41 protein-coding genes, 1 tRNA gene and 1 pseudogene (1 of these 43 running past the window's edge) are annotated in these 42242 nt (G+C 68.0%); 20 read left to right on the forward strand and 23 right to left on the reverse strand.

The genetic code is table 11. The features are described from left to right. The 7 genes in view from cysG to metZ are tightly spaced (at most 25 nt apart) and all read left to right on the forward strand, a layout consistent with a single transcriptional unit that may run on beyond the window. Nucleotides 1-140, forward strand: the final stretch of a protein-coding gene (gene cysG / locus CWC60_RS16330) for a siroheme synthase CysG (RefSeq protein WP_109794997.1). 1261 nt of this gene lie to the left of the window's left edge; only the last 140 of its 1401 coding nucleotides appear in the window; its start codon lies beyond the left edge, outside the window; it ends in the stop codon at nt 138-140. A 16-nt stretch (nt 141-156) separates the two neighbouring features. Beyond that, the gene (locus CWC60_RS16335; RefSeq protein WP_109794998.1) at nt 157-438 is read left to right on the forward strand and encodes a DUF2849 domain-containing protein; all 282 of its coding nucleotides are present in this window, start codon (nt 157-159) and stop codon (nt 436-438) included. Nucleotides 439-447: 9 nt separating this feature from the next. Next, nucleotides 448-2103 carry a nitrite/sulfite reductase gene (locus tag CWC60_RS16340; RefSeq protein ID WP_109794999.1) on the forward strand — a complete coding sequence of 552 codons (1656 nt, stop codon included), beginning with the start codon at nt 448-450 and terminating at the stop codon, nt 2101-2103. Next, the gene (locus CWC60_RS16345) at nt 2090-2596 is read left to right on the forward strand and encodes a DUF934 domain-containing protein (protein WP_164516596.1); all 507 of its coding nucleotides are present in this window, start codon (nt 2090-2092) and stop codon (nt 2594-2596) included. The genes CWC60_RS16340 and CWC60_RS16345 overlap by 14 nt, the downstream gene beginning before the upstream one ends. Nucleotides 2597-2621: 25 nt before the next feature. Continuing rightward, nucleotides 2622-3350 (forward strand): phosphoadenylyl-sulfate reductase, encoded by a 729-nt coding sequence (locus tag CWC60_RS16350; protein WP_109795001.1) that lies wholly within the window; start codon nt 2622-2624, stop codon nt 3348-3350. Then, nucleotides 3329-3790, forward strand: a complete 462-nt coding sequence (locus CWC60_RS16355; protein WP_206419974.1) for a rhodanese-like domain-containing protein — start codon at nt 3329-3331, stop codon at nt 3788-3790. Before CWC60_RS16350 ends, CWC60_RS16355 begins: the two co-directional genes overlap by 22 nt. Then, nucleotides 3787-4983, forward strand: a complete 1197-nt coding sequence (gene metZ, locus CWC60_RS16360; RefSeq protein ID WP_109795003.1) for an O-succinylhomoserine sulfhydrylase — start codon at nt 3787-3789, stop codon at nt 4981-4983. Before CWC60_RS16355 ends, metZ begins: the two co-directional genes overlap by 4 nt. 133 nt (nt 4984-5116) lie before the next feature. Here metZ and CWC60_RS16365 read toward each other — a convergent pair whose 3' ends face one another. From CWC60_RS16365 to CWC60_RS16385, 5 genes are all read right to left on the reverse strand, one after another. Further along, the gene (locus CWC60_RS16365) at nt 5117-6334 is read right to left on the reverse strand and encodes an aminotransferase-like domain-containing protein (RefSeq protein WP_109795004.1); all 1218 of its coding nucleotides are present in this window, start codon (nt 6332-6334) and stop codon (nt 5117-5119) included. A gap of 55 nt (nt 6335-6389) precedes the next feature. Further along, nucleotides 6390-6863, reverse strand: coding sequence for a GNAT family N-acetyltransferase (locus CWC60_RS16370; RefSeq protein WP_109795005.1), 474 nt, complete (start codon nt 6861-6863; stop codon nt 6390-6392). Further along, on the reverse strand, nt 6856-8058 hold the full coding sequence (locus tag CWC60_RS16375) for a nicotinate phosphoribosyltransferase (protein WP_206419975.1): 1203 nt from the start codon (nt 8056-8058) through the stop codon (nt 6856-6858). The genes CWC60_RS16370 and CWC60_RS16375 overlap by 8 nt, the downstream gene beginning before the upstream one ends. Continuing rightward, the gene (locus tag CWC60_RS16380; protein ID WP_109795038.1) at nt 8033-9418 is read right to left on the reverse strand and encodes a class II 3-deoxy-7-phosphoheptulonate synthase; all 1386 of its coding nucleotides are present in this window, start codon (nt 9416-9418) and stop codon (nt 8033-8035) included. Before CWC60_RS16380 ends, CWC60_RS16375 begins: the two co-directional genes overlap by 26 nt. A 112-nt stretch (nt 9419-9530) precedes the next feature. Beyond that, nucleotides 9531-12209 carry an MHYT domain-containing protein gene (locus tag CWC60_RS16385; protein ID WP_109795006.1) on the reverse strand — a complete coding sequence of 893 codons (2679 nt, stop codon included), beginning with the start codon at nt 12207-12209 and terminating at the stop codon, nt 9531-9533. Between the two features lie 172 nt (nt 12210-12381). Between CWC60_RS16385 and CWC60_RS16390 the strand changes: the two genes are divergently transcribed. Continuing rightward, a complete protein-coding gene (locus CWC60_RS16390; protein ID WP_109795007.1) occupies nt 12382-13665 on the forward strand; it encodes an ATP-binding response regulator in 1284 nt (427 codons plus the stop codon). Beyond that, nucleotides 13640-13798 (forward strand): hypothetical protein, encoded by a 159-nt coding sequence (locus CWC60_RS23695; protein ID WP_164516597.1) that lies wholly within the window; start codon nt 13640-13642, stop codon nt 13796-13798. Before CWC60_RS16390 ends, CWC60_RS23695 begins: the two co-directional genes overlap by 26 nt. Here the strand turns inward: CWC60_RS23695 and CWC60_RS16395 are convergent. The 3 genes from CWC60_RS16395 to CWC60_RS16405 form a co-directional block, all read right to left on the reverse strand. Beyond that, nucleotides 13774-14694, reverse strand: a complete 921-nt coding sequence (locus tag CWC60_RS16395) for a DMT family transporter (protein ID WP_125226070.1) — start codon at nt 14692-14694, stop codon at nt 13774-13776. The genes CWC60_RS23695 and CWC60_RS16395 overlap by 25 nt on opposite strands. A 115-nt stretch (nt 14695-14809) precedes the next feature. Beyond that, nucleotides 14810-15724, reverse strand: a complete 915-nt coding sequence (rpoH, locus tag CWC60_RS16400; RefSeq protein WP_109795009.1) for an RNA polymerase sigma factor RpoH — start codon at nt 15722-15724, stop codon at nt 14810-14812. Between the two features lie 151 nt (nt 15725-15875). Next, entirely contained in the window at nt 15876-16829 is a 954-nt protein-coding gene (locus CWC60_RS16405) for an RluA family pseudouridine synthase (protein ID WP_206419976.1), read from the reverse strand. A 91-nt stretch (nt 16830-16920) separates the two neighbouring features. On the opposite strand from CWC60_RS16405, the gene CWC60_RS23700 reads away from it, so the two are divergent. The 4 genes from CWC60_RS23700 to CWC60_RS16420 are packed head-to-tail and all read left to right on the forward strand — an operon-like array spanning nt 16921 to nt 19881. Continuing rightward, nucleotides 16921-17199 carry a hypothetical protein gene (locus CWC60_RS23700; protein WP_164516598.1) on the forward strand — a complete coding sequence of 93 codons (279 nt, stop codon included), beginning with the start codon at nt 16921-16923 and terminating at the stop codon, nt 17197-17199. Next, nucleotides 17196-17645, forward strand: coding sequence for a M67 family metallopeptidase (locus tag CWC60_RS23705; RefSeq protein WP_164516599.1), 450 nt, complete (start codon nt 17196-17198; stop codon nt 17643-17645). Before CWC60_RS23700 ends, CWC60_RS23705 begins: the two co-directional genes overlap by 4 nt. Continuing rightward, nucleotides 17642-18667: a threonine aldolase family protein gene (locus CWC60_RS16415; RefSeq protein WP_109795012.1), complete on the forward strand. Its 1026-nt coding sequence runs from the start codon at nt 17642-17644 to the stop codon at nt 18665-18667. Before CWC60_RS23705 ends, CWC60_RS16415 begins: the two co-directional genes overlap by 4 nt. Nucleotides 18668-18678: 11 nt before the next feature. Further along, nucleotides 18679-19881 carry a UbiH/UbiF/VisC/COQ6 family ubiquinone biosynthesis hydroxylase gene (locus CWC60_RS16420; RefSeq protein WP_109795013.1) on the forward strand — a complete coding sequence of 401 codons (1203 nt, stop codon included), beginning with the start codon at nt 18679-18681 and terminating at the stop codon, nt 19879-19881. Here CWC60_RS16420 and CWC60_RS16425 read toward each other — a convergent pair. The 3 genes from CWC60_RS16425 to CWC60_RS16435 all read right to left on the reverse strand — a co-directional run bounded on the left by CWC60_RS16425 (nt 19871) and on the right by CWC60_RS16435 (nt 24690). Then, nucleotides 19871-22348 carry a cation:proton antiporter gene (locus tag CWC60_RS16425; RefSeq protein ID WP_109795014.1) on the reverse strand — a complete coding sequence of 826 codons (2478 nt, stop codon included), beginning with the start codon at nt 22346-22348 and terminating at the stop codon, nt 19871-19873. The genes CWC60_RS16420 and CWC60_RS16425 overlap by 11 nt on opposite strands. A gap of 75 nt (nt 22349-22423) precedes the next feature. Then, on the reverse strand, nt 22424-23314 hold the full coding sequence (locus tag CWC60_RS16430) for an enoyl-CoA hydratase/isomerase family protein (RefSeq protein ID WP_164516600.1): 891 nt from the start codon (nt 23312-23314) through the stop codon (nt 22424-22426). 62 nt (nt 23315-23376) lie between these two features. Continuing rightward, nucleotides 23377-24690, reverse strand: coding sequence for an adenylate/guanylate cyclase domain-containing protein (locus CWC60_RS16435; RefSeq protein ID WP_109795016.1), 1314 nt, complete (start codon nt 24688-24690; stop codon nt 23377-23379). Nucleotides 24691-24931: 241 nt separating this feature from the next. Between CWC60_RS16435 and CWC60_RS16440 the strand changes: the two genes are divergently transcribed. Beyond that, complete coding sequence (locus CWC60_RS16440) at nt 24932-25144, forward strand: hypothetical protein (RefSeq protein ID WP_109795017.1); 213 nt, start codon at nt 24932-24934, stop codon at nt 25142-25144. Nucleotides 25145-25218: 74 nt separating this feature from the next. Here CWC60_RS16440 and CWC60_RS16445 read toward each other — a convergent pair whose 3' ends face one another. The 4 genes from CWC60_RS16445 to CWC60_RS16460 all read right to left on the reverse strand — a co-directional run bounded on the left by CWC60_RS16445 (nt 25219) and on the right by CWC60_RS16460 (nt 31066). Then, nucleotides 25219-28488: an error-prone DNA polymerase gene (locus tag CWC60_RS16445; RefSeq protein ID WP_109795039.1), complete on the reverse strand. Its 3270-nt coding sequence runs from the start codon at nt 28486-28488 to the stop codon at nt 25219-25221. Nucleotides 28489-28616: 128 nt separating this feature from the next. After that, a complete protein-coding gene (locus tag CWC60_RS16450; RefSeq protein WP_109795018.1) occupies nt 28617-28799 on the reverse strand; it encodes a FitA-like ribbon-helix-helix domain-containing protein in 183 nt (60 codons plus the stop codon). A 16-nt stretch (nt 28800-28815) separates the two neighbouring features. Next, nucleotides 28816-30354 carry a Y-family DNA polymerase gene (locus tag CWC60_RS16455; RefSeq protein ID WP_109795019.1) on the reverse strand — a complete coding sequence of 513 codons (1539 nt, stop codon included), beginning with the start codon at nt 30352-30354 and terminating at the stop codon, nt 28816-28818. Further along, nucleotides 30290-31066 (reverse strand): ImuA family protein, encoded by a 777-nt coding sequence (locus CWC60_RS16460; RefSeq protein ID WP_109795020.1) that lies wholly within the window; start codon nt 31064-31066, stop codon nt 30290-30292. The genes CWC60_RS16455 and CWC60_RS16460 overlap by 65 nt, the downstream gene beginning before the upstream one ends. A gap of 169 nt (nt 31067-31235) precedes the next feature. On the opposite strand from CWC60_RS16460, the gene CWC60_RS16465 reads away from it, so the two are divergent. Beyond that, on the forward strand, nt 31236-32093 hold the full coding sequence (locus tag CWC60_RS16465) for a crotonase/enoyl-CoA hydratase family protein (RefSeq protein WP_109795021.1): 858 nt from the start codon (nt 31236-31238) through the stop codon (nt 32091-32093). Between the two features lie 61 nt (nt 32094-32154). Next, nucleotides 32155-32781, forward strand: coding sequence for a glutathione S-transferase family protein (locus CWC60_RS16470; RefSeq protein WP_109795022.1), 627 nt, complete (start codon nt 32155-32157; stop codon nt 32779-32781). A 26-nt stretch (nt 32782-32807) separates the two neighbouring features. Here CWC60_RS16470 and glcF read toward each other — a convergent pair whose 3' ends face one another. The 5 genes from glcF to ykgO form a co-directional block, all read right to left on the reverse strand. After that, the gene (gene glcF / locus CWC60_RS16475; protein ID WP_109795023.1) at nt 32808-34097 is read right to left on the reverse strand and encodes a glycolate oxidase subunit GlcF; all 1290 of its coding nucleotides are present in this window, start codon (nt 34095-34097) and stop codon (nt 32808-32810) included. Then, nucleotides 34097-35311, reverse strand: coding sequence for a glycolate oxidase subunit GlcE (gene glcE, locus CWC60_RS16480; protein WP_109795040.1), 1215 nt, complete (start codon nt 35309-35311; stop codon nt 34097-34099). The genes glcF and glcE overlap by 1 nt, the downstream gene beginning before the upstream one ends. A 147-nt stretch (nt 35312-35458) precedes the next feature. Continuing rightward, nucleotides 35459-36946 (reverse strand): FAD-linked oxidase C-terminal domain-containing protein, encoded by a 1488-nt coding sequence (locus CWC60_RS16485; RefSeq protein WP_109795024.1) that lies wholly within the window; start codon nt 36944-36946, stop codon nt 35459-35461. A gap of 29 nt (nt 36947-36975) precedes the next feature. After that, the gene (locus CWC60_RS16490; protein WP_109795025.1) at nt 36976-37596 is read right to left on the reverse strand and encodes an HAD family hydrolase; all 621 of its coding nucleotides are present in this window, start codon (nt 37594-37596) and stop codon (nt 36976-36978) included. Between the two features lie 23 nt (nt 37597-37619). Then, nucleotides 37620-37745, reverse strand: coding sequence for a type B 50S ribosomal protein L36 (gene ykgO / locus CWC60_RS16495; RefSeq protein WP_109795026.1), 126 nt, complete (start codon nt 37743-37745; stop codon nt 37620-37622). Nucleotides 37746-37963: 218 nt separating this feature from the next. Between ykgO and CWC60_RS16500 the strand changes: the two genes are divergently transcribed. Continuing rightward, nucleotides 37964-38038, forward strand: a tRNA-Val gene (locus tag CWC60_RS16500). Between the two features lie 247 nt (nt 38039-38285). On the opposite strand, the gene CWC60_RS16505 is transcribed toward CWC60_RS16500, so the two are convergent. Beyond that, on the reverse strand, nt 38286-38594 hold the full coding sequence (locus CWC60_RS16505; RefSeq protein WP_109795027.1) for an HGGxSTG domain-containing protein: 309 nt from the start codon (nt 38592-38594) through the stop codon (nt 38286-38288). Between the two features lie 124 nt (nt 38595-38718). On the opposite strand from CWC60_RS16505, the gene CWC60_RS16510 reads away from it, so the two are divergent. Further along, nucleotides 38719-39360, forward strand: a complete 642-nt coding sequence (locus tag CWC60_RS16510) for a hypothetical protein (RefSeq protein ID WP_109795028.1) — start codon at nt 38719-38721, stop codon at nt 39358-39360. A 385-nt stretch (nt 39361-39745) separates the two neighbouring features. Further along, nucleotides 39746-39967: a hypothetical protein gene (locus CWC60_RS16515; protein WP_109796381.1), complete on the forward strand. Its 222-nt coding sequence runs from the start codon at nt 39746-39748 to the stop codon at nt 39965-39967. Nucleotides 39968-40418: 451 nt separating this feature from the next. Here CWC60_RS16515 and CWC60_RS16520 read toward each other — a convergent pair whose 3' ends face one another. Together CWC60_RS16520 and CWC60_RS16525 are read right to left on the reverse strand one after the other, a co-directional pair. Then, nucleotides 40419-40718, reverse strand: a complete 300-nt coding sequence (locus CWC60_RS16520) for a hypothetical protein (protein WP_109795030.1) — start codon at nt 40716-40718, stop codon at nt 40419-40421. Nucleotides 40719-41369: 651 nt separating this feature from the next. Next, nucleotides 41370-41984, reverse strand: coding sequence for a hypothetical protein (locus tag CWC60_RS16525; RefSeq protein ID WP_109795031.1), 615 nt, complete (start codon nt 41982-41984; stop codon nt 41370-41372). A gap of 144 nt (nt 41985-42128) precedes the next feature. Here CWC60_RS16525 and CWC60_RS16530 point away from each other — a divergent pair. After that, nucleotides 42129-42242 (forward strand): annotated as a pseudogene (locus tag CWC60_RS16530) (IS630 family transposase); the annotation flags it as partial.

Genomic DNA, 42242 nt, shown 5'->3' on the forward strand with positions numbered 1-42242 from the left:
TGGTCTATGGCCGCCTGGACGAGTTGCCCGACCTGCTGGTCCGGGAAGCGGTCGCCTCGCCCGCCCTGATCGTCATCGGCGAGGTCGTCGGCGACTCCCTTGCCGTCACCGCCAGCGAGCGGCTGGCGCTGGCCCTCTGAGACGCGGAGAGACACCATGAGCCTCAACGTCATCACCGCCAACCGCCTGAACGACGGCGTCGTCATCTTTCTGACGGGAAACGGCTGGTCCACGGATCTGCAACAGGCCGAGACAGCCGAAGGCAAGGAGGCCACGGCCGCCCTGCTGACCCGCGCCGAGGCCGAGCCGGGCGTCGCCGTCGGTCCCTACGAGATCGCCGTCGAACGGATCGGCGAAGAGCTGCGCCCGCTGCGCTACCGCGAGCGGCTGCGCGTGAGCGGTCCGTCCGTCGACTACCTGAAGCCCCAGGCCGCGTGAGGTAGAGCCATGTACGCCTATGACGCCATCGACCGCGAACTCGTCGAGACCCGCGTTGCCGAGTTCCGCGAGCAGGTCGCCCGCCGGGTTTCCGGCGAACTGACCGAAGAACAGTTCCGCCCGTTGAGGCTGATGAACGGCCTCTACCTGCAGCTTCACGCCTACATGCTGAGGGTCGCCGTGCCCTATGGCGTGCTGTCCTCGGCGCAGATGCGCAAGCTGGCGCATATCGCGCGCCGCTATGACCGCGGCTACGGCCATTTCACGACGCGCCAGAACATCCAGTACAACTGGCCGAAGCTGGAAGAGACGCCGGACATCCTGGCCGAGCTGGCCGAGGTGGAGATGCACGCCATCCAGACCTCCGGCAACTGCATCCGCAACACCACCGCCGACCAGTTCGCCGGGGCCGCCGCCGACGAGGTGGACGACCCCCGCATCTGGTCGGAGATCATCCGCCAGTGGTCGACATTCCATCCCGAGTTTTCGTTCCTGCCGCGCAAGTTCAAGATCGCGGTGACCGGCGCGCAGAAGGACCGCGCAGCGATCAAGGTGCACGACATCGGCATCGTCATCGTCCGCAACGACGCCGGCGAGCTGGGCTTCCAGATGTGGGCCGGCGGCGGCCAGGGCCGGACGCCGATGATCGCGAAACTGATCCGCGGCTTCGTCGCCGAGCGCGACCTGCTCAGCTATCTCGAGGCCATGCTGCGCGTCTACAACCGCCATGGCCGGCGCGACAACAAGTACAAGGCGCGCATCAAGATCCTGGTGCACGAACTGGGCGCCGACGAATACGCCCGCCAGGTCGAGGCCGAGTGGGCGCGGATCCGCGAGGGCGTGCTCTCCCTGCCCCAGGCCGAGATCGACCGCATCCGTGCCGCCTTCGACGAGCCGCCCTTCGAGCGTTTCGAGGGCGATTCCCGCGCCTTCCATGGGAAGCGGTTCGAAGACCGGGGCTTCCAGCGCTGGGTCCGCTCCAACGTCAAGCCACACAAGAAGCCGGGCTATGCCATCGCCAATATCTCGCTGAAACCTGTCGGCGGCATTCCCGGCGACGCCACCGCCGACCAGATGGATGCCGTGGCCGATTTCGCGGACCGCTGGTCCTTCGGCGAGGTGCGGGTCGCCCACGAGCAGAACCTGGTGCTGCCCCATGTCCGCCAGGACGACCTCTACGGGCTCTGGCTGGCGCTGGGCGCGGTGGACCTGGACACGCCGAACATCGGCCTGCTGGGCGACATCATCGCCTGCCCCGGCCTGGACTACTGCAGTCTCGCCAACGCCCGCTCGATCCCGCTCTCCCAGGCGCTGTCGGAGCGCTTCGGCGACCTGGACCGGCTGCACGACATCGGCGAGATCAGCCTGAACATATCCGGCTGCATCAATGCCTGCGGCCATCACCACGTCGGCAATATCGGCATTCTTGGCGTCGACAAGAAGGGCGAGGAATTCTACCAGATCACCCTCGGCGGCCGCGCCGATGAGGACGCCGCCGTGGGGCGGATCGTCGGCCGCGCCTTCGACGCCCACGAGACCGTCGACGCCGTCGAAACCATCGTCGAGACCTATGTCGCCCAACGCCGGGACGGCGAGCGTTTCATCGACACGCTCGAGCGTACCGGCCCCGCACCGTTCAAGGAGGCTCTCTATGGCGCTGATTAAGCAAGGCCGCGTCCTGCAGGACCGCTGGCAGACCGCCGAGACCGCGACCGAGGCCCTGAAACCCGGCGCGTATTTCGTCAGCCTGGAGCTGTGGCAGGCCGAACGGGAGCTGCTGCGCGGCAAGACCGCCATCGGCATCACCCTGCCCAACGACACCGATCCGGAGGTGCTGGCCCCCGACCTGGACCGCATCGCGGCGGTGGCGTTGCGTTTTCCCGCCTTCACCGACGGCCGCGGCTTCAGCCAGGCGCGGACGCTGCGGGAACATCTGGGCTTCAGGGGCGAGATCCGCGCCGAGGGTCCGCTGATCCCCGATCAGCACCAGTTCCTGCTGCGCTGCGGCGTCGACGCCGTCGTTGTCGATGATGCAGCGGACACCGGCCCGTGGCTGGCGGCGGCGCGTCGCTACCGCTCGGTCTACCAGCCGGCAGCTGACGACCGCATTCCCGCCTATCGCGGCCGTCATACGGCGCCGCAGGCGATCGCGTCCTGATCCCAGACGAACGGAATTCAGCGTCATGTCCTTCCAGTCACGATTTCCCTTCGCCGACACCGAACGGCTGATCCGGGCCTCCAACCAGGCCTGGGAACTCGACCGGGCGTTCGGACACCTGCAGGGCCGGGACCTGATCGAGGTCGCTTTCGACCGCTATGGCCCGAAGCTGACCCTGGTCTCCTCCTTCGGCGCCGAGGCCGCGGTATTGCTGCATCTGGCATCCGAGGTCAGCCGCCACATCGCCGTCACCTTCATCGACACCGGCCGGCTGTTCGGCGAGACGCTGCGCTACCGCGACGCCCTGGCCGACCGCCTCGGCCTGAGCGACGTCCGCACGATCAAGCCCGAGCCGCGGGCCGTGAAGTCGGCCGATCCCGACCTGCTGCTGTTCAGCCGGGACGCCAATCTGTGCTGCTATGTGCGCAAGGTGGAGCCGCTGAAGCGCGCGCTGCAGCCCTTCGACGCCTGGCTGTCGGGCCGCAAGCGCTTTCAGGGCGGCGAGCGCCATCATCTGCCCGCGATCGAGGCCGCCGACGGCCGCGTGAAGTTCAATCCTCTTGCGAAATGGACCCCGGACGACATAGAAGCCCATTTCGTGAAATACGGTCTGCCGCGGCATCCGCTGGTGGCCGACGGCTTCCTGTCCATCGGCTGCATGCCCTGCACCGATCGGGTGGCGCCGGGCGAGGACGCCCGGGCCGGCCGCTGGCGCGGGCAGGACAAGACCGAATGCGGCATACACACGCTCTGAAAGGCATCGAGGGGATGACCGAGACAGGATATGCGGGCGACCGGAGCCCGGCGGAGGTCTTCGAGGCGCTGAAGGCCGACCCGAACGCGGTGCTGGTCGACGTGCGGACCGTGCCCGAATGGCAGTTCGTCGGCGTGCCGGACCTGACCCGACTGGACCGCGCGGCGCTGTTCGTCGAATGGCAATCCTACCCCGAGATGAACGTCAACCTCGCCTTTGTCGACCAGGTCCGGGCCCAGGGGGTGACGCCGGAACAGCCGGTCTACCTGCTCTGCCGCTCGGGCGCGCGTTCGAAGGCCGCCGCGAAGGCGCTGACCGAGGCCGGTTTCGCCGAGTGCTACAACGTGGCCGAGGGCTTCGAGGGCGACAAGGACGACGCCGGACGGCGCGGCAATGTCGGCGGCTGGCGCCATCGCGGCCTGCCCTGGCGACAGCAATGAGCGGGCGGGACGACGAGGTCGACGGCTGGGCGCCCGAGACGCGGCTGGTCCGCGGCGGGCTGAACCGCTCCGGCGAGGGCGAGACGAGCGAGGCGCTGTTCCTGAACTCCGGCTTCGTCTACGAGACCGCCGCCGACGCCGAGGCGCGCTTCAAGGGCGAACAGGACGGCTTCATCTATTCCCGCTACGGCAACCCGACGGTCGCCATGTTCGAGGAGCGCCTCAGGCTGCTGGAAGGCGCCGAGGCCTGCTTCGCGACCGCGACCGGCATGGCCGCGGTCTTCGCCTCGTTGATGGCGCAGTTGAAGGCCGGCGACCGCGTCGTCGCCTCCCGCGCGCTGTTCGGAAGCTGCCATCACATCCTGACCCAGATCCTGCCGCGCTTCGGGATCGAAGCCGTGCTGGTCGACGGCGACGACCTGGAGCAGTGGGCGGACGCGCTGCGCCCCGGCGCGGCCTGCGTCTTCATGGAGACGCCGGCCAACCCGACGCTGGCGCTGATCGACATCGCCGCCGTCAGCGAGCTGGCCCACGCCGCCGGCGCGCAGGTGATCGTGGACAACGTCTTCGCCACGCCGCTGTTCCAGAAGCCGCTGGAGCTCGGCGCCGACATCGTCGTCTATTCCGCGACCAAGCACATCGACGGCCAGGGCCGCTGCCTGGGCGGCGCGATCCTCTCGACGCGGGCCTTCGTCGACGACCTGCTGATGCCCTTCATGCGCCATACCGGCCCCTCGCTCAGCCCGTTCAACGCCTGGGTGATGCTGAAGGGTCTGGAGACCCTGCCGCTGCGCGTGGAAAAGATGGCCGCCAATGCGCTGGCGCTGGCCGAGCACCTGCAGGCCATGCCGCGCGTCGCCGAGGTGCACTATCCGGGCCTTCCCTGCTTTGCGCAGGCGACCCTGGCGAAGCGTCAGATGAAGGCCGGCGGCACGCTGATTTCCTTCGAGGTCGACGGCGGCAAGGCCGCGGCGTTCCACTGTCTCGACCGGCTGAAGATCGTCGACATCTCCAACAATCTGGGCGATTCCAAGAGTCTGATCACCCATCCGGAGACGACAACGCACCGCGCCATTTCCGAGGCGGAGCGGCGGCGGATCGGCGTGACGCCCGGCCTGGTGCGCCTGTCGGTCGGCCTGGAGAACGTCGACGACCTGAAACGCGACTTCAGCCAGGCGCTCTCGAACTACTGACGGCCGGGACGTTTCCCGACGTGTCACCCCCGCCTTGTGCGGGGGTCCGGAACGGCTTCGCCGAGATTCGATAGTTCACCGGATGCCCGCACGCAGGCGGGCATGACACGGAATTCGTGGCGCTCTATTCGCCTCACAACCTCACATTGCCGCTGATTTCGGGCACGCCGAATTCCTCGTGACAGACCCTGGCCAGCGCCTCGATGCCGGCGCTGGTCGTGGCTTCGGGCGGGTTGGCGAAGCAGATGCGGATCCAGCGGCCGGCGTCCCCGGCCAGCGACCATTCCGCACCGGGATTGACGGCGATCCCGGCCTGGCCCGCGACCTCGGCAAGGCGGGTCGTGTCGACGCCGTCGGGCATGCGGACCCAGAGGAAGATGCCGCCCGGCGGACGCGTATAGCTGACGCTGGTCCCGAAGAAGGCGTCGAGCGCGCCCGTCAGGTTGTCCAGCTTCGCCTCCAGACGCTCGTTGAGCCGCTGCAGATGGCCGTCGAAGTGCTTCTGGCAGAACTCGGCCAGCACCATCTGTTCCAGCGCCCCCGAACCGGCGTCGGTCTTGACCGACAGGATGCGGGAGAGGATCGGCCAGCCGGCGACGATGTAGCCGACGCGGAGCGCCGGAGCGATGGTCTTGGAGAAGGAGCCGATGTGGATGACGCGGCCGTCGTCGTCCAGCGCCTTCAGCGCCGGCGGCCGCGCGCCCGACCAGACCAGGTCGGCATAGCATTCGTCCTCGAAGACGGGCACGTCATGAGCCTTCGCCAGCTCGAGCATGCGCCGGCGGCGCTCCAGCGGCAGGATGGTGCCCGTCGGGTTCTGCACCGTCGGAATGGTGTAGATGTATTTCGGCTTCACGCCCCGGGCGGCGAGATCGTCGAGGGTCGCCTCCAGCGCATCCATGCGCATGCCGTCCGCGTCCAGCGCCACGGGCGTGGGCTGCGCGCCGCAGCGGGCCAGCCGCGGGAACACGCCGCCATAGTTGTCGGCCTCGACCACCACCGTGTCGCCCGGTTCCAGCAGCACGTCGTTGATCAGGTCGATCGCCTGCAGCGAACCGGACGTCAGCAGGATGTCGTCGGCGCCGCAGTCGACCGCCGCGTAGCGTTTCAGCTTGTCGGCCAGCCATCGGCGGAGCGGGCCATAGCCCTGCGGCCCGCTGTGCAGCCCGTACATGCCCAGCGTCTCGCCCTCGCGCGCCAGCACGGCGTCGGCCGCCGCGCGGAAGGCCTCGACCGGCACCATCTCCTCGGCGTTGTGGCCGCCGACGAAGTTGAAGGCCGGAAACCCGGTGAAACGCTGCGCCGGCGGCGGCAGGTCGTCACGAAACACGGATGAGAAGTCATAGGTCATCGGCAGGCCCTCCCGCCGCCAGCCTAAGGGGCCGGCGCCGAGGAAACCAGACGCCTCAGAAACCCAGCCGGAAGTAGAGCAGGTCCGGGTGGCCGCCGTCGGCGGCGGGGAGATATTCGCGGAAGCCCATCTTGCGGTAGATGCCCTGCGCCGCGGTCATGGAGGTGAGCGTGTCCAGGACGACGCCCGGATAGCCGAGGTCGCGGGCGCGTTCGACGACCGCCGCGGCCAGACGTCGGCCGAGACCCGTCCCGCGCGCCGTGTCGGTCAGGTAGAGACGTTTCATCTCGGCGGCACCGGAGGCGTGCGGGCGCAGGCCGACGACGCCCACGGGCTCATCGCCCTTCCAGGCCAGCAGCAGCGCGCCCTTCGGGGGCCGATACTCGCCGGGAAAGCGCGCCATCTCCTGATCGAAACCCTGGTAGCAGAGATCGACGTCGAGGCTGGCGGCGTAGTCGAGGAAGAAGCGCTTCGCGACGGCAATCTCCGACGGCCCCTCGGCCACGCGGACGACAGCCGTCTCAGCCATGGCCCAGCAGGAACTCGCGGCCGACCTTCACCCTGGACTTGCCGCCATACTCGATGACGTCGGCGGTGGCATAGGTTTCCGACCACCGCTCCGGCAGGTAGGAACCGGTGCCGACGACGTCGATCGGCGCGCCGACGGAGCCCATGATGCGGCACTTCTCGGGTCCAAAGCCCGATGATGCGACGATCTTCACCTGCTGGAAGCCCTCCGCGTCGAGGCGCTCGCGCAGATGATAGATGGCCGCCGCCGAGACGCCGGTGCCGATCAGGTAACGGAGTTCCGCCTGGCTGCGATACTGCCGGGTGGCCTTGGGCACGTGGCGTTCCAGCACCGCGTAGGAGAGGCTCGGATCCAGCCCCTCGACATAGCGGCTGCCATGGGTGTCGAGGCGGATCGAGAGCTGACCGCGGCTCGCCAGGTCGGGAAAGCGGCGGCAGACGGTGAGCGCGTCAGTGATCTCCCGCCCGAAATAGTCGACCAGCACGGTCAGCGGGTCATCGGGGAAGACCTCCCGGAACATCTCCGCGGCGCGGAGCGTGGAGCCGGCATAGCCGATCAGCGCATGCGGCATGGTGCCAAGGCCGCTCTCCCGCCCGAAGAAATGGGCCGTCGCGTCGGTGGCGTTGCCGACGAAGCCGACCGCGCCCCTGTCGCGCTTCGCCGCCTCCGAGCCGACCGAGGCGGCATAGGCCATCAGTTCGGCCATGTCGGGGCCGGTGCAATGGCGCGCGTCCATGGCAAGGAAGCCAGCCTTCGGCATGTCGCAGCACATGGAATAGGCGTTGTGCGCGGCGACGCAGGCGGCGCCGAGCTTCTGCAGATAGAGCGTCTCGAGGTCGACCAGGTGAACCAGGCTGCCGGTCAGGTAAATCAGCGGGTCGCCAGCGCCCACCCATTCGCCCTCGCCGCAGCAGAGTTCGACGCCGAACTCCACGCTGCGTTCCCGCGCGACCTGCTCGATCCACTCCACCGCCAGGCGCGGCGCGAACATCACCGGCCGGCGCATGAAGATGGCGTAGCGGACCTGGATGTCGCCGAAGCGTTCGACGATCGCCTTGGTGCGGCGGAAATAATGATCCGTGCGGCTGGCGATGGCGGCTTCCAGCACGGGATCGGGATCCCGCGCCTCGCCCGCAGGTCCGTCCGCGCGCGCGCCGACGACCTTCAGTTCAGGACGCTTCTCTGAGGCTGTCATCCTCGCGCCCCTCCTTCAGCATCTCGGCGATCAGGAACGCCAGTTCCAGCGCCTGCGGACCGTTGAGACGCGGGTCGCAATGGGTGTGGTAGCGGTCGGAGAGATCCTTGTCGCCCAGATTGTAGGGGCCGCCGATGCATTCGGTGACGTCCTGGCCGGTCATCTCGAAATGGACGCCGCCCATGTGGCTGCCCTCGGCGCGATGGATGGCGAAGACCTCCTGCACCTCCTTGAGGATCGCGTGGACGGGCCGCGTCTTGTAGCCGCTTTCCGACTTGATGACGTTGCCGTGCATGGGATCGCAGGACCAGACCACCTTGCGGCCGGCCTTCTGCACCGCACGCACCAGTTGGGGCAGGTGATCGCCCGCCTTGCCGGCGCCGAAGCGCGAGATCAGCGTGATTCGCCCCGGCTCGTGATCGGGGTCCAGCCGGTCGAGCAGCTTCAGCAGGTTATCCGGCTCCAGCGACGGGCCGCACTTCACGCCGATCGGGTTGAGGATGCCACGCATGAACTCGACATGGGCCTCGTCCAGATCGCGGGTGCGGTCGCCGATCCACAGCATGTGCGCCGAGGTGTCGACCCAGGGCGCGTCCTTGCGCGTCGAGTCGCGCCGGGTCAGCGCTTCCTCGTACCACAGCAGCAGCGCCTCGTGGCTGGTGTAGAAATCCACTCTGGAAATCGACGGCGTGTTGGCGCCGTTGACGCCGCAGGCCTCCATGAAGGTCAGGGAGTCGGCGATCCGCTCCGCCATCTCCTGGTAGCGTTCGCCGGTCGGCGTGTCGGCGATGAAGCCCATGTTCCACTGATGCACCCGATGCAGGTCGGCGAAACCGCCCTGGGAGAAGGCGCGCAGCAGGTTGACCGTGCTCGCTGCCTGGCTGTAGGCGCGCAGCAGCCGCTCCGGATCCGGCCTGCGGGAGGCGGGATCGAAGTCGATGCCATTGATGATGTCGCCGCGGTAGCTGGGCAGTTCGACGCCGTCGACGGTCTCTGTCGCGGCCGAACGCGGCTTGGCGAACTGTCCGGCCATGCGGCCCACCTTCACCACCGGCAGCTTGGCGCCGAAGGTCAGGATGACGGCCATCTGCAACAGCACCTTGAAGGTGTCGCGGATGTTGTCGGGGTGGAACTCGGCGAAGCTCTCGGCGCAGTCGCCGCCCTGCAGCAGGAACGCGCGGCCTTCGGCCACTTCGGCCAGCCGCGCCTTCAGGCTGCGGGCCTCCTCGGCGAAGACCAGCGGCGGAAAGCGGCTGAGCTGTCCTTCCACCGCCTCGAGAGCGGCAGGGTCGTCATATTCGGGCACCTGCCGGATCGGCTTGTCGCGCCAGCTCTTCGGGCTCCAGTCCTTCGAAGCCATCATACTCTCCCGTACTCCGGTATTGGGCGGCTCCTTATAAGCCCTCGGCGGGGGAATGAAAACACCGCATGCCCGCGCCTCAGGCCGGCCCCCGGGGCAGGGCCGCCGAGCGTCAGGCCGCGCGCCGGGACCAGGCAGCGGCGGCCTCCCGCAGCAAGTCCGCGGGAAGTTCGGCGTCGTCGGTTTCGGGAAGGGTCAGGCTCGGCCCCTCGCCTGCCGGCGGTCCCTCCGCCGGATCGACCAGGCGGATGGCCGCGACACCGCTCCGCGCCAGCCTCGCAACCATCTCCGCGCCGCCGAAGCGGGCGGTATCGACAAAGGCGGCCCGTACGCCCTGCAACAGCGTCTCGGTCAGGTGCTCGGGATCCGAGACGGTCAGCGCCTGCCAGCCGCTCCGCTCCAGAACGGCTGTCATGCGCGACTGCACCTGTGGCCGGTCGCTGAGGATCAGCGCCCGGCCGGCGGCCGCGGCGCAGCCGAAGCGTCCCACAAGGGCAGCCAGCGCCTCGCCGCCCACCGGCTTGGTCAGCCATTCCACCGCGTCGAGAACAGCGTGGTGCTCTTCACGCTCGGAACCGGAGACGATGGCGACGGGAATGGCGACTGTCGCCGCATCGGCGCGCAGTTCCGCGAGCACCTCGGCGCCGCTGCGGTCGGGCAGGCTCATGTCCAGCAACACCAGGTCAGGCAGCACGCGCCGTACCAGCGCCACGCCCTCCTCCCCGGTGTCGGCGGTGTAGACCTCGTGGTTCTCGCGTTCGAGTTGCCGGCGGTAGAGCGCCAGGGTGGCGGCGTCGTCGTCGATCATCACCACGCGAGTCGCCGCGGCCGCCGCGGCATCGACGGGGGCCGCCGCTTCCGTGGCGGTTTCCTCGACCGGTTCCAGGGGCGCCCGGATGGTGAAGGTCGAACCCTCGCCGGGGGCGCTCTCGACAGCAATGTCGCCGCCCATGGCCTCGATCAGCCGGCGGGTGATGGTGAGGCCGAGGCCCGTGCCTTCGGCGCCGCGGGTCGCACGGTCATCGACCTGGGCGAAGGCCTCGAAAACCCGATCCAGCTGGTCGGCCGACATGCCGATGCCGGTATCGCGCACGGTCAGGGTCAGCATCCGCCGTGCGCCGCCGCCCTCGATCGCGACATCGAGCCAGATATCGCCGGCGCGGGTGAACTTTGCGGCGTTCGACAGCAGATTCAGCAGACACTGGAACAGGCGCTTGCGGTCGGTCTCGATGGTGTCGACCGCGGCGTCGACATGTACGTGCATCCGGCTTTCGTGCCGCTCGACCATGGGCTCGGCGGTCGCCACGGCCTCCCCCACCAGCGCGCGCACGTCGACGATGTCGTGGTCGAAGGTGTAGCGGCCGGCCTCGATCTTGGCGATGTCGAGAATCTCGTTGATCAGGTCCAGCAAATGGCGGCCCGCGCCCTCGATGCGCTTCAGATCCTCGGTGGTCTGCGTTTCGCCCTCGGCCTCGAAGTCTTCCAGCAGCATCTCGGTGTAGCCGATGATGGCGTTGAGCGGCGTGCGGAGTTCGTGGCTCATGTTGGCGATGAAGCGGCTCTTGGCGCTGTTGGCCGCTTCGGCGGCCTCCTTGGCGCGGGCCAGCGCCATGGTGCGGTCCTCGACCTTGCGTTCCAGTTCGGCATTGGCCGCCGCCAGCGCCTCGCGCGACCGTCTCTGCTCGCTGATGTCGCGCATCGTGGCGACGAAACCGGTCATCTCGCCTGTGTCCTCGCGGACCGGATAGATGATTGTGTTGGCCCAGAACTCGGAGCCATCGGCGCGGATGGCGCGCATGTCAAACTCGTTGCGGCCCTGTCGGCGGGCCTTCTTGAGCGCCCGGGCCAGGCTACGGGCGGCACGTTCGCCCCGCAGATTGAGCACCCAGGAGGGCAGACCGACAATGTCGGCCTCGGTCCAGCCGAACTGACGCGCCGCGCCATCATTCCAGCTTTCGATCCGTCCTTCCCGATCCAGCATGAAGACGGCGCAGTCCTTCAGGCCATTGACCATCAGGCTGAAGCGGCGCTCGCTCCGCCGGATGCGGTCGTAGGCCGCCTCGAGCGCGGTGGCGGAGCGCCGATCCAGCGAGACGAAGGCGAAGCCGCCGAAGCAGACAAGAGCGATGATGCCCGCGATGATCACCGCCAGCAGATTGGGATAGATGCTGGCGAAGTCCGAAGGCTGCATTCCGGAAACGGGCAGATAGTCGACCCCCATCATGCCCGTGTAGTGCATGGCGCCGATCGCCAGCCCCATAAGGGGCGCGGCGGCCAGGTTGCGCCGGGCCGAGTTGTCCCGATTGAACAGCCACAGCGCCAGCGTTGCCGCCGCGATGCCGATGACCACCGAAAGGGCGACCATGGGGCTGTCATAGACCGCGACGGCCGGCATGCGCATCGCCGACATGCCGGCATAGTGCATTGCCGCGATGCCGAGCCCCATGACCGCGCCGGCGAAGATCAGCCGAAGGCGCCCGCCTCCGCCGCCGGTCAGCAGGGCCTGACCGACAAGGGCCACGGCGATCGCGATGGCCAGGGAGACGCCGGTCATGACCGGATCGTAGCTGACCGGGATTCCCGGCAGCGTCATCGCCAGTATGGCGATGAAGTGCATGGACCAGACGCCGCTGCCGAAAGTGGTGGCGGCCAGGGCGGTCCAGAGCCAGACGCGGCCTCCCCTTGCGGCGCGGGCGCGGGCGCCGAGGTTCAGGGCGCCGAAGGCGGCCGATATGCCGACGGCGACCGCCAGGGCGACGAGTACCGGATCATGGTGACCGTGCAGGTCCATGGAAGCGCTCCATTGATGACCTTGAAACTGACGCGGGGAGTTTTAAGAAACGCTGAACGCGGCCCCGCCGGCGACCGGCGGCGCGTCGTCCGCGTGTTCCGGCCATTAACGCTTTGTTGAACGGACGCCGGTTAGCCTGACGGTCCTGATCCACGCCCAGAGCGGGGGAACCATGTCGGAATCGGACACCGTCAGCGTCCTCGTCGTCGACGACCTCGAAGCCAACCGCGCGATGCTGTCGCGGCGTCTGGAACGCCGCGGCTTCTCGACCGTCATGGCCGAGGACGGCCCGTCGGCGCTCAAGCTGCTGGACGAGCGCGAGTTCGACATCGTGCTGCTGGACATCATGATGCCGGGAATGAGCGGGATGGACACGCTCAGACTGATCCGGTCGGCGCGCAACGCGTCGGAACTGCCGGTCATCATGGTCACCGCGATCAACGAGCGCGACGGCATCGGCGAAGCCATCAAGTCCGGCGCCAACGACTACATCACCAAGCCCGTCGACATCGACATCACAGTGGCGCGCATCCATACCCAGGTCGAACGCCGCCGCGCCTCCGCGGCGCTGAGGGCGGCGAACGAGAACCTGAAACGCCGGGTCGCGGAGCGCACGCTCGACCTGGAGCACATCAACGACGAGCTCCGCGACGAGATCAAGCGCCGCCGCGACCTGGAGACCACGCTCCGCGAGGCCAAGCGCAAGGCCGAAGCCGCCAACAAGGCGAAGTCCGAATTCCTGGCCACCATGAGCCACGAACTGCGCACGCCGCTGAACTCCATCATCGGCTTCTCCGACCTGATCCGCCAGCAGCTCAAGGCGATCCCCGATACCGAGCGGTTCACGGAATACGCGACCTATATCAACGACAGCGGCCATCACCTGCTGCGCATCGTCAACGACATCCTCGATCTGACCAAGATCGACGCCGGCAAGACGGTGCTCAACGAATCCCATGTCCGCGTCGACGACCTGTTCGACCGCAGCATCCGCCTGGTCGATGCGATGGCAGCCAAGTACGACGTCAGCATCGACTTCCGCGGCGACTGCGGCAGCCTGGAGATATTCTGCGACGAGATCCTGATGCGCCGGGCGCTGCTGAACATGCTCTCCAACGCGGTGAAGTTCTCCCACGAGGGCGCCCGCGTCGAGGCGCGGGCCGATCTCGACGCCCAGGGCGACCTGCATCTGACCATCGCCGATACCGGCGTCGGCATCGCGCAGGAGGACATGCAGAAGGTCCTGGAACCCTTCGGTCAGGCCGATTCCCGCCTCGCCCGCCAGCACGAAGGCACCGGGCTCGGCGTGCCGCTGACGAAATCGCTGGTCGAGCTGCACGGCGGACGCTTCGAAATCGACAGCGAGCCCGAGGTCGGCACCACGGTCACCCTGGTGGTTCCGAAGTCCCGCATCATCGACAAGGCCGGCAATGTCTCGGAAATGGGCGTCGCCTGAGCCGCTCCGGCGGTTCCTGCTCAGGCTGCTGGCCGGCCTGGTGCTGACCGCGATAGCGGTGGGACATTTCTACTGGCGCTGGCGCTCTGCGCGCCGCCTCCGCCGCAGCTATACCCTGCGCCGCTCCCTGTAGGCGATGTAGAGGCCGCTGCCGGCGACGATGAGTGCGCCGACGCCGGTCCAGATGTCCGGCAGGGTCCCGAAGACCAGATAGCCCAGAATCGTGGCGCCGATGAGCTGGCCGTAGGAGAAGGGCGAGACTACCGACGCCTCCGCGAACTGAAACGACCGCGCCACCATGTAGTGGCCGAAACCGCCCAGGGCGCCAACCCCGGCGAACATCCCCCAGTGCAGCAGGTTGTCGGGCAGCACCACGCCGTCGAGCAAAAACGCCAGGGAGACCACGGCGCCGACGACGGCGGTCAGCGTGTTGGTGGTTTCCGGGTTGTCGTTGAAGGCCATCTTCCGCGTCAGCAGCTGATAGAAGGCGTAGCAGAAGGTGTTGGCGACGACGAGCAGCATGGCCCAGTGAAACGCCTCGCCGCCGGGACGGATGATGATCATCGCCCCCGCGAAACCGACGATCACGGCGCACAGGCGGCGCACCCCGACGCGCTCGCCCAGCACCGCGAAGGAAAGCGCCGTGACGACGATCGGACTGGTGAAGGAAATCGACGCGGCGACGGTCAGATCGATGAACTGAAGGGCGTAGAAGTACATCGCCGTGCAGGCGAACAGCAGGAACGACCGCATCAGCTGCACGCCGGGGCGGGCCGTTCTGAAAAGCGAGAGGCCCCGGCGCGGCATGAACACGATCATCATGAACACCAGGTGCCCGGCATAGCGGGCCCAGACCACCTGGCCGAAAGGGTAGCCCTCGGCGGTGAGATACTTCACCGCCGTGTTCATGACCGGGAACATCAGCGTGACCGCGGCCAGCATGAAGGCGATGCCGATCAGCGGGTTCTGATCGGGCATCACGAAGGCCTTGGCCTGGCGCTGGGGAGACGCGCTTGGCAAGTCGCTCACTCGGTCCGTGGAAACACGAAACCTGTTCTAGCGGATTGGAGCGGCTTCGCCCATGCGGATCGCGCATGGCTCGGGGGCGCACCGCTCAGGCGAGGCCCCCGCCGGTCCGGGCGGCTCAGGCCTTCGTCAGGGCGACGCGGCGCTTCTCGGCCCGGTTGCGTTGCTCGGAGGCCGCATTCTTCATCGCACGCTGCAGCTTTTCGAAGGCGCGGACCTCGATCTGGCGCACGCGCTCGCGGCTGACGCCGTATTCCTGGCTGAGTTCCTCCAGCGTGGACGGATTGTCCTTGAGCCGGCGCTCGGTGAGGATGTGGCGTTCGCGGTCGTTGAGAACCTTCATCGCCCCTTCCAGCATGGCGCGGCGCTGGGAGAGTTCCTCCGCGTCGCCGAAGGTGTCTTCCTGGGTCTCGGAATCGTCCGTCAGCCAGTCGACCCACTCCTCGTCGCCGTCGATCCGGAGCGGGGCGTTCAGCGAATGGTCGGGCGCGGCGAGGCGGCGATTCATGTCGATCACCTCCTGCTCCGAGACCTGAAGCTTGGTCGCAATGGTCGTCACCATGTCGGGGTGCAGGTCGCCCTCCTCGATGGCCTGCAGCTGGCCCTTCAGCTTGCGCAGGTTGAAGAACAGCTTCTTCTGCGCCGCCGTGGTCCCCATCTTGACCAGCGACCACGAGCGCAGGATGTATTCCTGGATGGCCGCCCGGATCCACCACATGGCGTAGGTCGCCAGGCGGAAGCCCTTGTCGGGATCGAAGCGCTTGACCGCCTGCATCATGCCGACATTGCCTTCGGAGATCAGTTCCTGCACCGGCAGGCCATAGCCGCGGTAGCCCATGGCGATCTTGGCCACCAGACGCAGGTGAGAGGTCACCATCTTGTGCGCGGCCTTGGTGTCGCCATGCTCCTGCAGACGCTTGCCGAGCATGTACTCCTCTTCCGGCTCCAGCATCGGGAACTTGCGGATTTCATCGAGATAGTGGCTCAGACTGCCATCGGGCGTGAGCGCGGGAATGTTGTTGCGCGAAGCCATTCTTCTTGTCCCTCCTTTATGCGTGCAACTCTACTGGCACTGCACGGGACAGCCTGCGGATCGGCCTGAACCGAGGCTGTCTCACCGCGCGGCGGCGCGCCACCACGCAGACCCATATCATCTGGTGCCCGGAATGCGTTGGATCAAGGATTCATACGGTATTGTCGAGGGCCCGGATCACCGCACGCATGTCTTCGGGCAAGGGCGCCTCGAACCGCAGCGTCTCTCCGCTCACGGGATGGCGGAAACCCAGGACGGCGGCATGCAGCGCCTGCCGGCCCAGGGCGCGGACTGCATCCTGGCCCGCTGCGTCGAGTCCTTTCGGCATCGCCTGACGGCGGCGGCCATAGACCGGATCGCCGATCACGGGATAACCGGCATGCGCCAGATGAACGCGGATCTGATGGGTCCGCCCGGTTTCCAGGCGGCATTCCAGCAGGCTGGCCGCGGCGCCGAAGCGGCGCGCCACGCGGTAGTGGGTGAGCGCCGCCTTGCCGCCATCGCGCACGGCCATGCGCTTGCGGTCCTTCGGGTCACGGCCGATCGGTCCCTCGATCACGCCGCGCGGCCGGATCGGCGCGCCGAAGACAAGGGCCATGTAGACGCGCTCGATGTCGTGCTCGGCGAACAGCGTCGCCAGGCCCTGATGCGCGCGGTCGGTCTTCGCCGCAACCATCACGCCAGAGGTATCCTTGTCCAGCCGGTGGACGATGCCGGGCCGGCGCACGCCGCCGATGCCCGACAGGCTGTCGCCGCAATGGCCGAGAAGCGCGTTGACCAGGGTGCCGTCGGGATTGCCGGGCGCCGGGTGCACCACCATGCCCGCGGGCTTGTCGATCACGATCAGGTCGGCGTCCTCGTACAGCACCGTCAGCGGAATCGTCTGCGGCTCGGGATCCGCCTCCACCGCCGGCTCCCAGGCGACCATGACGCGCTCGCCCGGTTTGACCCTGTATGAGGGCTCCGTTATCGTCCGATCGTCGATCTCGACCTTGCCCTGTTCGATCAGCGATTTCAGACGGGTGCGGGAGAGATCGCCGAAGACCTGCGACAGATGACGGTCCAGCCGTGCGCCGGCGGCATCCGGCGGGATTTCGGTTTCCAACCAGTCGGATTCGTCTATGTCAGAGCCAGACCAGCCCAATTTCCGCGTACTCAAGATCGTTGTCGTTGTCCTCGGCATAGCGATTCTGGCGATGACCGCAATCATCATCTACACGGCGATCAACCGTTTCGGGAACGCGGTGGTGGAGGAAGACCCCGCCCCGGCGCGCGCTTCGGCGCCCGCGCAGCCTGCGCCCGCTGCATCGGAAGAAGCGGCGTGGTCGCGCGACCTGGGCGATGGCCGCATCGTCGACGCCGCACTTTCCGGCGGGTTGCTGATGCTGCGGACGGAGACGCCGGGCGGACGCGTGACCGTCGAGATCGTCGATCCGGCCACCGGCCGCCCGATCGGCCGCGCAACGGGCCGATGACGTCCGGCCGCGTCGCCCTGCCGGAGGATTGCGCGGGCGAGATATTCGCCGCGCTGTCCGGGAGCTTTCCAGAGGAGGGCTGCGGGCTGCTGGTCGGCCGTCTCGAAGACGGCAGCGTCCGGATCGAAAGCGTCGTGCCCAGCCCCAACATCGCCGAGGCGCGGGAGAAGACCTTCGAGATCGACCCGGGCCTCAGGCTCCGCACCCAGCGTGAGGCGCGTGCCGCGGGACTGGAAATCGTCGGCCACTATCACAGTCATCCGTTCGGCGAACCGATCCCCTCGGACACCGACCGGGGACGCGCCGCGGGCGAACCGGAACTGGTCTGGCTGATCATGGGCCTGCGCTGGGGCGGCGCGCAGGGACTCGCCGCCTGGCGCATGGCGCCCGGCCTGGAGCCCGAAAGGCTTGCCCTGGACATCATCGAACAAGGAAACGCCGGATGAATTTCGCTTCCGACAACATCGCCGGCGTCCATCCGCGGATCATGGAGGCGCTTCAGAGCGCCAACGCGGGATTCAGCCCGTCCTATGGCGCCGACGACCTGACCGCATCGCTGGAGGCGCGGCTCAAGGACATCTTCGAGACCGACCTCGCCGTCTTTCCCGTGGCGACGGGCTCCGCCGCCAACTGCCTTGCGCTGTCCGCGCTCTCGCCGCCCTGGGGGGCGATCTACTGCCACGACCACGCCCACATCTTCGACGACGAGTGCTGCGGCCCGGAGTTCTACACCGGCGGCGCCAAGCTCTATCCCGTCGAGGCCGAGCATGGCCGGCTGACGGTCGAGGGCCTGAGGGCGGGTCTCGGCCGCTTCAAGGCCGGATTCGATCACCACCCCCAGCCGGCGGCGATCTCGCTCACCCAGTGCACCGAGTGGGGGGCGGTCTATCCGGTCGACCGGATCGCGGCGTTGAGCGACCTGGCGCATGCTCATGGTTGCCGCGTCCACATGGACGGCGCGCGCTTCGCCAACGCGCTGGCCAGCCTGGACGTCAGTCCCGCCGAGATGACCTGGAAGGCCGGCGTCGACGCGCTGTCCTTCGGCGCGACGAAGAACGGCGCCATGGCGGCCGAAGCGGTGATCTTTTTCGACACGGACCTGGCGAAGGACTTCATCTACCGCCGCAAGCGGGCGGGACACCTGTTCTCCAAGATGCGGTTCCTGTCGGCGCAGCTTCTGGCCTATCTGGAGGACGATCTGTGGCTGGAGAACGCGCGTCACGCCAACCGGGCGGCAGCGCGGCTCCACGACGGCCTTGCACGTCTGAACAGTGTGGCGTTCGCCGCGCCCGTCGAGGCGAACGAGTTGTTCGTGGCCCTGCCCGAGGACACGGCCGCGCTGCTGCGGGAAGCGGGCGCGAGCTTCCACACCATGAGCAAGGACGGCCGCGACGTCTCGCGGCTGGTCACCTCCTTCGCGACCGGCGATGATGAAGTCGACCGTTTCATCGGAATCTGCGGCGGCTGACCGGACAGAGCATGGCGGAACAACGCACCAGGGTACTGATCGTCGGCGGCGGGCTGGTGGGTCTGAGCCTGGCCGCCGCGCTGGGCCGCGCCGGAATCGAGACCATGGTCGTCGACCGGGAAGCGCCGGAGACGACCGTCGCGCCGCCATTCGACGGGCGCGCTTCCGCCATCGCCGCCGCCTCCTGGCGCATGCTCCAGCGCCTGGATGTCGCGCCACGCATCCGGGACGTGCAGCCGATCGAGGAGATCCGCGTCTCCGACGGCAATGCGCCGCTGTTCCTGCACTACGACCACCGGGATCTGGGCGATGAGCCCCTGGGCCAGATGGTGGAGAACCGGTTCACCCGCCGCGCCCTGCTGGACAGCGTGGCCGAACTGGATTCGGTCATCCTGGCCGCGCCCATGTCGGTCGGCCGTCTGCGCCGCGGGCAGGCCGGGGTCGAGGCCAGCCTGTCGGACGGCACACTGGTGCGCGCCGAGCTCTGTGTCGCGGCCGACGGGCGGCAGTCGCGTCTGCGCGAGGAGGCCGGCATAGACGCCATCGTGCGGCGCTATCCGCAGGACGGTATTGTCTGCACCATCGCCCACGAACTGCCCCACCGGGCGATCGCACACGAGCGGTTCCTCCCGGCGGGTCCGTTCGCCATCCTGCCGCTGACCGCCAACCGCTCCTCGCTGGTCTGGACCGAACGCAGCGATCTGGCGCCCGCGTTCCTGGAACTGGACGCCGCCGCCTTTGCCCACGAGATCCAGCGCCGGGTCGGCGGATTCCTGGGCGATCTGGAGGTGGTGGGCCCCCGCTTCCGCTATCCGCTCACCCTGGTGCTGGCGCAGGACTACCATGCGCACCGGCTGGCCCTGATCGGCGACGCCGCCCACGGCATCCATCCGATCGCCGGCCAGGGCTTCAATCTGGGCCTCAGGGACGTAGCGGCGCTGACCGAGATTCTGGAGGAAGCCGCCGGGATCGGCATGGACCTCGGCGACGCCACGCTGCTGGCGCGCTACGAACAGTGGCGGCGCACCGATTCGGTGGTGCTGGCGGGCGTCACCGACATCCTCAACCGGCTGTTCTCCAACGATCTGCCGCCGATCCGGCTGGTCCGCGACCTTGGTCTCGCCGCCGTCAACCGCACGAAGCCGCTGCGCCGGTTCTTCATGCGCCATGCCATGGGCGACGTCGGCGACAGCCCCGCCCTGCTCAGGCGCTGAGACGCTCCTCGGCGACCGTCTCGATCGTCTTGCGCAGATCCGGGTTGGCGTCCAGCAGCTTCTGGAAGTCACGCCGCTCCAGGATCAGCAGGTCGGAGAAGGTCTTCGCCACCACGTCGGCGGTGCGCGGCGCGTCCTTGAGCAGCGCGATCTCGCCGAAGAAATCGCCCGAGCCCAGCATGACCGGCTCCGGTTCGACGCGGACCTCGATGGCGCCCGAGGAGACGAAGTACATGGCATCGCCCGTCTCCCCCTTGCGGCAGAGGTTCTCGCCCGGCAGGGCCAGTTCCGATTTCAGCAGGGCCGCGATGGCCTGGATGCGATCCTGGCTGAGCCCCTGGAACAGAGGCACACCGGCGACGAGTTGCTCGGGATCGAGACCCAGATCCAGCGCCGGCCGCTGGCCAAGTTCGTCCTCGCGCTCCTCCAGCTCCTGCTGGAGATTGGCGTAGATCTCCGCCCCGATGATGGCCTCGTCGTGCAGGCGGGCGTAGTCGCTCCGCTCTCGCCTGATCGCGACCTGCTGCAGGTAGCGCCGCTGCAGCTTGCCGGCATAGTCGGGATACTGGACCCGGAGCGCATTGAGCGCCGACATCACGGTCTCGCGCCGTTCGTCCAGGATCTCGCACAGGCGGTCGGCGGCCGGATCGCCGACCAGCGCGCGGATGTCGTCGATGCCCTGATCGCGCACTTCCGCCAGCACCGCGATCACCGTGCGCAGCCGCTCCATGCGGTTCGCCAGCCTCTTGCCAAGGGGGCCGGCCATGCCGAATCGCCGCTGGACCTGCATCGACAGCATGAAGCGCCAGTTGAACTCCAGCAGCTTGTCCGCTGCGCTGCGGTAACCCTCGACGCCGCCGGTCTTGGTGGCGTCCATGAGTTCGTCGGTCAACGCCACCAGTTCCCGCGCCGTTGCCGAAGGCACATAGCCGCGCGAGTAATGATCCAGATAGCCCTGGCGCTCGCGGCCGACCGTCGCCAGCAGACCGATCTTGAGCCAGTCGCCATCGCTGAGTTCCACGGCTGTCCCTTCCGCCGTGTTCATCTCCTCGACCCGCCGGGCGTAGTCGCCAGCCACCTGCGCGCCGACCTCGCCGGGGATGTTGTGGCGCTCGGCCCAGCGGGGGACGGCCTTGCTGATGTCGTCCAGCGCCCGGGCGATGGTGCGGTTGCGCACCGCCAGATCGGCCGGCGACAGGCGGTCGAGGCCGAAGGCCTTCATGACCGCCCCCACCGTGGTCGCGTTGACGAACAGCGTGAACAGCACGAAGGCGCAGACCAGCGCGGCGATGAAATTCCGCACGTCGACGGGGAAGGCCTCGTTCTCGAGAACTGCCAGCGCCAGCGCCAGCGAGACCGCGCCGCGCAGACCGCCCCACCACATCACGGTGCGGAAGCCGAGGCTGACATTCGCGGCGATGCCCGAGCGGCTGAGCACGGGCAGCACGGCGTGGGTGAGCAGGCCGCGGGCGAAGAAGGCCGTGGCGATGAGCACCACCAGGGTGGTCCACATGCCGCCGGTAAACACCGACAGGATCTGAGGCACGGCCATGCCCACCAGGACGAAGATCAGGGAATTGGCCCAGAACCCCAGATTCTCCCAGGTTTCCTGCAGCAGATGCCAGCCATGGCCGGAGATCGTGGTCCGTCCGTAAGAGCCCATCACCAGCGCCGCCGTGACCACCGCCATGACGCCGGAGACATGCAGATAGTGCTCGGCGACCAGGAAGGAGAGATAGGCCAGCGAGATCGTCAGCGTGACCTCCACCAGGGCAATGCCGCCGACATGGCCGATCACCCAGGCGAAGCCGCGGGCCATGAGGTAGCCGACGACGATGCCGCCCACGAAGACCTGGAGGAAGCCGAAGGCGCCGCCGATCAGGTCCGCTTCGGCGGCCCCCAGGATCATGGCGACCAGGATATTGAACAGCACGATGGCCGTGGCGTCGTTGAACAGGCTCTCGCCCTCGACCAGGATGGCGAGCCGTTTCGGCGCGCCCAGATCCTTGAAGATCGCCACGACCGCGACCGGGTCCGTGGCCGAGAGGATGGCGCCAAGCAGCAGGCAGACGACGAAGCCCATGCCGGAAACCGCGTAGACCGCGCCGCCGACCATGAAGGCGGAAATCAGCAGGCCGATGACCGCCAGGAACAGGATCGGGCGTATGTCGGCCATCAGCTTGCGCACGTCGATCGACAGGCTGCTTTCGAAGACCAGAGCCGGCAGGAAGACGAAGATGATGATCTCCGACGTCAGATCGAAGCTCTCGAAACTGTGCAGCAGGTCGCTGACCGGCCCCAGATGGGCGTCGTGCGCGGCGCTGATCAGCAGGCCGAGGATGATCCCGACGACGGCGAGCAGCACCGTGTAGGGAAACTTGTAGCGCTTCGCGACCGGCAGGATCAGCACGGCGATCGTCATCAGGCCGAACAGCCCGAGAATGGTCGTCCAGATTCCCTCGTGCATCGCTCAGAACCCCCTCGTCGACGATGCCGTCCCTCTCAGGCGCTCAATATACGGCCTTCCGCGACGAAAGTGCGATTAATTGTCTGAACCATCGGGACTGGCCCGGGACTGCACGGGATGGGGCTGTTTCCTGCCGGCGCCGTTCATCTCGCGGGCCCGCGCCAGCCACGGAGGCGGCTGCTTGTTCAGGAAGGCGCGCATGCCGGCCGGCGCTTCGGGACGCCGGAGCAGGCGGATCAGGTGCTGGGCCGCTTTGTCCAGGGTCTCGTCGAGCGCAGCCTCCTCCGTCATCAGCACGATCTCCTTGACCGCCGCCACCGCCGCCGGATCGTTGCGGTCGACCTCGTCCAGCACCGCGGCCAGGATCTCCTCCGTCTCCGTCTCGGTGCGGGCGAGATAATGGCCCACGCCCAGGCGAAACGCCTCCTCGCCGCCGATCCGCTGGCCCAGAACGGCGATCCGGCGCAACTGCCCTGCCCCGATCCGCCGGGCGATGAAGGGCAGGATCTGGGATGGGATGAAGCCGACCTTGGGCTCCGGCAGGGCGAACTTCGCGTCAGCCCGGATGATGGCGACATCGGCGCAACAGGTCATGCCGAAGCCGCCGCCGGCGGCGCCGCCCTCGACCACGGCGACGACCGGAATCGGCATGCGGTCGAGATCGCGCAGCACGTCGCCGAAAAAGCGGTAGGGCTGGAACAGCGGGTCCGCCTCGCCAGGCGCCGGAGCCGGCGGCATCTCCTGCATGGCGTTGAGGTCTCCGCCGGCCGAGAAACTCCCGCCCGCGCCGCGCAGGATCAGCACCCGGGCCTCGGCGTCGGCCCGGACGGCGGCCAGCGCTTCGCCGATCTCCTCCATCATTCGGTGGGTCAGCGCATTGCGGGCCTCGGGCCGGTTGAATGTCAGCCAGGCGCGCGTGCCAACGCGCGCCAGCCGGATGAACTCGAAATCCGGATAGTTCGTCAAATCGCTCCTCCCCTTGGGCGGGGCGGAGTTTATCCGCTTTGGCCGCTCAGGCCAGCCCGGGCTCAGTCCGCGGCTTCGCTCGCGGCGACGGGGCCCAGCAGCCACCAGGTGGGCATCATGCCCTTGCCCTTGACTTCGACTTCGCCGCGGGCCTCGAACGCGTAGGCGCCGTCCAGCGCCTCGACGACTTCGCGCGTGACCTGGATGCGGCCCGGAGCCCCGGTGGTCTCCATGCGGGAAGCGGTGTTCACCGCGTCACCCCAGAGATCGTAGAGAAATCGGCTGTCACCGACCACGCCGGCGATGATCGCCCCGCGCGCCATGCCGATGCGGATGTTCAGCGGCGTCCCGTCCGGCCGGCGGCAATCGCTCATGCTCGCCAGCATGTCGAGCGCCAGCCCGGCCGCCGCGCGCGCGTCGGCGGTGGAGCCCTTGGGCGCGCCGGCGGCGACCATGTAGGCGTCGCCGATGGTCTTGATCTTCTCGACGCCGTGCTTCCGGGTCAGCCGGTCGAAACGCTCGAAGGTGTCCGACAGCATGGCCAGGGTTTCCTCGGGCGCACACTCGGCGGCGATGTTGGTGAAGCCTTCCACGTCGGCGAACAGCACGGTGACGTCGGCCAGTTGCTCCACCACCTGGCTTTCCCCGTCGCGGAGGCGCGCGGCCACCGATTTCGGCAGGATCCGGTCGAGCAGTTCGCGCACCCGCGCGCGCTCCCGGTCGATCAGGTCGTTGTTGGCGAAGTCGAGCCGGCGGAGCTTCTCCACCCGGCGCAGCGCGATCAGCCCGATGATGTTCGCGGTAAGCATCAGCATCACCGCATAGATCGCCTGCTGGAAGTCCGGCGGCGGCCAGGCGAGCCCCAGCGTGATGGCGACGAACAGCGCCGTCGCGAGCAGGGCCGTCACCACGGCCTGGATGTAGAAGAACGGAAACAGCGCATAGATCGCGAAGATGACGATGACGAAGGCATGGTCCAGCGGCGCCGGCTGGCCGCCATAGACGTTGGCCAGCGCCTGGAAGAGCGTGTAGACGAGCGCGCCCAGCATCAGCAGCGCCGGCCATCGCGTGCGGAAGTGCTGAGTGTAGCTGAGGCCCAGGATCGCCAGGAACAGGCCGTTCACGCCCAGCGCCCGCACAAGGGCGATGGTCTCCGCGTTCTCGGGAAAGAAGAACAGGTCCTGCGGGACGAAGACGAGATTGATGGCGATCGTGATCAGGAAGGCCAGGCGGACCGTGCGGAGATTGTCCTCGCGCTGCGTTTCCCGGTAGCGCGCGTCCCACTCCCGGTCGACGAAGCGAAGTGTCAACGGGTGCATCGGCGGCAGCCCCCGTTCCGCCGTGTCCCGGCCGATATGCGTATGCAGGAATCTCATGGCGCCAGCATAGGCCGGGGCTGCCGCCGCGTCAGGTCAATACGGGTAACAATCTGCAACGCCGCACGGCAGTTGACACGCTGCCAACGCGGCCTCTCGAGCTATGCATAAAATGCAATGCTGCACCTGCGAAGAAAACGATTTCGCGGCAGCATCACTGACCTATATAGGGGACGAAAGCGGTCACCCCGAAGCCGCTTCATGGGAGGTCCGGGACAACACGTGTTGAAAGGACTTTGACATGCGACACGAACAGATCGACCACCGCAGCACCGCCGACTACGCGTCCATCGCGCACGGCATGCCGGAATATTACGTGCCTTCCTTCGGCGAGATCGACCACGGCATCGCGCTCGCGCGCCGGGAGCAGTCCCGCATGCTGGCTCAGTGGCTCCGCCAGGGCTTCGCCCGGATCCGCGCCCGGCTCGCCGGCGGCAAGCACCGCGCGGCCTGAGGAGACGACCCGTCCGCGCGGCGCGGCGCCCTCCGGCCCGCGCGGACGGTTCCTGACGGAGCCCGGCGGAAGGCTCATTTGAAATTCCGCCCCTTCGGCATGGCTTCCCGGGCCGGCTCAGGTCGGTCCAGGCGCCATCCCGGCTTTTCCTCCATCCGCTTTCTCGGAACCTGCGGCCGGCGCACCTCGTCGGCGCGGGCGATGCTTCCATCCACGGCTTCCGGCGGCGCGAGGTCCGGATCCTCGGTCAGCGTGGCCAGCTCCCCACTCAGGTCGAACAGCCGTTCGGCCACCACGTGGATCACCAGCCCCTCACGCTGCAGCTTCCCCGACACCCCCAGCAGCCTCGACGTCAGCAGCACCCGGCGGAACCGTTCGAACACGTGCGGCCAGACGACGATGTTGGCCACCCCCGTCTCGTCCTCCAGGGTCGCGAAGATGACCCCGCTGGCGCTGCCCGGACGCTGACGCACCAGCACCAGTCCCGCGATCACCGTGCGGCGGCCGTCCGGCAGCGCCGAAAGCGCCTGCGCGCGTACTGCGCCATGGGCTCCCAGACGCTCCCGCAGCAGCGCGCAGGGATGGGCGCGCAGCGACAGCCTGAGCCGCTGATAGTCGGCGACCACTTCTTCCCCCGGCCGCATCTCCGGCAGATCGACGGCCGGTTCCTCGATCAGGTCGAAGGGCCGGTTGTGGCCGGCCGCGCCGGCCCGGGCCTCGGCGGCGGCGAACAGCGGCAGCGGTTCGGGCTCCACCGCGCGCACCGCCCAGAGCGCGCGGCGGCGGTCGAGCCCCATGGAGCCGAAGGCGTCGGCATCGGCCAGCACGCGAAGCGTCGTCTGGTCCAGCCCGGCCCGCCGCGCCAGTTCCTGCACCGTGGCGTAGCCGCCTTCCGGCCGCGCCGCGGCGATGCGGTCCGCCGCCTCCGCGTTCAGTCCCTTGACGAGGCGGAAGCCGAGCCGCACCGCCGTCCCGAGGCCGGTCTTCGGATCGGGCGCCGGCAGGGGCTCCAGCAGGTGGTCCGGCATGGAATGATTGACGTCGACGGGGCGGACCTCGACGCCATGGTCGCGGGCGTCGCGGACGAGCTGCGCCGGGGCGTAGAAGCCCATGGGCTGGCTGTTGAGGATGGCGGCGCAGAAGACGTCCGGATAATGCCGTTTCAGCCAGGCCGAGACGTAGACCAGCAGGGCGAAGCTGGCGGCGTGGCTTTCGGGAAAACCGTACTCGCCGAAACCCTCGATCTGGCGGAAGCAGCGCTCGGCGAAATCGCGTTCATAGCCGCGTTCCGCCATGCCCTCGACCAGCTTCTCCTGGAAGGTGTGGATGGTGCCGACCTTGCGGAAGGTGGCCATGGCGCGGCGCAGACGGTCCGCCTCGGAGGGCGTGAAGCCGGCCGCGACGATGGCGATCTGCATCGCCTGCTCCTGGAACAGCGGCACGCCCATGGTCTTGCCCAGCACCCGGCGCAGCTCCTCGGATGGAAAATCCACCTTCTCCTCGCCGTTGCGGCGTCTGAGATAGGGATGGACCATGTCGCCCTGGATGGGGCCGGGGCGAACGATCGCCACCTCGATCACCAGATCGTAGAAGGTCCGCGGCTTCAGGCGTGGCAGCATGGTCATCTGGGCCCGGCTTTCGACCTGGAAGACACCCACCGAATCGGCCTCGCAGAGCATGTCGTAGACCGCCGGATCGTCGGGCGGGACCGAGGCCAGGTCCATCGGCCGGCCATAGCTCTCGTCCAGCATGCGGAAGGCCTTGGCGATACAGGTCAGCATGCCGAGGCCGAGCACGTCGACCTTCATCAGGCCGAGCGCGTCCAGATCGTCCTTGTCCCACTGGATGACCGTGCGGTCGGCCATCGCCGCGTTCTCGACCGGCACCAGCTCCGACAGCGGCCCGCGGCTGATGACGAAGCCGCCGACATGCTGCGAGAGATGACGCGGAAAGCCCTGCAGTTCGCGAGCGAGGCGGAGCGCCTCCGCCACGGTCGGATCCGCCGGATCGAGGCCGGCCTCGGCAATGCGGTCGTCCTGCAGCCCCTCCCGCCAGACGCTTTTCGTCATGGCCTCCACCGCGTCCAGCGACAGGCCGAGCGCCTTGCCGACCTCCCGCATGGCGCTCTTCGAGCGGTAGGAGATCACCGTCGCCGCCAGCCCCGCCCGGTCGCGGCCGTATTTTTCGTAGATGTACTGGATCACCTCCTCGCGGCGCTCGTGCTCGAAGTCGACGTCGATGTCAGGCGGTTCGTCGCGCTCGGCGCTGACGAAGCGCTCGAACAGAAGGTCCATGCGCGCCGGATCCACCGAGGTGACGCCCAGGCAGTAACAGACCGCTGAATTGGCCGCCGAGCCGCGTCCCTGGCAGAGGATGCCGCGCTCGCGCGCGAAGCGGACGATGTCGTGGACGGTCAGGAAATAGGGCGCGTAGCCCAGCTGTGCGATCAGTTCCAGCTCATGGGCGATCTGCGCCGCCACCTTCGCCGGCAGACCGTCCGGATAGCGCCCCGCCGCGCCCGCGCGGGTCAGCCGCGCCAGGGTCTGTTGCGGGCTCTCGCCGGGATCGACCACCTCGTCGGGGTATTCGTAGGCGAGTTCGTCGAGCGAGAAGCCTGTGCGCTCCAGAACCTCCAGGGTCCGCATGACCGCATCGGGCGCGTCGGCGAACAGCCGCGCCATCTCGGCCGGCGCTTTCAGGTGCCGTTCGGCATTGGCGGCCAGCCGCCGGCCGGCCTCGTGGATGGTGCAGCCCTCGGCGATGCAGGTCAGCACGTCCTGCAGCCGGCGCCGCTCGGGGACGTGATAGCGGACGTCGTTGGCGGCGATGAGCGGCAGACCGAAATGCCGCGACAGCGCCAGCCGTTCACCCAGGCGGCGGCGGTCGTCGCCCCGGCGGAGCATCCAGGCGGCGAGGTAGGCGCGGCCGCCAAAGGCATCGCGCACCCGGCCGAGAAACCCCGCGTCCGCCGATAGGGCGATGGCGACCAGGCCTTCGGCCGCCGCCGCCGCGTCCTCGAAATCGAGATGGCATTCGCCCTTCTCCGCCCGCCGCCGGCCCAGCGTGATCAGGCGGCTGAGCCGGCCATAGGCGGCGCGGTCCGACGGATAGACCAGCATCTCCGCGCCGTCGCGGAAGACCAGCCGGCAGCCGGGGCGGAAGGGCAGGTCGAGGCTCTTCGCCGCCAGGTGCCCGCGGACGACGCCGGCCAGGCTGTTGCGGTCGGCGATGCCGATCCCCGCCAGCCCCAGCGCCTGCGCCTGCGCGGCCAGTTCCTCGGCGTGGGAACCGCCTTCCAGAAAGGAGAAATTGCTGGTGATCTGCCATTCGGCGTAAGCGGTCATGACAAGCAACTGGGAGAGGTCATGCCCGCCCTGTGCGGGCATCCGGAAAGGAAATAGCCGCTTTCACTGCAGCAACCAGACCCCCGCACAAGGCGGGGGTGACAGGCGAGAGAGCCGAATTCCGGGGTTCACGCCGCCGCCGCGAGGCGTTCGAACAGGGCCCATTTCTCCTCGGGCGTCATTTCCCGGGCCGCCATGGCCGTCAGGATCTCGCGCAGTTCCGCCTCCAGGGAACGGCCCTGGATACGGGCGCGGCGCTTCAGCCGCGCGAGCACGGCATCGTCCAGCTTGCGGATCGTCACTGTCGCCATTGTCTCTCTCCTTCTTTCAGAACAGGCCGTGCAGGAACCAGCGCGGCGGACGCGCGACGGGCGCGTCGTAGAGCCCCTCCCGGTAGAGCCAGAAGCGCCGCCCGTCGGCGCAGTCGACGCGGTAGTAGTCGCGGGTCGCCGCCGGCTCCCGCCCGGGGCTGCGCATGTCACGCCACCATTCGGGGGCGATGCGCTCCGGTCCCTCGGCCGCAACCACGCGATGGGTGACGCGCCGCCAGCGGAACCGTCGGGGCGGCAGGTCGGGCAGACCGGCCACCGCCTCCACCGGCTCCGGTTCCGTCAGCAGCCGCGCGGGCCTGGGCGGGGTACGGGGCCAGCCCTCGGCCCGTATGCGGACGCCGGGGGCGACACGGCGCTCGGCCCGCTCGGGCAGATGGCTGTCGCCGGGACGCAGCATGGCCACGCTGCCGGCCCCCAGCCGGTTGGCGAGACGATCAGCCAGCCGGCCGAGCCCGTCCACCGGCGCGGCGCGGCGGTCCAGCCGGGGCTCGGCGGCGGCCAGCGGTTCGGTGCGCGGCGCGGCCAGGATCATGGCGTCGATGCCGAAGCCGGGATCGAGTTCGGCCAGCTTCTCTGCGAACAGCCGCTCCCAGTGCCCGGCGTCGCGCATGGCCCGGGCGCAGCCCACGGTCAGCACCGAGACCCCGCCGCCGGCGAGATAGGCCGCAAGGTCGAGACGGCGCGCGCCGCGGCGCTCCTTCGCCAGCCATTCGGCCATGCGCGCGATCAGCCGGCCGGCGGTGCGGGCGATGTCCCCGGCCGCGCCGATGGGCTCGCCGAAATCGGCGCGGACGCGAAACTCCGGACTGGGCAGCAGCGGCGAGATGGGTTCGCCCGCCCGCCCCAGCGCCCGGTCGAGGCGGCGCATGACCTCGGTTCCGAAGCGCCGGCCCAGACTTTCGCGCGGCAGGCGGTAGAGTTCGCCGATGCGGTGAAGGCCCAGGCGGCGGAGCCCTTCGACGGTCTCCGCGTCCAGGCGCAGCGCCGCCACCGGCAGGGCGGCGAGCCGCACCATGGTCCCGCCCGGCGGCGCGATGATCCCGGCCCCACCGTCCGCCGGCCTGTCACCGAAGCGGGCCAGCGCCCAGGCCGCCCCGGGCGTGTCCGCCAGGGCGAGGCGAACCGTGATCCCGGCCCCGCCGAAACGCTTCGCCATGTCGTCCAGCATCGCCGTCTCGCCGCCGAAGAGATGATCGCAGCCCGTGCTTTCCAGGATCAGCCCGTCGGAGCCATCCAGGGCCGTCCAGGGGCTGTAGCGGCCCGCCCAGCGCGCCAGCACCGCCAGCGCCTCCGCGTCCGCCGCCGGATCGGCCGGCGCGGTCCTGAGCGAGGGGGCCACGGCGCGGGCGTCGGCCAGGGTCATGCCGGGAGACAGCCCCGCCGCGACGGCGGCCGGACTCACCGCCTGCAGGCGCTGGCCGCCCCGGGCGGCATGGGTCAGCGCCAGCGGCCCGCCCGATGCCCCGGCCTCAAGCCGTTCCCTGCGATCGGTCGGCCAGTGGGGCAGCCAGATCGAAACGTAGCGTTTGCTCATCGTGGCGAAGGGTCCAGTCTGCGGCGCGGCCGCCGCGGCAGCGCCAGAGGGAGAGGTGGAGGTGAAGGGCGCGCGGCAACGGCGTCTCGCCGGCGCTTTCCGGCGGGACCAGGGGTTCGGCGCGCCAGCGGGTCAGCGCCGCGCCGGGCGCGCGGTCGCCCGCGGGACCGCGCAGGAGCAGGCCCATGGCCTCCCCCTTCTGGGCGGCGAGCTGCAGCCGGCGGGTCTCGGTCATGCCGATGGCCGGCGTTTCCGCGACCGCCGCGGCCACCGCGCCGGAGGCAAGCGCCTCTTCCATCGCCCATTGGGCGTCCCGCTCCCGTTTCGCGGTAACGAACAGCACCCGGGCCGGGTCGACGCCCCGCCCGGCGAGGCCGGGTCCGTAGAGCCGCCCCCGCTCCCGCGCGCCATCGGCCGTCTGGCACCACAGGACCGGGCGGCCTTCCGCCTCCCGCGCCAGCAGGCCGCGGACAAGGAAAAGCGCGAACTCGGTCTCCATCAGACCCGCGATCTCGTGCAGACCGACGAGCGGCAGTCCGCCCCAGGGCAGATGCCGGTCCAGCGCGGCGACGCCCGTCGGCAGCGCGGGCCGCCACGGCTCGCCCGCGGGCGCCAGGTCGGAGAGCTGCCGCTTCAGCCAGTCGAGCCGTTCACGGTCTCCAGCGTCGGTCTCCGGACGCGTCGGCCGGTCAATGTTGCGATAGCTTCCCATGCCGCCGTTCCGTTCTCATCAGCCTGTTTGTTCTATTTTTGTTCTTACCAACGAGGCGCCGCAGAGTCAATTGGAAGGGAGGGCTGCGCGGCGAGGCACTTGACGCCGCCGGACGCCCGTGCCGTCTTCCCGCCATCGCAAGGACAGGCCGCAAGACGGGGAGGCGCCAATGGACTACGAACACATTATCTACGCGGTCGAGGACGGGATTCTCACGATCACGCTCAACCGCCCCGACAAGCTCAACGCCTTCACCGAGCAGATGCGCACCGAGATCATGGACGCCCTCGACAAGGCGGACGCCGACGACGACGTGCGCGCCATCATCTTCACCGGCGCGGGCCGGGGCTATTGCGCCGGCGCCGACCTGAGCCGGGGCGGCAGCACCTTCGATTATTCCAAGCGCGGCTATGCGGAAGGCGAAGTCGTCCGCGATGGCGGCGGCGTGATGACGCTGCGCATCTACCAGTGCAAGAAGCCGGTGATCGGCGCCATCAACGGCCCGGCGGTCGGCGTCGGCTCCACCATGCAGCTGCCGATGGACATCCGCATCGCCTCCGAAAAGGCGCGTTTCGGCTTCGTCTTCGCCCAGCGCGGCGTAGTGCCGGAGGCCTGTTCGTCCTACTTTCTGCCGCGTCTGGTCGGGATCTCCCAGGCGCTGGACTGGGCCTATTCGGGCCGCGTCTTCGAGGCCGACGAGGCGCTGAAAGGCGGCCTGGTGAAGGAAGTCGTGCCCCACGACCAGCTCCTGCCCCGCGCCCGCGAGATCGCGAAGAGCTACATGGAGCGCAGCTCCGCCGTCTCGGTCGCCATGATCCGCGCCATGTTCTGGCGCCTGCTGGCCGCCGATCACCCGATGGAGGCGCACCAGATCGACAGCCGGGGCATGGTCGCCATGGGCGCCGCGGCGGACGCGCAGGAAGGCGTCAGCTCCTTCCTGGAGAAGCGCGCGCCGAACTTCACCATGAAGCCTTCGCAGGACATGCCGGACTTCTATCCGTGGTGGGAAGAGCCGGAGTTCAAGTAGGGGAAACAGCCATGCCGGGGAAGGACCGGCTGGCCGGCGTGGCGGCTCCGGGAGTGAAAGGATGACCGAATACGTTCTCCACAATCGCCGGGGTTCCGGCGGCTTCGCGGTCGAGGCGGCGCTGGCCATGGCCGGCGCGGATTTCCGGCTGGCCGACATCGATGCCCCGGTCAGCACGCCGCTGCCCGAGAGCTTCCGCGCCATCAATCCCTGGAAGCAGGTGCCCGTCCTCGACCTGCCCGACGGCACGCGGATGACGGAGACGGCGGCGATGCTGATCCATATCGCCGACGCCTTCCCCCGGGCCGGCATCGCGCCAGCGCCGGGGTCGCCCGACCGCGCGCAGTTCCTGCGCTGGACCGCGTTCCTGGCGACGAACGTCTACGAGAGCGTCCTGCGCCGCGTCTATCCGGATCGCTACACCGACGATCCGGCGGGCGTCGAAGCGGTGGCCAGCGCCGCGGTCCGGCGCGGGATGGAAGCGCTCCGGGTGGTGGAGGACGCGATCGGCCCGCACGGCGTCCTGCTGGGCGAGCGGCTGTCGGTCGCCGACGTCTATCTCGCCATGCTGCACCGATGGGTCGACAAGCGGGAAGCACTGCCCCGATGCACGGCGCTGCGCCGGCGCGTCGCTGCGGACGAGGTCGTCGGGCCGGTCTGGCGCAGGCATTTCGACTGGCAGGGGTGAAGAACCGGCCTCCTCGGGCCTGAAACCTACCCCATCGCAGCGGGTTTCGGTCCGCCCGTGGCCCAGTCGAGCAGTTCGACCGTGTGCACGACCGGGACGCCGACCGCGCCCTGAAGCTGTGTCATGCAGCCGATGTTCCCGGCAGCCACGACGTCCGGCGCAGTGCGGCGGATATGGTCGGCCTTGCGCGCCTTCAGCTTCTCCGCCAGCACCGGCTGCATCAGGTTGTAGGTGCCGGCGGAACCGCAGCAGAGATGCGGTTCCATGGGCTCGGCGACACGGAACCCCGCGGCCCTCAGCAGGTCCTTGGGCGGATCCGCGATCTGCTGACCATGGCGCAGCGAGCAGGCCGAATGATAGGTCACGGCGACGTCGGCCGGCGCGGCCGCGCCGTCGGGCAGGCCGAGTTCGGCCAGGAGTTCGGTGACGTCGACGGCGCGTTCGGAGACCCTTGCCGCACGCCCGGCCCACTCGGCATCGTTGCGCAGCATGAAGCCATAATCCTTCACCGTCGTGCCGCAGCCCGAAGCGTTGATCACGATGGCGTCCAGCCCCTCGCCTTCCGCCTCGCGGTTCCAGGCCGCGACATTGGCCTTCACCGAAGCGAGCGCCGCGTCCTCCATGCCCATGTGATGGGTCAGCGCGCCGCAGCAGCCCGCGCCCTTCGCCACCACCACCTCGCAGCCGAGCCGCGTCAGCAGGCGGATCGTCGCCTCGTTGATGGCCGGGTTCAGCACCTGCTGGGCGCAGCCGGCGAGCAGGGCCACGCGCTTCCGCCGCTCCCCCGCCGCCCGATGGACCTGGGGCCGGTCGACGCCGGAGGGCATCGGCAGCGAGGCAGGCGCCAGCGCCAGCATCGCCTTCAGCCGCCCCGGCATCATCCGCGCAAAAGGCCGGCCGGCCATGGCGCCGATCAGCGCCAGGCGGAACCGCTTCGGATGGGGCAACAGCCAGGCCAGCAGCCGCCGCAGCGCCCGGTCGGTCAGGGGCCGCCGGTGGTGTTCTTCGATATACGCCCGCGCGTGATCGACCAGGTGCATGTAGTGCACGCTCGCCGGACAGGTCGTCATGCACGACAGGCACGACAGGCAGCGGTCGATATGGGTGACCACCTGCGGCTCCGGCGCGCCGCCGCGCTCCAGCATGTCGCGGATCAGATAGATGCGCCCGCGCGGGCTGTCCCGCTCGTCGCCCAGCAGCACGTAGGTCGGGCAGGTTGCGGTGCAGAAGCCGCAATGGACGCAGGAGCGCAGCACCTCGTTGGAGCGCTCGTAGGCCGGATCCGCAAGCTGGGCGAGAGAGAAGTTCGTCTGCATCAGACGCCCTCCACCATGCGGCCGGGATTGAGCACGCCCTTCGGGTCGAAGCCCTCCTTGATACGGCGAGAGAGAGCGGCGACCGGCGTTGCTTCCGGCTCGAAGACAGGCACGCGGCGGCGCACGCCGTCCGGGGCGCGCATCAGCGTGGCATGGCCGCCGTTCAGCCCCTGCCGCACCGCCGCCGCATGGGCGTCATCGCCGGGCGCGACGGCGAGCCAGACCAGCCCGCCCGCCCAGTCGAGATAGCCGTCCCCGCCCGTCTCGGCCATTGCGCGATCCAGCCAGGCACCGCCGTCGGTCGCCGGCAGGGAGACCCGCCAGAGGGCCCTGTCGCGGCCCAGCAGCGGCTGCACGTCCCGGATCTCGGTCCAGAATTCGCCCGAGCGATGGCCATGCAGTTCCTCGACCCCGCCGCGCCCGGCGAACATCGCCTTCAGCGCCCCGGCGCGGTGTTCGACCGACGGGCCCGGTCCCTCGACGCGGATCGCGGTCACCGAGGTCCCGGCCCCGGCGACGTAGTCCACGGTCGATTCCATGGCGATCGCGGCCGGCAGGTGGCAGAGGCCGGTCACCTCGTGCGGCGCGCCGGCGGCCTCCGCCATCGCCGCCGCCGCCTCCGTCGCGCCGAGGCCGAAGACCAGCACGGTCCAGGTCTTTTCCGGCGCCGGCAGCACCTTGAAGGTGACTTCCGAGAGCGCGGCCAGCGTGCCGAAGCTGCCGCAGACCAGCTTGGAGAGATCGTAGCCGGTGACGTTCTTCACCACGCGGCCGCCGGACTTGAAGATCTCGGCGCGGCCGGAGACGCCGCGGAAGCCCAGCAGGTGATCGCGCGCCGCACCCGCCCGGAAGCGCCGCGGCCCGGCGAGATTGCAGGCGAAGACGCCGCCGATCGTGCCGCCGGCCTGCGCGTGGCCATAGATCCGGCCAAGATGGGGCGGCTCGAAGGCCAGCATCTGCCGCTTCGCCGCCAGCGCCGCCTCGATCTCGTCCAGCGGGGTCCCCGCGCCGGCGCTCATCACCAGTTCCTCGGGCTCGTAGAGGCGGATGCCCGAGAGCGCCGACAGCTCCAGCCGCCGGTCCGCTGCGGCGGGCCGGCCGAAGCCGCGCTTGGTGCCCTGCCCCGCCACTTCCAGCGGCGCACCCCCGGCCACCGCCTCGGCGACGCACTCGCGCAGATGCTCCTCGTTCAGAGGCTTCATGTCATCACGCATCAGGATTTCCTTGACGCATCCCGGCCCTGAGCCGGGACCCATGCCTGAGCATCTCCGTTGACGCAGCAAGGGCGGAAAGGCTCTGGCGTGGGCTCCGGATCGGCGCTGCGCGCCGTCCAGGACGCGGGAGAATCAGAGTCAGAACCATCAGAAGCGAGGCAGGTCGGGGAACGGCATCCTGCCGCCATGAATGTGCATGCGGCCGAGCTCGGCGCAGCGGTGCAGCGTCGGGAACACCTTGCCGGGATTGAGCAGGCCGTCCGGGTCGAAGGCGCATTTCAGCCGCTGCTGCTGGTTGAGGTCGACCTCGGTGAACATCGTCCCCATCAGGTCGCGCTTCTCGACGCCGACGCCGTGCTCGCCGGTCAGGACGCCGCCCACCTCGACGCAGAGCCTCAGGATGTCGGCGCCGAAGTCCTCGGCCCGCTCCAGCTCGCCCGGTTCGTTGGCGTCGTAGAGGATTAGCGGATGCAGGTTGCCGTCGCCGGCGTGAAAGACGTTGGCGACGCGCAGGCCGTATTTCCCGCTCATCTCCGCCATCCGGGCCAGCACGTGGGGCAGCCGGGCGCGCGGGATCGTGCCGTCCATGCAGTAATAGTCCGGCGAAATCCGCCCCACCGCGGGGAAGGCCGCCTTGCGTCCGGCCCAGAAGTTCAGCCGCTCGGTCTCCGAGGCGCTGACCCGGAGCGAGACCGCCCCGCGCTTCTCGCAGAGGCCGCGCACGATCTCCGTCAGGTGATCGACCTCGACCGCCGGTCCGTCGAGCTCGATGATCAGCAGGGCCTCCGCATCCAGCGGATAGCCGGGATGGCAGAAGGCCTCGGCAGCGTGTATGGCGGGACGGTCCATCATCTCCATGCCGGCCGGTATGATGCCGGCGCCGATGATGTCGGCGACGCAGGCGCCGCCCGCCTCGACGCTGTCGAAGCCGACCAGCAGGCCGCGCGCCACCTCGGGCCGGCGCAGGATGCGGACGGTGACCTCGGTGACCACGCCCAGCAGACCCTCCGAGCCGGTCAGCACGCCGATCAGGTCATAGCCCGGCTGGTCCAGGTGCCGCCCGCCCAGGCGGATCACCTCGCCGTCCATCAGCACGACCTCCAGACCCAGGATATTGTTCGTCGTCAGGCCGTATTTCAGGCAGTGCACGCCGCCCGAATTCTCGGCGACATTGCCGCCGATGGAGCAGGCGATCTGGCTGGACGGGTCCGGCGCGTAGTAGAAGCCCTCCCCCTCCACCGCCTGGCTGATGGCCAGATTGGTCACGCCGGGCTGCACCACGGCGGCGCGGTTCGGATAGTCGATCTCCAGCACGCGGTTGAGCTTGGCCAGCCCCAGCAGCACGCCGTCGGCCAGCGGCAGGGCGCCGCCCGACAGCGAGGTGCCGGCGCCGCGGGGTACCACCTTGACCCCGGCGGCCTTGCAGAGCTTGAGCATGCGGCTGACCTCGGCGGTCGTCTCCGGCAGCACGGCGATCATCGGCGGCTGGCGGTAGGCGGTCAGCCCGTCGCATTCGAAGGCGCGCAGCGCCGCCTCGTCGACGACGACGCTGTCGGACGGCAGGAATTCGCGGAATCGGGCGACCAGTTCGCTGCGCTGACCCAGCGCTGCCCTGTCGGGTTCCGGCATCTGCATGGTTCGGGCTCCCTTGCTGCGGGGCCATCCTACAACAGGCCGTGGCCCCCGAGGCAACGCTCCAGGTCATCGGGACCCCGGAAGTGATGGACGCGGAAACCCAGCGCCTCGGCGGCGGCGATGTTGGCCGCCGAATCGTCGACGAACAGCGTCCGCCCCGGCTCGAGTCCGCAGGCCCGGACGGCATGATGGAAGATCGCCGGATCGGGCTTGATCAGCTTCACCTCGCCGGAGACGACGATATGGCCGAAATGGCCGAGAAAGCCGAAGCGCTCCAGCGCCAGGGGAAAGGTTTCCGCCGACCAGTTGGTCAGCGCGTGCAGGCGGACGCCATTGGCCTTCAGCCGCTCCAGCAGCGCCACCGAGCCCTCGATGGCGCCGGGCAGCATCTCCGGCCAGCGGGTCCGGAAGGCTTCGATCTCATCGGCGTACCAGGGATGCGCGGCGGCAAGCGAAGCGACATTGTCCCGGAAGCGCTCGCCGGCGTCGTGGCGCGCGTTCCAGGCCGGCGTGCAGACGGTCGAGAGGAAATACTCCATCTCCCGCGGGCGTCCGGCGAAAAGGCGGCGGTAGAGATGGCGCGGATCCCAGGCGATCAGGACATTGCCCAGATCGAACAGGACGGTGTCGACGGCATCGGCGGCGGCCATGGGGCCGCAATCGCCGGCGGGCGTCAGCCCTGGCGGGCCTTCATGCGCGGATTGCGCTTGTTGATCACATAGATCCGGCCCTTGCGGCGGATCATGCGGCAGTTGCGGTCGCGCGACTTGGCGGACTTCAGCGAGCTCAGAACCTTCATCGTCTCTCTCCGTGGGGCGCCCGGCCATGGGGCAGCCGTCGCGAATGTTCGGAAGTCGCGCTTTCTAGTGGGCTGGCCGGGGGCTGTCAACCGCAGGGCGGCTGCCGCGGCGCGGCTTTCGCGCCGCGGCTCGGAAACCCCCTTGCAGGGGCCGCGCGGCATCGCTATAGAACCGCTCTCGCCCCGCCGGCCCCGGCCGCGCCGGGGGCGACCCTTGGGGGCGCGTAGCTCAGTGGGAGAGCACTACGTTGACATCGTAGGGGTCGCTGGTTCAATCCCAGCCGCGCCCACCATTTATCCCATTGATATAACTGAAAAAAATATCAATGCGCTTCGCCGCGCCCCGATCTCAGACTCGTTGTGTCAGCACCATGTCAGCAGCGGTGCGGATTTCGCGACCCTGCGGAGCCTTTCCCGCCAGTCCGAAACCTTTTTTGTCACCGTTAATGGAAAGAGCCCGACCCCACTGCTCCCCGGCGACGGCTCAAAGTCTTCCGGGGGAGCCCCCCCTGCATCCGCTGGCGTCGGAACGCGATCGGATCATCCGCGGCGGGGGTGCGGTCCCTGCGCCGCCCGCCAGGCCTGCCAGCGCGCCCGCTGAGCGGCGGCGATGCGTGCGCGTCCTTCCGGTGTCCGCGGTCCGGTGGCCAGCCCCCCGTGCAGGCGGCAGCGGCGTTTGCCGGGCACCGCCTTCGCCCGGCAGGGCCGTCCCTGACGCGTCCGGGCGCCACAGGTCGGTCTTTCGGCCCTCAGCGTCCTCGGCGGTCGCGGCGGCGTGTCGCCCGTCAGCCCAAGGCGCAGGCCGGCCAGCAACCGGTCGAGATCGTCCACCGCCCAACGCGTCACCATTCAAACCGCCTCTCGCGCCCATGCATGCCCCGGTTGCGTTTGCCGGGTACTATGCACACACCCTGATCCGGGATTCCGTGCAATGATACCACTTCACGCAACCAAGAATAATCAGGAGGGGAATATGGGATCAACGGGCGGAACACTACAACGCGGGCTGCTCGGGGCAGGGCGAGCGGTCGTCATCGGTATCCTGCTGCTGACGGGCGCCTGCGCCTCGATCGTCGAGGGCAGCTCCCAGACCGTGACCGTAACGACGGACCCGTCGGGCGCCATCTGCGAACTGACGCGCGACGGCGAGGTGGTCGGCGTCGTCAATCCGACCCCCGGCAGCCTGGTCCTAGGCAAGAGCAAGGACAACGTATCGGTCATCTGCGAAAAGGAAGGTTACCAGAATGCCGCCGGGTCGCTGCCCTCGGAGTTCAAGGGAATGACCTTCGGCAACATCATCTTCGGTGGCATTATCGGCGTTGCAGTCGACGCCGGCACGGGCGCGATGAACGAGTATCCGAGCCAGGTCGTCGTCCGCATGACGCCCGAGGAATTTCCGTCCGCCGCCGCGCGTGACCGGCACTTCGACCGCCTCGCCGAGATTGTCCGCAAGGAAGCCGAAGTCGCGACGGGCAAGATCGAACGCGAATGCGACAAGTCGCAGGACGACGGCGCCACATGCCGAGAGGCGATCGAGGCAATACGGAAACAGCGTGACACCCGTCTTGGTGAACTGGAACTGGAACGCGTCCAGGCGCGCCTCGCCGGCGCCTGACGGCAGCCGGTACTGAAAAAGCGCACGGCCGCTGGCGACCGCATCGGGAACAAGACCCCATGACGCGCGCACCCGCGCGCGCATTGGCATGCAAAAAACACTACGACCGCGCATGGGGGGCAACGCCGGTGTGCGCGGCTGAGCGGACATTCCCGAGGCAGAGAGAGTTCTTATCCTGTCGTCGGCGACCTGAAACCCCATGTCGCGCGCGCGTATTGCGTCGGAAATGTAAGGTTTTGTTAAGCAGGCCATCCACGGCCTTGCACCGATCTTTACCCTAGCCGACAGCATCGACCATACCATCCGCGTCTTCGATCCAGACAATGACCTCAGAAACGTGCGGCCCAAACCGATGCCTCCGAGAAAGGGCGCAGCGGAGGGAGAGATGACGCGCATCATCTTCGCCGCTCTGAGACAGCACGAGCGCATGACAGCCCCCGAGCTAGCCGTGCACACCATGGCAGCGCACGGCATGAACACCAGCGATCAGGGGATGCGAAAGACCGTCACCAAGCGGGTAATGTCCATCCTGCGGCACCACATAGGGCGCGGCATACTCAGGTCAGAGCATGGGCCGGAGGGGTTACTTGTGTGGAGCGTTGTCTGACCGAAGCTCTAGCAATACAAAGGCGGCAAATGCCCTTCTGTCTGACGCCGGCACTTTCTCAAATCGATCCACAACATCAGCCACACTCTCAATGTCTTGCTCAACAGCAGATTTATAGAATTTGGCGAACGGGTCATAATCCGCACCATGTCTCTTTGCCTGCATATCTTGAAATAGATTCGCAAAATCTATAACGTCATCTGGAAATTCTTTCATAATCTTTTGATTATTGCATCGATCCTTAGCCCTGCCATGGCCTAGGGAGCGATATGTCTGCTGCCAAGCTGGTTTACTGCGCTTGGCGCTTCCACCGCCAATCATCAAATCGGCACAGCATCGCGCAAGACAATGAAAGAGCGCGTAATACGCAGTGCTGGTCGCACGACGTAGGTGCGCCTGTCTCGGCTTTCCCCGATTGGCATTCGCTAGGTCGCGCGCAACCCTAATGAGGTCATGCGGCTTCAGGGTTCTTATTCCCCAGATCAGCCTTTGAAATGAACGACACCATGGGGAACAGATAGTTCCGTTCGTCGCCCTGCTCTTCCAATCGATTGCGCATCAAACGAAGGAAGCTGGCTGTCTTCCGAGCGTCAAGGCTCCTGTGCTTTCCATCAAATACGACCTTGACGTTCAAGATCGGTTCGCCGTCCCTATCAACGTCATCTCTGATGTTGATCGATAGAATCTCCAGATTCTCGAACTGCTCTTCGAGGGTCGCACGGATCGCTCTACGGAGATTATTTTCGCCCATGTCCGCCTCCCCTATCTGATTCCCGTTGGAAAGAACCTTATGCGTCTAGACGCTAATATGGAATCCCTTGACATCTTGTAAAACTCAATTTTACAAACCGAATCGGCTGCCGCAAATGGCAGTGCGAATTTTTTGCTGCAAAATCAGACACATATTTGGGTGAGTCCGATATGTCGCAGGCTTCACAATTATTTGCAGTGCAGCATTATCGGTCATTTCCACGCTGCCAGTAGCCCTTCCACGTCCGGCTGACCGGAGCGCTCGCAGCGGCAGGCAGCCCTCAGGACAAACAGCATGCCGTTGTCGCAGCGGCGATGATCTTCCCGCCAAGCCCAGCCGCCGAAGTACGGGCCATCAACCCCGGCTGCTTCCGATCCCAGCTCTCGCTACATTCATGTCGACGCAGGGGCTGCGCGCGCCTGAAAACGGCTCTGCAAGCGCCTGCCGCCGGCCTTCGCATTGCCACTGAAACTCTAGGCCACGCCCACCCGAAATGTTTTCAATTGAGTTCAGGTTTCTTCGGGTGCCGCACACCCGGCCGCCCCCTTCCCTAGTGGATAGAATCAGTCAGATGGAACCCGCGGTCGGGGTTCTACGGCCTGGTTTTCCCCGCTCGGCACGGACTCTTCCTTCCGAATTTCACCACTAGGCTCAGTGCTGTTTGTGAGGATCGCCCCGCGCCCCGCCGATGATTTGTTCGACGTCATCGCGCAAGCGCGCAACCTCGCCATTCCGTCCTGGCATTGCTTGGTCGGGAAGGAAGGGCACGCCAGCGAAGATGCTAAACAGTCGGTCCCCGATTCCCTGCTTCATGATCTCTACGAAGCTGGCAAGGAGACCTAACCGGCTCCTATGCATGTTCAGGAAGCGCTTCGTTGTTGGCTCGATATTGAGGTAATTGGCCAAGGCGCTCGCCGCGAACGCCGCGTGACCGCTGGTCTCGACAATCTTCGGAACCAACCGGCGAACACCGGCGACCATTAGCGCCGTGTATCCGATGGCGAACTGCCACCAGTTGGCTGCGATCCAGAAAAGATACTGCCCCCCAGGAAATTCGGGTTCAATTGCAGCAACCCACGTATGCAGCTGGGCGAGCAACTGGCTCGGCGGCGGGTCGATGCTCTGTATGAATCCCCACGCGATCCCAATGCCGAGAAATACCTTCAGCAAGAACCACGCGAATGACATCAAATACATGCCAAGCGTCGCCACCACCAAGCCTATCGCTAATAGTCCAGCGCCCATTACGCCCTCCTGAATGAGCATCAATCAAAATTTCCGCTCCAATTGGTCCCTCTTTTGTATCTAAAGTCCATCGCTGGCGCGCGCTGAACCGCGCTAGTGGATTGAACCCGACAGTGGAGTCCCGATGGGGATTCCCCTTGTCGGCTTTGCGTGCGAGCCTGCGGCATGCGCACGGGTATCAGCTTCGAAGTTTCTCCGGATGACCGCTCTCGTCTTGAGGCGCTCGTCCGGGATCGGAACGCCCCTCAGAACCATGTCTGGCGAGCCCGGATCGTCCTC

This window comes from Minwuia thermotolerans, from assembly GCF_002924445.1.
GTDB classification, from domain to species: domain Bacteria; phylum Pseudomonadota; class Alphaproteobacteria; order Minwuiales; family Minwuiaceae; genus Minwuia; species Minwuia thermotolerans.

Coding starts and splice junctions, on each gene's coding strand:
- CWC60_RS16335 (WP_109794998.1), top strand. CDS start 157: ATGAGCCTCAACGTCATCACCGCCAACCGCCTGAACGACGGCGTCGTC.
- CWC60_RS16340 (WP_109794999.1), top strand. CDS start 448: ATGTACGCCTATGACGCCATCGACCGCGAACTCGTCGAGACCCGCGTT.
- CWC60_RS16345 (WP_164516596.1), top strand. CDS start 2,090: ATGGCGCTGATTAAGCAAGGCCGCGTCCTGCAGGACCGCTGGCAGACC.
- CWC60_RS16350 (WP_109795001.1), top strand. CDS start 2,622: ATGTCCTTCCAGTCACGATTTCCCTTCGCCGACACCGAACGGCTGATC.
- CWC60_RS16355 (WP_206419974.1), top strand. CDS start 3,329: ATGCGGCATACACACGCTCTGAAAGGCATCGAGGGGATGACCGAGACA.
- metZ (WP_109795003.1), top strand. CDS start 3,787: ATGAGCGGGCGGGACGACGAGGTCGACGGCTGGGCGCCCGAGACGCGG.
- CWC60_RS16365 (WP_109795004.1), bottom strand. CDS start 6,334: ATGACCTATGACTTCTCATCCGTGTTTCGTGACGACCTGCCGCCGCCG.
- CWC60_RS16370 (WP_109795005.1), bottom strand. CDS start 6,863: ATGGCTGAGACGGCTGTCGTCCGCGTGGCCGAGGGGCCGTCGGAGATT.
- CWC60_RS16375 (WP_206419975.1), bottom strand. CDS start 8,058: ATGACAGCCTCAGAGAAGCGTCCTGAACTGAAGGTCGTCGGCGCGCGC.
- CWC60_RS16380 (WP_109795038.1), bottom strand. CDS start 9,418: ATGGCTTCGAAGGACTGGAGCCCGAAGAGCTGGCGCGACAAGCCGATC.
- CWC60_RS16385 (WP_109795006.1), bottom strand. CDS start 12,209: ATGGACCTGCACGGTCACCATGATCCGGTACTCGTCGCCCTGGCGGTC.
- CWC60_RS16390 (WP_109795007.1), top strand. CDS start 12,382: ATGTCGGAATCGGACACCGTCAGCGTCCTCGTCGTCGACGACCTCGAA.
- CWC60_RS23695 (WP_164516597.1), top strand. CDS start 13,640: ATGTCTCGGAAATGGGCGTCGCCTGAGCCGCTCCGGCGGTTCCTGCTC.
- rpoH (WP_109795009.1), bottom strand. CDS start 15,724: ATGGCTTCGCGCAACAACATTCCCGCGCTCACGCCCGATGGCAGTCTG.
- CWC60_RS23700 (WP_164516598.1), top strand. CDS start 16,921: ATGACCGCAATCATCATCTACACGGCGATCAACCGTTTCGGGAACGCG.
- CWC60_RS23705 (WP_164516599.1), top strand. CDS start 17,196: ATGACGTCCGGCCGCGTCGCCCTGCCGGAGGATTGCGCGGGCGAGATA.
- CWC60_RS16415 (WP_109795012.1), top strand. CDS start 17,642: ATGAATTTCGCTTCCGACAACATCGCCGGCGTCCATCCGCGGATCATG.
- CWC60_RS16420 (WP_109795013.1), top strand. CDS start 18,679: ATGGCGGAACAACGCACCAGGGTACTGATCGTCGGCGGCGGGCTGGTG.
- CWC60_RS16425 (WP_109795014.1), bottom strand. CDS start 22,348: ATGCACGAGGGAATCTGGACGACCATTCTCGGGCTGTTCGGCCTGATG.
- CWC60_RS16435 (WP_109795016.1), bottom strand. CDS start 24,690: ATGAGATTCCTGCATACGCATATCGGCCGGGACACGGCGGAACGGGGG.
- CWC60_RS16440 (WP_109795017.1), top strand. CDS start 24,932: ATGCGACACGAACAGATCGACCACCGCAGCACCGCCGACTACGCGTCC.
- CWC60_RS16445 (WP_109795039.1), bottom strand. CDS start 28,488: ATGACCGCTTACGCCGAATGGCAGATCACCAGCAATTTCTCCTTTCTG.
- CWC60_RS16450 (WP_109795018.1), bottom strand. CDS start 28,799: ATGGCGACAGTGACGATCCGCAAGCTGGACGATGCCGTGCTCGCGCGG.
- CWC60_RS16455 (WP_109795019.1), bottom strand. CDS start 30,354: ATGAGCAAACGCTACGTTTCGATCTGGCTGCCCCACTGGCCGACCGAT.
- CWC60_RS16460 (WP_109795020.1), bottom strand. CDS start 31,066: ATGGGAAGCTATCGCAACATTGACCGGCCGACGCGTCCGGAGACCGAC.
- CWC60_RS16465 (WP_109795021.1), top strand. CDS start 31,236: ATGGACTACGAACACATTATCTACGCGGTCGAGGACGGGATTCTCACG.
- CWC60_RS16470 (WP_109795022.1), top strand. CDS start 32,155: ATGACCGAATACGTTCTCCACAATCGCCGGGGTTCCGGCGGCTTCGCG.
- glcF (WP_109795023.1), bottom strand. CDS start 34,097: ATGCAGACGAACTTCTCTCTCGCCCAGCTTGCGGATCCGGCCTACGAG.
- glcE (WP_109795040.1), bottom strand. CDS start 35,311: ATGCGTGATGACATGAAGCCTCTGAACGAGGAGCATCTGCGCGAGTGC.
- CWC60_RS16485 (WP_109795024.1), bottom strand. CDS start 36,946: ATGCAGATGCCGGAACCCGACAGGGCAGCGCTGGGTCAGCGCAGCGAA.
- CWC60_RS16490 (WP_109795025.1), bottom strand. CDS start 37,596: ATGGCCGCCGCCGATGCCGTCGACACCGTCCTGTTCGATCTGGGCAAT.
- ykgO (WP_109795026.1), bottom strand. CDS start 37,745: ATGAAGGTTCTGAGCTCGCTGAAGTCCGCCAAGTCGCGCGACCGCAAC.
- CWC60_RS16505 (WP_109795027.1), bottom strand. CDS start 38,594: ATGGTGACGCGTTGGGCGGTGGACGATCTCGACCGGTTGCTGGCCGGC.
- CWC60_RS16510 (WP_109795028.1), top strand. CDS start 38,719: ATGGGATCAACGGGCGGAACACTACAACGCGGGCTGCTCGGGGCAGGG.
- CWC60_RS16515 (WP_109796381.1), top strand. CDS start 39,746: ATGACGCGCATCATCTTCGCCGCTCTGAGACAGCACGAGCGCATGACA.
- CWC60_RS16520 (WP_109795030.1), bottom strand. CDS start 40,718: ATGGGCGAAAATAATCTCCGTAGAGCGATCCGTGCGACCCTCGAAGAG.
- CWC60_RS16525 (WP_109795031.1), bottom strand. CDS start 41,984: ATGCTCATTCAGGAGGGCGTAATGGGCGCTGGACTATTAGCGATAGGC.